Below are 55,874 nucleotides of genomic sequence, written 5' to 3' on the forward strand. Positions count from 1 at the left end.
CGGGCAGGTGATCGCCCCGGCCAAGGACATCAACCAGATGCAGCACGTGATCTTCAACGCCTATACCAACGCGGCGTTGACGGCACTCTTCCTGTTTGTGGTATTCAGTGTGCTGTTCTATGCCATCAAGGTCGGTGTCTCGGCCTGGGGCAACAAGGAACGCACGGACAAAGAAACCCCGTTCCAGGCCGTGCCTGAAGCGTAAAAGAGGAATACCGCCATGTTCAACGACCTGAGTCGCCTCGGTAAATACCTCGGTCAGGCCGCGCGCCTGATGGTCGGCATGCCCGACTACGACACCTACGTCGAGCATATGCAGAACAAGCACCCGGACAAGCCGGTCATGACCTACGAGGCGTTCTTCCGGGAACGCCAGGAAGCCCGTTATGGTGGCAAGGGCGGGCCGAAGTGCTGTTGACCCGGGTGGCGCTCTCTTGAGGGCGTACCGGGTTATTCAAGGCTGAACACTGTCACTGTGGGAGCCCGGCTTGCCGGCGATGGCGATCTTGCGGACGCCATCGCCGGCAAGCCGGGCTCCCATCGTTTTTTTAGCGTATGGGAGATTTCTGTTTGTCAGTTCCTATTCCTGTGACCGTCCTGAGCGGTTTCCTCGGCGCCGGCAAGACCACCTTGCTGCGCCATCTGCTCAAAGCCGAGCACGGCCTGAAAATCGCCGTGATCGAGAACGAATTCAGCGACGCCGGCATCGACACCCAACTGCTGGGTGCCGAGCCGGTGCAAGTGATGACGCTGTCCAACGGCTGCGTCTGCTGCACCATTCACACTGACCTGACCAAGGCCCTGTATCTGCTGCTGGAGCGCCTGGACAGCGGCGAAATCGCCTTCGACCGGCTGGTGATCGAGTGCACCGGTCTGGCCGACCCGGCCCCGGTGGCGCAGACCTTTTTTATCGACGAGGAATTGCGCGAGCGTTATCTGCTCGACGGCATCATCACCCTGGTGGACGCGGCCCATGCCGAACATCATCTGACCCAGGCCATCGCCCAGGCGCAGATCGGTTTTGCCGACCGGCTGCTGGTGAGCAAGCGTGACCTGGTGGATGAAGCGACGTTTACGGCCTTGAGCGAACGGCTGACGCGGATCAATCGCCGGGCACCGATCCGTATCGTCGAGCACGGCAACATTGATCTGGCCGAACTGCTCGATGTGCGCGGCTTCAATCTCAATGCCGACCTGGGTGGCGGCTTGAGTTTGCGTCCGGTCAGCAAGGCCGCATCCATCGACCGTATTTCCAGCCTGGTGCTGCGTACCGATCAGCCGCTGGATATCGACAAGCTCAGCGAGTTCATGAACGAACTGCTGGAAGATCACGGCAAACAGTTGCTGCGCTACAAGGGCGTGTTGAATATCGCCGGTGAGCCCCGGCGCATGGTGTTCCAGGGGGTGCTCAAGCTGTACGGTTTCGACTGGGACACCGAGTGGGAAGAGGGCGCGGCGCGGGAGAGCGTGATCGTGTTTATTGCCGATGACCTGCCGGAAGAGAAGATTCGCGAAGGCTTTGCGAAGGTCGCGACGGCTTGATGTGAGCACTGTGGTGACTGGGCAAACCCTGATGCCGTTCAGTTAAGGCCGAACACCGTCCTTGTAGGAGCATGGCTTGCCAGCGAAGGGGGCCTCAAGATCGCTAAAAGCTTCGCGGGCAAGCCCTGCTCCTACAGGTTAAGTGGCGTTTTCAATATTCCATTCCCCTCGACATGAACGGCATTAAGGCAAGCCCGCTCGCCACGGTTGGGTCCGCGTTTAACTGGGACGGCTGGCTTGCTGGGGAGATTTTGGCGGACTCAGGACCACTGCAGGACGCCAAGCTGATCCAGGTACTCCGTCAGCCATTCGACGCCGACTCCGGCATTGCCGTTTTCCACGGCATTGACGATGGCCTCACGTACTCGCCAGTCCTCGTTGCGCACCGAATGTTGCGCCAGGGCCAACCCGGTCAGCGGCACCAGCCCGCTGAGAAAGTGCGCCAGGGGGGCGTTGCCGGCCATCCTCGCCAATTCCAGATGAAACTCGCCCCCCAGCCTTGTCGCCGTGCTCTGCCGGCCAGTTTCGGCATTCTGGCGTTCACGGGCGACCAGCGTGCGAAGCGCTGCAAACGTCAGTCCAGCGGACTTGGCGCAAACCAGCTCGATAACGCTGATCTCGGCCAGCCGCCGCGCTTGCAGGGTCTGGCGGATCTGTTCGGCGTCCGGCTCGGCGACCCGGGCGCGTTGGTTGGGGCGGGTAAGAATGATCTGTTGCCGCGCCAGACGGCTCATGACCCGGCGCACCTGGCTGCGACCCGCGCCGTAGACGCGTATCAGGGCCTCTTCACTCAACCCCTCGGCAAACTGGCGGTCGAGGATGTCTTCGAACACCTGGGCGTAGAGCGTCTCGGCGCAGAAAGCCGGGCCCTGTGGCGGCACCACGGTACGCCGGGTGGTGAAGGGCAGGGATGTCGCAACGCTGTTCATATCCGGTCTCCCCTTGGCGGGTGGGTTATTGCTCGGTACTGCCCAGATGGTCGTCCGGGATGGTGAGTTCGATGCCCATGCGTCGGCCTTCCTGGAGGATATGGCGACGCATTTCCGCGCTGGCCAGGGCGCTGTTCTTGTTGCGGATGGCGCGCACTACGGCCTCGTTTTCCAGCAGGCGTTCGGCCAGGTGTTCCGGCGAATTGCGCAGGACCTCGGCGCTCTGCTTGAGGGCGTTGCTGGTCTGTTGCACCACGTTCTGGAAGATCGGGTTGGAGGTCAGGGCGAACAGCTCTTCATGGAAGGCGATGTAGGCGTTCATCCCGGCTTCGCTGTCGTCGGCCTCCAGGGCTTCGCGCATGTCCATCAGGGTCAGGCGCAGTTGGCCGACTTCCTTGCTGCTGATGGACTGCGCCACCAGCCCGACGATAAACGGCTCCAGGGTGTAGCGCAGTTGCAGCACATCTTCGAGGCTGGCGTCGGCCACGCCGCTGTGGGCGGCCGAGGTTTCGCTGGGGGCGGCGTCGAGCACCACCACCCCTTTACCCGGCATCGAGCGCACCAGGCCAAGGGTTTCCAGCACGGTCACGGCTTCGCGCAGGCTCGGGCGGCTGATACCCAGCTGTTCGGCCAGTTCACGCTGGCCCGGCAGCATCTCACCACGGCGCCACTGGCCCCGGGCCAGGGCCGCCCGGAGTTTTTCTACGACTGAATTGACAACGGTTGAGGTAATCACGGTGTACTCCAGATAAAACGGTGAGGCCACGACCCGAGGCCGGCGCTTGTTTCGCGGGCCTGGGGCCAGTACCGGCGCCCGTCCCCGGGCGCCTGGCATCAAAACTCCTGCTGATGAGCCGGTGTTGTCGGCTTTCTCGGCGTAAAGGCATAACCTTGCTGGCCATCGAGGACCTTGTGGGCCCGCTGCACATCGATGTCCTTTTCCCAGCGGGCGATGGCCACGGTCGCCACGCAGTTGCCGACCAGGTTGGTCATGGCCCGACCGATGCCCATGAACCAGTCGACCGCCAGCACCAACACCAGCCCGACCACCGGGATCGCCGGAATGGCCGTCAGGGTGGCGGCGAGGATCACCAGGGCCGAGCCGGGAATACCGTGGGCGCCCTTGGAGGTGATCAGCGACACCAGCAGGATGGTCAGCAGGTCGGTCAGCGCCAGCGGGGTGCCGGTGGCATTGGCGATAAAGACGATGGCCAGGGTCAGGTAGATCGAGAAACCGTCCAGGTTGAACGAGTACCCGGTCGGGATCACCAGGCCCACCGTCGAACTGCCTATCCCCAGGTGCTCGAGCTTGCGCATCACCTGCGGCAGCACGGCATCCGAGGACGCAGTACCCATCACGATCAGCAGGTCTTCGCGCAGGTACTTGAGGAAGGGCAGGATCCGCAGGCCGGACAGGCGCATCACCAGGCCGAGGATCACCAGCACGAAGCACAGGCAGGTCACGTAGAACAACGCCACCAGGCTGCCGAGCTGGCGCAGCGAGTCCAGGCCGTAGGTGCTGGTGGTGAAAGCGATGGCGCCGAAGACGCCAATCGGCGCCAGACGCACGATCATGCCCATGATACGGAAGATCACGTGACTGAGTTCATTGATCAAGCGCGAGATGCCTGACGCCGACTCGCCCACCAGGTTCAGGGCGCTGCCGAACAGTACGGAGAACAGCAGGACCTGGAGAATATTGTTGTCGGCAAAGGCGCCGATCACCGAGTTGGGGATCAGGTCCATCAGGAACTGCGTGGTCCCGCGCATATGCTGGCCACGGTCGGCGAGGTCGCCCAGGGCCACCTTGGACAGCTGCTCCAGATGAATGTTGGCACCGCTGCCGATGCCGGTGGAGAAGGCCAGGATCAGCCCGATCAACAGGGCGATGGTGGTCAGGACTTCGAAGTAGATCACCGATTTGAGGCCGATCCGCCCGACTTTCTTCAGGTCGCCGGCACCGGAGATGCCGCTGACCACCACGCAGAAGACGATCAGTCCGATCAGCATCTTGATCAGCTTGATAAAGCCGTCGCCGAGGGGTTTGAGTTGGACGGAAAATTCGGGAAGGGCGAGTCCGCAGATGATGCCGAGCACCAGTCCAAGGACAACCTGAAGGAAAATCGAACGCGAGCACCATCTGAGCATGGGGAGGATCCTGGTCGGCGTTCCGTGATCTGTGCCGGTGGCCGCAGCTTCGGAACTTAATTGTTGTGGTCTTACCGGTATGTCCAGTGCGAGGCCAGTCTACGCCCGGTTTTTCCGGGATAACAAGAGGTTTTCGCAAAATTGGTAGGACCGGTCTGACCGGTGGTGCCAGTCCTGTAGGCGCTGGCTTGCCGGCGAAGAGGCCCGCAAGAGCGACGCAAGCCTCAAGACCGCCATCGCCGGCAAGCCAGCTCCCACAAAGTGGTGCTCCACTGCAGAGAGATTGCTTTGCTACGGGGAGGGCAACTGGCGGCGAATTTTCTCCAGGCGAAAAAAAGCCCGGTCATAGCTGGCCGGACTCTTGGAGGGGGACCGAGTGGCCGCGGGTTGACGGCAGGTCTTCGGTTCTAGAAGCAGCGAACCGTTTCAGCCTGGAGATACTTGCGGGCCATTTTGACTTCCGCGCCTTGCGCGGTGGCCGCGAGCATTCTTTCGTGGGCGACTTCGACGCCTTGGGGAGCTTGGGGTGAAGGCGTGAGTGCAAAGCAGTTGTACTCGTTATCCGTGGTGGTGTCTGCGTGTACGGCCGTGGTGAACGCGATGCTGAACACGGCCAGTGTGGCGCCTCGGATAATGGGTTTTATCATGGCTGAAACCTCGTTTTGAATGAGGTATCAGCATCTCCTTTACGCATCGCCAGATGTATTGGCGAAAGTCGTCAGTGACCGACAGGTGTTTCCGGCTTTGTGTCTGAAAGCTGATGGCAAGGTGTAAAGGCTTTACTTTTACAGGCGACAAAAACACCAATGCCCCGACAAGTCGGGGCATTGGTTTCAGTCTACCGGCCTGTCGGCCAGGTGGGCTTTCAGCGAACCGCTATCAAGCGCCGTAAACCGGCAGCTTCTTGCAGATGGCTTTGACCTTCTCGCGAACGGCGTCGATCACCGCTTCGTTGTTCAGGTCAGCCAGGATGTCGCAGATCCAGCCGGCCAGTTCGCGGCAGTCGGTTTCCTTGAAGCCACGGGTGGTGACAGCCGGGGTACCGAAACGCAGGCCGGAAGTGACGAACGGGGAGCGTGGGTCGTTCGGCACCGAGTTCTTGTTCACGGTGATGAAGGCTTTGCCCAGTGCGGCGTCGGCGTCTTTACCGGAGATGTCCTGCTTGATCAGCGAGAGCAGGAACAGGTGGTTCTTGGTACCGCCGGAAACCACGTCGAAACCGCGTTCGATAAACACTTCGGCCATGGCCTGGGCGTTTTTCACCACTTGTTGCTGATAGGCCTTGAACTCAGGCTGCAGCGCTTCCTTGAAGCAGATCGCCTTGGCCGCGATCACGTGCTCCAGCGGGCCGCCCTGGGCGCCCGGGAATACGGCGGAGTTCAGCTTCTTCTCGATCTCGGCGTTGGCGCGAGCGAGGATCAGGCCGCCACGTGGACCGCGCAGGGTCTTGTGGGTGGTGGTGGTGACCACGTCGGCGAACGGCACCGGGTTCGGGTAGACGCCAGCGGCGACCAGACCGGCCACGTGGGCCATGTCGACGAACAGGTAGGCACCGACTTTGTCGGCGATGGCGCGGAAACGTGGGAAGTCGAGGATCTGCGAGTAGGCGGAGAAACCGGCCACGATCATTTTCGGCTTGTGCTCGACCGCCAGGCGCTCGACTTCGTCGTAGTCGATCAGGCCATTGGCATCGATACCGTATTGAACGGCGTTGTACAGCTTGCCGGAGGAAGAAACGCTGGCGCCGTGGGTCAGGTGACCGCCGTGGGCCAGGCTCATGCCCAGGATGGTGTCGCCGCCTTGCAGCAGGGCCAGGTAAACGGCCGAGTTGGCCTGGGAGCCGGCGTGTGGCTGGACGTTGGCGTAATCGGCGCCGAACAGTTCCTTGGCACGGTCGATGGCCAACTGCTCAACCACGTCGACGTATTCGCAGCCGCCGTAGTAACGCTTGCCCGGATAGCCTTCGGCGTACTTGTTGGTCAGGACCGAGCCCTGGGCTTCCATCACCGCGGGGCTGGTGTAGTTTTCCGAGGCGATCAGCTCGATGTGCTCTTCCTGGCGCTGAGCTTCTTGCTCCATGGCGGCAAAGAGATCGGCGTCGTACTTGGCAATAGTCAAATCACGGCTGAACATGGCGGTCCTCAAGGATCGGGGGCGGAAAAGAAGGCATTCTAACCCAATGGCTTTTATCTGGCATATGAAAGGGCATCATATCGCGGATAAGCGGCGCTCACTTGAGGGCGGCGGCGCCTGGCCTGACGTTTTCGCGGGCAAGCCCTGCTCCTACAGTTTTATGTCGTGCTCAAAATCCGTGACCGACGCAGTACTGTAGGAGCAGGGCTTGCCCGCGAAGAGGGCCGAACAGGCGCCATAGGGGCTCAATCGAACATGAACAGCGCATCATTGCTGAACTGCGCTTCAAAGCGATTGGGCGCCATCGGCCGGCCGAACAGGTAGCCCTGTACTTCGTCGCAACCGTGCTCGCGCAGGAAGTCGAGCTGCTCGTGGGTTTCCACGCCTTCGGCGATCACCGCCAGGTTCAGGCTGTGGGCCATGGCGATGATCGCCCGGGCGATCTGCGCATCCTGTTCGCCCGACGGCAGGCCGTCGACGAAGGTGCGGTCGATCTTCAGCACGTCGATGGGGAACTGCTTGAGGTAGTTCAGCGACGAGTAACCGGTGCCGAAGTCGTCCACGGCGATGCTCAGCCCGAGGTTCTTGAGCCCTGCGAGAATCAGCATGGCCTCGCTGACTTCGCGCATCAGGATACTTTCCGTCAGTTCCAGCTCCAGACAGGCCGGCGAGACACCGGTCTCCTTGAGAATATTGGCGATCCGCTTGCCCAACTGGCCGTCGGAGAACTGCCGCGCCGAGATGTTCACCGAGACCTTGGGCACCCGCACCTTGGCCAGGTGCCAGGCCTTGAGCTGGCGGCAGGCTTCGGTCAGGACCCAGTCACCGACATCCACCACCAGCCCCAGCTCTTCCAGTACCGGAATGAAATCCCCTGGTGGCACCAGGCCACGCCGTGGGTGGCGCCAGCGCAGCAGGGCTTCGGCACCGGTCAGACGTTTACCGTCACCGCTGAACTGCGGCTGGTAATACAGCACGAATTCGTTCTGCTCCAGGGCGTGGCGCAGGTCGCTTTCCAGCTCCAGGCGTTCCAGGGCGCTGGCGTTCATATCGGCCTGGTAGAACTGGAAGTTGTTCTTGCCGCGTTCCTTGGCGTGGTACATCGCGGTGTCGGCGTTTTTCATCAACTGGCTGAGCTCGCTGCCATCTTGCGGGCTCAGGGCGATGCCGATACTGGCGGTGACGAAGAACTCGCGGCCTTCAAGCACGAACGGCGTCACCAGGCTGGTGAGAATCTGCTCGGCGACATTGATGGCCCGGTTCAAGGCCATTTCCCGAGTGGCCCGCGGTTGCAGCAGGAGGGTGAACTCGTCGCCGCCCATGCGCGCCACGGTGTCGTCGTCGGCCACGCAGGCCAGCAGACGGGTGGCCATTTCCTTGAGCATGCGGTCGCCGGCGGCGTGGCCCAGGGAGTCGTTGATCGGCTTGAAACGGTCCAGGTCGAGGAACATCAGCACTACCCAGGACTTCTGCCGCTCAGCCTGCTGCAGGGCGGTGTGCAGGCGGTCCTGGAACAGCGTGCGGTTGGGCAGGTGGGTCAGGGCGTCGTAGTAGGCCAGGCGGTGAATCCGTTGTTCGCTGGCCTTGCGCTCGCTGATATCGGTGAAGAAGCACACGTAGCTGGCCAGGTCGCCTTCATCGTCGAGCACCGCGGTGATGCCGACCCAGGCCGGGTAGTGCTCGCCGTTACGGCGTTTGAGCCAGACTTCGCCTTCCCAGGTGTTGTGCTGCTCCAGTTGCTTGAGTACATAACGCAGGTGGGCTTCCTGCTGGTCGTCGACGGTGAGCAGGCTGGGCAACTGGTCCAGCACGTCGGCCACGGCGTAACCGCTGACCCGGCTGAACGCTTCGTTGGCCTGGACAATGTAGCCGGCCGGGTCGGTGATCAGGATCGCCGAGGTCGAGTGCTCGAAAACCGTCGCGGCCATGCGCAGGTCTTTTTCCGCCCGGCGTTGCTGGCTGATGTCGCGGCCGACGCCGAGGATGCCCTCGAAGGCGCCGTGTTCGTCCCACACCAGCACCAGGCGCAATTCGATGGGAATCTTGCGGCCGTCGGCTTTCAGGCAGTCGAACAGGAACAACTGGGTCTGCACTTGTTCGCGCAGTTCGGTCAGTTCCTCGGGTTTGTCCAGGGCCTTGCTGACCCGCTCCATCAACAGGTAGATGCCATTGAGTTGCTGTGGGTTGGCAATGGTCGACTGCCAGCCATGCTGGAACACCCAGTCGACTTCATAGCCGAGCACCGCATGGACCGACGGGCTGACGTAGTTCAGGCTCAGTCGGCTGTCGGTGGAGAAAATCACGTCGCTGATGCTTTCGGCGAGCATCCGGTAGCGTTTCTCGCTGTCGCGCAGGGACTCGCTGGCCTCGATCTGGTCGGTGACGTCCTTGGCCACGCCGATGATGCGCGTGACCTGGTCATACTTGTCCCGGGCCAGGGCCTGCTCGCGGACCTCGAAGTGCCGCCAATGCTCGTTGCGATGGCGGAAACGCAGCTGGCACTGGAGCAACTGGCTGTAACCGGCATGGCGCTGCTGCTGGCGCAGGCGATGATAGTGCTCGGCGTCTTCGGGGTGCAGCAGGATTTCCCAGAAGTATTCGCCCATCTGGTGCAGCTCGGTCTTGTTGTAGCCGAGGGTCTGGCCCAGGTGATGGTTGCTGAAGATCATCCGCTGGCTGATCACATCCTGCACATACAGGTGATCCGGCACGGTACGCACCACATCCGACCAGAAGCCCTCGCGTTCCAGCAACGACAGTTCGATCAGCTTGCGGCTGGTGATATCGGTGATGCTGAGGATCACCGAGGAATAGTCGCTGGCGTCCTCCGGCAGGCGCATGACCAGCCACAGGTGCTGGTCCTGGCCTTGGCCGGCGCTCAGCTTGATCTCCAGTTCCAGCTGGTTCTGGCGGTTGAGCAGCGCTTCGACCAGCGAGTAGCCGATACCGGCGGCATTGCTCGGGCAGCCGTCGATCAGGCATTGCCAGGCGCTTTCACGGGAATCGACATTGAGCAGGCGCAGGGCCACCAGGTTGACCTCGGTGATCCGCAGTTCCTGCATCAACAGCCGGCGGTGCTCGGGGTCGTGGGCGATCCAGTGCTTGAGCGACTCGCTGTCCAGCAGGCGATGCTGTTCGAGGAAAACCGGCAGCCCGGAAAGGTCGAGGACGCACAAGGCAACGCCGGTACCCTCGAAAATATCCTGGTAGCGCCGGCGTCCTTCAGTGACCTGCAACTGGCGCCGCCGCATGTTGAGCAACGCCAGCACCGGCAGCAGCGACAACCCCAGCCCCAGCAGGCATTTGCCGATCAGGGCCGGCAGCAGGTCCTCGATCACCTTGCGCGGGTCGAACAGGCCGCGCAGTTGCCAGTCGCTGTTGGACAGCGGCGTGATCAGCACGCTGTTGGCCTCTTCGTCGGTGCTCAGCGGCACCGGCGTGGGGGCGATGTCGTCGTCCCGGCTGATCACCAGGTGATTGTTGCGGTTTTCGATCAGCCAACTGGCCCCCGATTCCTGATTGCCCGGGCGGGTGAGGTCCTGGAACAGCCGGGGTGACAGGCGCAGGACCCAATAGCCGTTGCTCTCGCCGCTGGCCTGCTGCAACAACAGGTGAACGGCCGAGCCGTGATCGTCATTGGTGAAGTAGTAGGTCTGCTTGCGGTTGCTGTGCTTGACCTGTTCGACGAGGAAGGCGGCGTCATGGCTGTCGGTGGCGCTGTCGCTGATCAGGGCGCCCTTGGCGTCGAGCAGGGCGATGCTTTGCAGGTCCGGCATCGACACCCGTACCCGGTCGAGCAAGGCCAGGAGTTCTTCGCGGTTGTTGGGTTTGTCGACGATCGGTAGTAGATTGAGGGCGATCTGCGCATTGAGCGCCATGTTCAGGCTGACGCGCTCGGCCAGGTCGGCGCTCGAGTCGATGCTGTTCTGGCGTTGCAGTTGGCGGGTTTGCTGGAATTGATCGATCAGTTGCCAAAACAGCAGGACGAGCAGGAACAGCACCAGCGTGGCCAGTATGCCTTTGAGTGTCCCGCGCAGCGGTGGAGTCGAGGCCGGGTTGGCTGCGCGCGCGGACGATGGCGGATTGGCGTTGGTCAAACTGTGATCCTGCGGTTGGGCTGGATTGGCGCGACATGCACTATAAGCCGGACGCCCGAAGGGCGGCTAGCATGCCTTGAGTTGTGGCAAAGTGCCAGTCCTGTTCGACCGAGCGGTTTGCCCTGTCTGCCGCATTCAGGTAGTTTTACCGGTTACGCGCCAGCAATTCACGCTCCCCATGCAAGGGTATCGACCGGTGCGGCCATGGATTGAACTCTTGGCTGGCACACGGGGCCTGTTCACTGCGGGTACCGCTCGCGCCCTTATTCATCTGTCACTGACGCTAGGTTCTCCATGGCTCAATACGTCTTCACCATGCATCGGCTGAGCAAAGTTGTTCCGCCGAAGCGGGAAATCCTGAAAAACATCTCCCTGTCGTTTTTCCCGGGCGCCAAGATCGGCGTGCTCGGCTTGAACGGTTCGGGTAAATCCACTCTGCTGAAAATCATGGCGGGTGTCGACACCGAATTCGACGGTGAAGCCCGGCCGATGCCCGAGCTGAATATCGGCTACCTGCCCCAGGAGCCGCAACTCGATCCGAGCAAGACGGTCCGTGAGGTGGTCGAGGAAGCGGTCAGCGTGATCAAGGACGCCCAGGCCCGCCTGGATGAAGTCTACGCCGCCTACGCCGATCCTGATGCCGATTTCGACAAGCTGGCCGCCGAACAGGCCAAGCTCGAGGCGATCCTGCAGGCCAGCGACGGCCACAACCTGGAACGCCAGTTGGAAGTCGCCGCCGATGCGCTGCGCCTGCCGGCCTGGGACGCCAAGGTCGAACACCTGTCCGGCGGTGAAAAGCGCCGTGTGGCCTTGTGCCGCCTGCTGCTCTCGGCCCCGGACATGCTGCTGCTCGACGAACCGACCAACCACCTGGATGCCGATTCCGTGGCCTGGCTGGAGCACTTCCTGCACGACTTCCCGGGCACCGTGGTTGCGATCACCCACGACCGTTACTTCCTGGACAACGTCGCCGGCTGGATTCTCGAACTCGACCGCGGCGCCGGTATCCCGTACGAAGGCAACTACTCGGGCTGGCTGGAAGCCAAGTCCGATCGTCTGGCCGCTGAGTCCAAGCAGCAGTCGGCCCATGAAAAGGCCATGAAGGAAGAGCTGGAGTGGGTGCGCAAAGGCGCCAAGGCTCGCCAGTCGAAATCCAAGGCCCGTCTGCAGCGTTTCGAAGAAATGCAGTCGCAGGAATTCCAGAAGCGCAGCGAGACCAACGAGATCTATATCCCGGCCGGTCCGCGCCTGGGCGACAAGGTCATCGAATTCAAGAACGTCAGCAAGGGTTATGGCGACCGCGTACTGATCGACAACCTGTCGTTCAGCATGCCCAAGGGCGCGATTGTCGGCGTGATCGGTGGTAACGGTGCCGGTAAGTCGACCCTGTTCCGCATGTTGATGGGCAAGGAGACCCCGGACTCGGGCAGCATCGAGATCGGTGAAACCGTGCAGCTTGCTTGTGTGGACCAGAGCCGCGATGACCTCGACGGCAGCAAGACGGTGTTCCAGCAGATTTCCGACGGTTCCGACCAGATCCGTATCGGCAACTACGAGATTCCATCGCGCACTTATGTGGGGCGCTTCAACTTCAAGGGCGGCGACCAGCAGAAGTTCGTCAAGGACCTGTCCGGTGGTGAGCGCGGTCGCCTGCACCTGGCGCTGACCTTGAAAGAGGGCGGCAACGTCCTGCTGCTCGACGAACCGTCCAACGACCTCGACGTGGAAACCCTGCGTTCCCTGGAAGAAGCCCTGCTGGACTTCCCGGGCGCGGCAATTGTGATCTCCCACGATCGGTGGTTCCTGGACCGGGTGGCGACGCATATCCTGGCCTATGAAGACGATTCGCAGGCGGTGTTCTTCGAAGGCAACTACACCGAGTACGAAGCCGATCGCAAGAAGCGCCTCGGCGATGCGGCGGCCCAGCCGCACCGTGTACGGCACAAGAAACTGGCCTGATCGGGTCGGTGGTTGAAAAGCGGAGCCCCTCGGGGCTCCGTTTTTTTATTGCACGCCGCTAAGCCGGTTCGATCCTCACGATCTCGATCGACTGATCCCCCGCCGGTCGTTTCCATAGCACTTCATCCCCCAGGCGCGCACCCAGCAACGCCCGACCCAGGGGCGAGCCCCAATTGATCAAACCTCGAGGGGCATCCGCCTCGTCCTCGCCGACCAGTTGCACCTGCTGCTCTTCGTCCTGTTCATTGGCGAAGGTCACGCGACTGCCGATCTGCACCACCTCGGTGGAGGTCGCCGGCGTGGCGAGCTGGGCACTGGAGAGGCGTTGGTTGAAGTAACGCAGGTCGCGCTCGATATCGGCCTGGCGCTGTTTGTCGGCGGCCTCGCCCAGGGCGTTTTGCTGGCTGTATTCGGCTTGCAGCGCCGCCACGCGGGCGTGCAATTGCGCCAGGCCCTGTGGGGTGACGTAATTGGGCTGGCTACTGACCTGGCGCTCCACCGGCTGCTCGGCCTGGGCGGCTGCGCTGTCTTCGTTGACGAAGGCGCGGCTCATGGCAATCTCCCGTTCATGGGTATTCGACCATGCTCGCAGGGTTTGGGTTTGCCGGTATATCCGTAAGCGACCTGTGGTGGTTGGATCTGCACCGTGTCGGCTTTCCGAGCAGAGCTCGACGTTCGCAGATTCAGGCCTGATACAGGCGCAATGAGCGGTTTGTGAGGCTGGGTGGTAAATTTTTACGACGCCGGTCGTTCTTTTTGATTGTAGGGTAATACGACGCCGGGCGCCCTGCGTCAGGTGTTTCGGCCCCGCGTGGAGGCGTGGGGCGATTGCAGCCAAAGAACGCGAGTGTTGTGTATGAGTTGTTTCAAATCCCATGGCGTGGGTGTCGGCCTGACCTTGTCCGCCTGTGTCGCCATGGGTGAGCCATTGCCCGAGAGCTCCCTGTTGGAGCGCTATGGCGTGACGCCGGACCAGTTGCCTGCGGCCACTCAGGTGGAGAAGCCTGACGAGAAGTCACCCAGCCTGTTTCAGTTGAAGCCCGAGGCACCGGTGGTGGATATCCGCTTCGGCGAGCGAACAGCACCGGAGGAGGTGGGTAATATCACTATCGACAATATGGCCAGGCGCGATTATGAGCGTTGTCTGCGTTTGCAGGGAGAGTTGCTGGATCGTCGTAAGTCCGGGTTGCCGAACGTACAGTGGCAGGCGCCGCTCAATAGTGATACCACTTCACCTCCAGCATCACCTCGTTCTCCGGCGTGGCCAGCTTGCTGAACTCGCGCTGGGCGCTTAAGCGCAGGCCCAGGTTGCGCGACAACTCCCATTGCTGGTTGAGGCTCAGGCTGCGACGCACTTCGCCATTGATGAAATAGTCGCCCTTGGCCTCCAGGCTCAGGTTGCCCAGCGGGTTTTTCCACAACAGGCCGGTGTCGAACCCCGCCGCCGGCGAAACAATCGCCGCGAAGTCCGCGTTGTGTTCGACCCGCACGGTGCCCAGGGCAAACCCCAGCACATCGTCGCCCAACTGCCAGGTGCCGCCCGCGCCGCCGTTCACATGGCTGACCAGGGTCTGGTCGTCGTGCCGCCCCGGCACCCGCTCCAGGCCGCCGGTGACTTGCCACGACCACGGCTGCAACAGCGCATTGCGCGGCGTCAGCGAGCGGATGGTCGCCAGGTCCAGTTGCTGCAACTGCCAGTGATTGCCTTCGTACTGGCGCAGTTTCATCTGCAGGATTTCTATCTGTGCGCCGAGGGGAAAACTCTCGGCATTGTCGTTGAGGTCGTGATAGGCCATGCGCAAGCCATATTCGCCGAATGTCCGGCTGCCCCGGGTGCCGACCCCGGCCTGCCAGGTGCGCGACTCATGGCCGTTTTCCGGCAGGCCCGGACGCTCGATCTGCAGCTCCGGCGGCGGGTTCTGGTTGATCGCCCGCAGCAGCTCGAAGCTGCGCTGGGCTTGTACCGGATCACGTTCCTGGCCATTGGCCCGGTAGCGTTCGAGTCTATAGGCGGCGTCGATGATCAGCGCCTGGCGAGCCTTGGCCAATTGCTTGAAGCCGGCCGATTGCAGTTGCTGCGCGTCGGCACTGACTTTCAGCACCCACTGCTGTTCCTCGGGATCCAGCGGTTTGGCCCGCTCCAGCAGTTCGCGTTCGCGGGATGGCCGGTAGTCGATCCTGTCCACCAGTCCCGCGTCCTTGACCGCCTTGACGGTGTCGGTGGGAATCGCGGTCAGCGGAAACTGTGCGGTCAGGTGCAGGCTTGGACGCGCCACCTGCAACAGTTCCAGCAGGCGGTAGGAGCAGTTTTCATCGAAGAAGAAGTAGTCGAACTGGATCTGCTTCAACTCCCAGACATGCTCGACCATGCGCTGGGTCTCTTCGGGCGTCAGGTTCAGCCGGTATTCCCACAGGTCGCGGTTCTCCAGGCTGCGGTATTCGGAGAGCTTTTCCTGGTAGGGCACCATGGCGAACAGGCCCGGATAACCCCCCGCCAGGCCTTTCCAGGCATAGAGGATGCTGTTGTCGGAACCTTCGATATAGGCGCCGAAGTTGATCGCGTAGCTGAGCAGGGCGGTCTGGTCGCGCTGCACACCGGCCGGGTCAATGCGCAGCAAAGTGTGGCCGAACATCGACGAAGGGCTGTTCAGGTAGGCCGCCGGGAAGATCATCACCGTGCTGTGGGGCGCGACATCCTTGAACCACTGGTTGAATTCCGTGCAATCGGGGGCGGGCAGGTCGGTCAACTGCAGTTGCGCCTTGAGCCAGCGCGTGCGGGCCGGATAGACACACTGGGGATGCTGGTTGCCGAGGCTGGCCGGGGCATAGAGGGCGTCGAGGGTGGCTTGCAGTTCCGCGTCCGGGTGATGGGCACCGTCGGCCGCGAGGAAATATTTTTTGTCGCTGACATAACTGCGCCAGCCGCCGAGCTTGGCCGTCTCGTAATGGCCGAGGGAAATCCAGAACGGGTCATGGGCCAACTGCTGCAAACGCTGGGTGTCGAGGTGCGGTGCGGCGTACAGCGGGGCGCAGGCACAGAGCGCCAGGTAGGCAAGGCGTTTGAGCATGGTGGGCAACTGTTGTCAGACGAAAAGAGGCAACGCACACAAAAACCCGCTCCGAAAGGAGCGGGCGGGTCGAGCTTAAGCCTGGGTCGCGTACTTGGCCAGGCGCGGATCGCCTTTGAGGACCGCGAGGGTGTTGGTGTGCACATCGTCGGCGGTCACGTCAGCCTTGCTGAAGATCTGCTGGAAGTGCTCGTGGGTGACGGCCGCGAAATGCTCACGGTCTTCCGGGGCCACGCCAAGGACCACGGCGTAGGTGGTCAGGGCTTCGCCCTGGCCCTTGGCCATGTCTTCGGAAAGTTCGTTCATCATGCCGTTCATGGCGATCCAGGAGCGGCCGCCATAGGTCAGTGAGTCACGGGTGGAGCAGCCATTGGTGCCGGAGGTCATGCCGAAGGTGGCGTTGCCGGAGGTGCCGTTGGTGGTGGACGCCAGAATGTGGGCGGGAGTGCCGCGCTGGCCCTTGAACAGCATGTTACCCCAGCCGCAATCCGGCCCACCTGGCGCCTGGGCCATGGCATTGAGGGAGACAACCGTGAAGAGAGTACCCAGAAGAATCCGTTTCATAGCTTTGTTCTCTTTATGTGCGTGCCAATGACGAGGGGATCTGGCCTGGTTCAGGGCCAGTAGGCTGGTTATCAATCCAGCCTCGCACGTTGGAGTTTAGGCAGGTTCCAAGGGTTCCATTGTTTTTTCCTGATGTGAATGCGGGAAAGAGTTTGTAGTCCCTGTCTGAGGACTTTTGCCACGCCGTAGCGATTCAGCCATCGCTCGCCTTGCCAGTCAGGCATGGCGAGCGCCAGAATGCTTTCATCTGCCCCGCCTGATGTAAGGAAGCCCGATGCCTGATTCTGTTGCTGCCAGCTTGCGACTAGCGCCCGAAGCGCTGACCCGTCCTTTTTCCGCTGAACAGTTCAGCTTCTCTACCACCAATGATCTGGAGCCTTTTCGCGGTGTGCTTGGCCAGGAACGTGCCGTTGAAGCCTTGCAGTTCGGCGTGGCGATGCCACGCCCCGGTTACAACGTGTTTGTCATGGGCGAACCCGGTACCGGGCGTTTTTCGTTCGTCAAACGCTATCTGAAAGCTGAAGGAAAACGCCTACAGACCCCGTCCGACTGGGTCTATGTCAATAATTTCGACGAACCTCGCGAGCCACGGGCGCTGGAGCTGCCAGCGGGCGAGGCGGGCGCGTTCATCGCCGATATCAACGGCCTGATCGACAACCTGCTGGCGACCTTTCCTGCGGTGTTCGAGCACCCGTCCTACCAGCAGAAGAAGAGCGCCATCGACCGCGCCTTCAACCAGCGTTACGACCGCGCCCTGGATGTGATCGAGCGCCTGGCGCTGGAGAAGGAGGTTGCGCTGTATCGCGACAGCACCAATATCGCCTTTACCCCCATGAGCGAAGGCAAGGCCCTGGACGAGGCGGAATTCGCCCAGTTGCCGGAAGCCGAGCGTGAACGTTTCCATACCGATATCGCGGATCTTGAGGAGCGCCTCAACGAGGAACTCGCCAGCCTGCCGCAATGGAAGCGCGAATCGAGCAATCAGCTGCGCCAGTTGAACGAAGAGACCATCACCCTGGCCCTGCAGCCTTTGCTGGCGCCGTTGTCGGAAAAATACGCGGAGAACGCGGCGGTTTGCGGTTACCTGCAAGCCATGCAGGTCTATCTGCTGAAAACCGTGGTCGAGCAGTTGGTCGACGACAGCAAGACCGATGCCGTGGCCCGCAAGCTGCTGGAGGAGCAGTACGCACCGAGCCTGGTGGTGGGGCAACCCTTCAATGGCGGTGCGCCGGTGGTGTTCGAACCGCACCCGACCTACGACAACCTGTTCGGTCGTATCGAATACAGCACCGATCAGGGCGCGCTCTACACCACCTATCGGCAGTTGCGTCCGGGTGCCTTGCATCGGGCCAACGGCGGCTTCCTGATTCTCGAAGCCGAGAAGATGCTCAGCGAGCCCTTTGTCTGGGACGCGCTCAAGCGCGCCCTGCAGTCGCGCAAGTTGAAGATGGAGTCGCCGCTCGGTGAACTGGGGCGCCTGGCCACCGTGACGCTGACGCCACAGGTGATTCCGTTGCAGGTCAAGGTCATCATCATCGGTGCCCGCCAGTTGTACTACACGCTGCAGGACCTGGATCCGGATTTCCAGGAGATGTTCCGCGTGCTGGTGGACTTCGACGAAGACATTCCCATGGTCGACGAGAGCCTGGAGCAGTTCGCCCAGTTGCTCAAGACCCGCACTTCGGAAGAGGGCATGGCCCCGCTGACCGCTGACGCGGTGGCGCGCCTGGCGACCTACAGCGCGCGTCTGGCCGAGCACCAGGGGCGTTTGTCGGCGCGGATCGGCGATCTGTTCCAACTGGTCAGCGAGGCGGATTTCATTCGCCACCTGGCCAATGACGAGATGACCGACGCCGGCCACATCGAGCGGGCGCTCAAGGCCAAGGCCACCCGCACCGGGCGGGTCTCGGCGCGGATCCTCGACGATATGCTGGCGGGGATCATCCTGATCGACACCGCGGGCGCGGCCGTGGGCAAGTGCAACGGGCTGACGGTGCTGGAAGTCGGTGACTCGGCCTTCGGTGTGCCGGCGCGGATTTCCGCCACGGTGTATCCGGGCGGCAGTGGAATCGTCGACATCGAACGTGAGGTCAACCTCGGCCAGCCGATCCACTCCAAGGGCGTGATGATCCTCACCGGTTACCTGGGCAGCCGCTATGCCCAGGAATTCCCGCTGGCGATTTCCGCGAGCATTGCCCTGGAGCAGTCCTACGGTTATGTCGATGGCGACAGCGCGTCCCTGGGCGAAGCCTGCACGTTGATTTCGGCCTTGTCGAAAACCCCACTCAAACAGTGTTTTGCTATCACCGGGTCGATCAACCAGTTCGGCGAAGTGCAGGCGGTGGGCGGGGTCAACGAGAAGATCGAAGGCTTCTTCCGGCTCTGCGAGGCCCGTGGCCTGACCGGTGAGCAGGGGGCGATCATTCCCCATGCGAACGTTGCCACCCTGATGCTCGATGAGCGCGTATTGCAGGCGGTGCGGGCCGGGCAGTTCCACGTGTATGCCGTGCGCCAGGCCGATGAGGCCCTGAGCCTGCTGGTGGGCGAGCCGGCCGGTGAGCCGGATGCCGATGGCCAGTTCCCGGAAGGCAGCGTCAATGCGCGGGTGGTGGAGCGTCTGCGGGTGATCGCCGAGATGATCAGCGAAGAGGACCTCAAGGAGGCCGAGAAGGAAGCCGCCGAGCAGGCATTGGTGGAGGTCAAGGCGTCCTGATTACGGCCCTGCAGGAGCAGGGCTTGCCGGCGAAGGCGTCCTTGAGGCCGCCAAAAGCTTCGCGAGCAAGCTCTGCTCCCACAGGTTCCGTTGTGTTCTCAAGAATTAAGCAGCGTGCAATTAAGTGTGTGCGGGAAAGGAGTCAAGGCTTTGGCGCATGCCAACCTGACGCCCGTTGGTCCTGCAAATCCTTGCTGTCTGTAGTTTTATTCTATTCTCTGGGCAAGGACCTCCACTGTAGTCACTGGACCGATGCAACCTCCCCCCGGAGGCTGAAGACAGGATCTACCGAGGGTCGCCGCCATGCCGCGCAACCTTTGTCTCACCCGCCAATGCCTGGGTCTCGTGACCCGTATCGAATGCAGTATTCGCCCGATTGCCGGCGATAACGGAATGTGGACCCTCCTGTTCGCCGCCGGAATGGCCGGCGAACAACCCTCGGCCATCAAGGCCCAGGGTCCGTTCCATGGCCCGGTCGTGGCCGAATCCATCCTTGAGTCGATTGTCGAAAGCCTGACCTTGCATGGCTATCAGCTGGCCGAGGATCCGCAGATCTGGAGCCTGCATTTGCAGGCCCAGCTACGGGAGATCAACGGCACGCGAGGCCGGGGCCTGGAACACTAGGCGCCAGCCCACGATCATTCGGCGGGGCCTGAAACCTGGGCCTTGTCGAGCTTGACCTCGAAACCGTACTCGACGGTGTTCAAGGCCGTGCGCTGGTAGCTTTCCAGCTGGGTCGGCTGCCCGTAGAAGTAGTGGACGTCATAGACCGGCGGCGAATCAGCCTTGTCGCTATGGCTGGTGGCGAGGATTTCCTTGAGGTAGTTGCCGCTGTCGTCCTTGGCGTAGAAGCGCCAGGACTCGGCAGGGAAGCGCTTCTGGTCGACGATCAGGGCGTTGCCCTTGAGCTCCAGGCCGGCGGGCAACTGATGGGCGTCGAGGGTGTTTTTCTGGATATCGGCCAGGAACAACGGCATCGAGCCGACGGCATAGGCCGGCGTTTCCGGGAACAGGTTCAGGTCGTAGGTGATGGTACCGTCCAGCGGATTGACCTCGAAGGCCTCGTTAGGCAACTCCAGAGGCTCGCCGCGCTTGCCTTGTTCGTCTTCGGTGAAGAAGGTCACCGGACTGCCGCCGGGGGCGGTGGGCGTGCCAAGCAACTCGTCGTTGAAGGTCTTGGGGTGGTCGAACTCGATGTTCGCCGCGCTGGCATCGTCCACCGACTGACTGATGATCACGCTTTTTTTCAGCTTCTCGGCGTCCAGGTTGGCGTCCTTGAGATAGCTCGACGCCTTGTCGTCGTAGACCACCACCGGCATGGGCAACGGCTGGATATCCTTGCTGGTGGTGTTGTCGAACTGGCGTACCGGCAGGTCCAGCTCCTTGCGGTCGACCGTCGCCCCGGAAAAGTCCATCACGCTGATTTCCAGCTTGTCGATCATGCCGTTGAAGTAGACCCGGGTGTAGTGGCTGGTCTGCTTCGCCTCGAAGGCCTTTTGCTCGCTGTCGAGTTTTTTCTCGAAGGTGTCGCTCCAGCTCTTCTGTTTGAGCATTTCGTCCAGTTGCTGCTGGTAGAAGGCAATCTGCGCGGTGTTTTCGTTGATGGCGCCGGCACGGGAGAGAAATTGCCCGGTGTTGTCCATGGCCTGGACGATCAGTGGGTTGAGCGGGGTGTCGCCGACCTGGGGCGCCTGCACGGCGTTACCGCTCAGTTCGATTTCGGCATTGTTCTTGTCCAGCGATACCAGGGTGAGGCTGACGTTGTCGCGGCTTTGCAGTTTGCCGACGTCCTGGCGGGTCAGGTTGAAGGTCACTACCTTGCTTGGGGCGATCACTTCGACCTTGCCGTGCAGGGTCAGGGGTTGCGGCTGTTTTTTCGGATCGACTTCCTGGCCTTCGACATACGGATAGGTGATCGTCAGGTCGTCGGGGTTGGTCATGTTCGAGCTGGAGGGGCTCAGCTGTATCCCGGGATCGGTTTCCGACCATTCAGGCTGGAAGGGGATCACCTGTTTGTTGCTCAGGGTCACCGACTGCCATTCCAGTGCATGGGGAAACGGGAATTCGGTGGGGTAGTTGAAGCTGAACGGAAAGATCGGCTGCAGGTCGGTCAGGTAGTCGGAACTGGCGGTTTTGCGCAACACGAAGAGGCCGTTGATATAGGTGTCGGCCAGGGCCTGGGGGCTGGGGTAGTACTTGAGCAACGCCAGGGCATCGTCGCTGTATTCGGTTTCGATGGGCTTGTCCCGCAGGCGCAGGCGGGCCCGTTCGAGCAACAGCAGGGAGCCGCCGAGGTCGGCCACGGCATCCTTGAGCTTGGGGTCTTGCAGGGTGTCGAGGGTTTTTTCGAACTGTGCGGTCCTTTCCTCGAGGCTGGCTTGGTGTGGCTTGTCTTTGGGGGAGCAGCCGCTCATCAGCAGAGCCACCGATAGCCCGAGGCAAGCCAGGGGAAGTCGCAAATCCATTGTTCAGTTTTCCTGTACACAGTGCACACGCGATGTCATTGATGCCGACACTAGCAGAAAATCGCCCTGGCGCAGCTGTCCCGATGTTGAACGAGCGCCTGTGGAGGGCTTTTTCCCTCGGGTTTTGGCGCTGGTATACTCGCGGCCATTTTCAGTTGGTATGAGATCCATGGAACGTTTTATCGAAAATACGATGTATGCCTCGCGCTGGCTGCTGGCACCGATTTACCTCGGACTGTCCCTGGGCCTGCTGGCCCTGGCGCTGAAGTTCTTCCAGGAAGTGTTTCACGTCATCCCCAACGTCTTTGCCATGGCCGAGGCCGACCTGATCCTGGTGCTGCTGTCGCTGATCGACATGGCGCTGGTGGGTGGCCTGCTGGTGATGGTGATGATTTCCGGCTACGAGAACTTCGTGTCGCAGATGGACATCGATGAGGGCAAGGAAAAGCTCAGTTGGTTGGGCAAGATGGACTCCACGTCGTTGAAGATGAAGGTGGCGGCGTCGATCGTGGCGATTTCCTCGATTCACCTGCTGCGGGTGTTCATGGATGCCAAGAACGTCGACCCGGTGCACCTGCAATGGTATGTGATCATCCACATGACCTTTGTCGTGTCGGCCTTTGCCATGGGCTACCTGGACAAGCTGACCAAGCACTGACCCCGCTGTGCTTGTGTGCTAGTCTGCTGGCCCTTTTTGGTTCCGGGTGCGTGGGGCAATACCTTGTTCGACAGGTGTTTCCCGTCGCAGCCCACAGCGGAGCAGTGTTATGTCCGAAGTAAATCTGTCCACCGACGAAACCCGCGTCAGCTACGGTATCGGCCGTCAGTTGGGTGACCAACTGCGTGATAACCCGCCGCCGGGCGTAAGTCTCGATGCGATCCTGACCGGCCTGACCGACGCTTTCCACGGCCAGCCAAGCCGCGTGGGCCAGGAAGAGCTGTCCGCCAGCTTCAAGGTGATCCGCGAAGTCATGCAGGCCGAAGCCGCTGCCAAGGCTGAAGCCGCGGCGGGTGCCGGTCTGGAATTCCTGGCGGAAAACGCCAAGCGCGAAGGCATCACCACCCTGGCTTCCGGCCTGCAGTTCGAAGTGCTGACCCAGGGCGAGGGCGCCAAGCCATCCCGTGAGGACACCGTTCGCACTCACTACCACGGCACCCTGATCGACGGCACCGTGTTCGACAGCTCCTACGAGCGCGGCCAGCCAGCCGAATTCCCGGTCGGTGGCGTGATCGCCGGCTGGACCGAGGCACTGCAACTGATGAATGCCGGTAGCAAATGGCGTCTGTACGTGCCGAGCGAGCTGGCTTATGGCGCCCAGGGCGTCGGTGGCATTCCGCCGCACAGCGTACTGGTGTTCGACGTCGAGCTGCTCGACGTTCTGTAAGTACCGCGCGACTGCTGTCACCGCTGTACTGTAGGAGCAGGGCTTGCCCGCGAAGAGGCCGTCATTATTGCCAAAAGCTTCGCGGGCAAGCCGCGCTCCTACAGTACGGTGTCGGCAGTGATAGGCGCGTCATAACTGGATCTTGGCATCCGGCTCCCCACTCGGGCGTAACGCCCGCGCATAGCAGAACAGAAACAGGTTACGCACCAGTTCCTTGAGCACCAGCGGCTCGCTGGAACTCAAGCCGCTGACGTCCAGGTCGCCCTGGTCCTGCAGCTCGTTCAAGGCTTCTTCTTCCAGTACCGCACAGACTTCCCCCGTTTCCCGATGCAGGATGCGCAGGTAAGGGTGTGGGCGGTCCAGCCAGGCATCGATCAAATAAGTCATGGTCTCATCTCCTTGATGGGTTTCAATGAGAATAATTCTTATTCAAAGAATAGCAAGTGCCTATTGGCCGATAGCTGGGTTTTCTGTAGGGGGATTTGTCTGAGGTCAACGAAGGCGGGGGATGAAAGCTGACGTAATCCTGGTCCCTGCAACCAGGGCTGGCGCGGACCTTTGTAGGAGCCGGCTTGCCGGCGATGGGGCCGCAAGCCTTGCATCGCCTGGTCGGCCGCTATCGCCGGCAAGCCGGCTCCTACAGGGGGGGGGCTTCAGACCTTCCGGACGAACTCGGACTTGAGTTTCATCGGGCCGATGCCGTCGATCTTGCAGTCGATGTCGTGGTCGCCATCGCACAGACGGATGTTCTTGACCTTGGTGCCGACCTTGACCACCAGGGAGGTGCCCTTGACCTTCAGGTCCTTGATCACGGTGATGGTGTCGCCGTCTTGCAGGACGTTGCCCACGGAGTCCTTTTTCACGGTGTCGTCGCTGGTGGCTTCGGCTTCGCCGCCGGCAGACCACTCATGGGCGCATTCGGGGCAGACCAGTTGGGTGCCGTCTTCGTAGGTGAATTCGGAATTGCATTTCGGGCAGGGTGGCAACGTGCTCACTAAGGTTCCTCGGTTTCGGGAAGGCGAAAAGCGCACATTATATAGGGTTTTTATCGGTGGAGGTGTAGCGGCGGTGACTGGAAACTGTGGGAGCGGAGCTTGCCCGCGAAGCTTTTGGTGGCCTTACTGGCGTCTTCGCGGGCAAGCTCCGCTCCCACAGGCGGTGCTTGCAGGGGGGAATCAGTGAGTACGGGCGACCGCAAACTCGCTCAGTTCCACCAGGGCATCGCGGTATTCGCTCGCCGGCAGCGCTTCCAGGCAGGCAATTGCCCGGGCCACGTAGTCACGGGCCAGGTGCGCGGTGTAGTCCAGGGACCCGGAGGCCTGTACGGCTTCGCGAATGCTTTCCAGGTCTTCGATGCCGCCTTTCTGGATCGCCTGGCGCACCAGGGCCGCCTGTTCCGGCGTGCCTTCGCGCATGGTGTAGATCAACGGCAGGGTCGGCTTGCCTTCGGCCAGGTCGTCGCCGACGTTCTTGCCCAGGGTCTCGGCATCGCCTTTGTAGTCCAGCAGGTCGTCCACCAGCTGGAACGCAACACCCAGGTGGTCGCCAAAGGTGCGCAGCGCTTCGGTCTGCTCCGGCGTGGCCTGGCACAGGGCCGCGGCGCTGTGGGTCGAGGCTTCGAAGAGCATCGCGGTCTTGCCGCGGATGACTTCCATATAGGTTTCTTCAGTGGTGCTGGCGTCGCGGACCTTGGACAGCTGCAACACTTCGCCTTCGGCGATGATGCGGGTGGCCTGTGAAAGAATCTTCATCACCGGCATCGAGCCCAGCTCGACCATCATTTCGAAGGAGCGCGAGTACAGGAAGTCGCCCACCAGCACGCTCGGGGCGTTGCCCCACATGGCATTGGCGGTGGAGCGGCCACGGCGCATGCCGGACATGTCGACCACGTCGTCGTGCAGCAGGGTGGCGGTGTGCAGGAACTCGATGGTGGCGGCGAGCAGGCGCAGGTCGTCGCCTTCGCGGCCCAGGGCCTTGCCACACAGCAACACCAATAAAGGACGCAGGCGTTTGCCCCCGGCCGAGGTGATGTAATCGCCGATTTTCGAGACCAGCGGTACCCGGGAAGTCAACTGCTTCTTGATGATGCCGTCGACGGCGCTAAAATCGTCCGCCACCGCGCGGTAGAAAGCTTGGGGTTGCATCAGCGGGAGTCGCTCCAGAAGGGTTGCGCGGCATGCTAGGGCGGGGGGTCTGTGCTGTCAAGGTACGCGGTCTACGGGCTTGCAATGGCCAGATGGCTTGCGTACAATCGCGCACCCTGAACTTCCTGGGCAGCACCTGCCTTACGCAATTGCATCTGGGCCGTTCCAGCCCCATGCAGCCATGCCAGCCAATACCTTTACCTATAAAGCGCTGGGTGAGCAGGATTATCGGAGAAATACCATGTCTTACGCAGTAATCGTTACCGGCGGCAAGCAGTACAAAGTCGCTCCAGGTGAATACCTGAAGATCGAGAAACTGGAAATCGCCACCGGCGAATCCGTTACCTTTGATCGCGTTCTGTTGGTCGCCAATGGCGATGACGTGAACATCGGCGCTCCAGTTGTTGCGGGCGCTACCGTTGTGGCTGAAGTGATCTCCCAAGGTCGTCACGATAAAGTCCGCATCATCAAGTTCCGTCGTCGTAAGCACCACATGAAGCGTATGGGCCACCGTCAGTGGTACACCGAGATCAAAATCACCGGTATTCAGGCTTAATTTCAGCCTAATCCCCTTTTTGGAGAATTGAACTCATGGCACACAAAAAAGCTGGTGGTAGTACCCGTAACGGTCGCGACTCAGAAGCCAAACGCCTTGGCGTGAAGATGTATGGCGGCCAGGCTATCAAAGCGGGCAACATCATCGTGCGTCAGCGCGGCACCCAATTCCACGCCGGTTACGGCGTTGGCATGGGTAAAGATCACACTCTCTTCGCTAAAGTCGAAGGCGTGATCAAGTTTGAAGTAAAAGGCGCGTTCAACCGCCGTTACGTGAGCATCATCGCGGCTTAATCGCGAGAGTGCTGGAGAAGCCCCGTCTTGCGACGGGGCTTTTTCGTTTGTGGGGTGAGTCTCTTGCAAAGCTGTTTGTATGGGCTGTCGGCGCTGGATTTTTCGGTCGTTGATTGAGGTCGCCGCGCTCATCTTTGCAAGAGTCTTATACTTGTACTTGTGATTTTTCGGCTCGTCCTGGTGGCGAGAGGCGTGTGTTATGAAGTTCGTTGATGAAGTATCGATTCGCGTAAAAGCTGGCGACGGCGGCAACGGTTGCATGAGTTTCCGTCGGGAAAAATTCATCGAAAACGGCGGTCCCAACGGCGGTGACGGTGGTGACGGCGGCTCGATCTATATGGTCGCCGACGAAAACCTCAACACCCTGGTGGATTACCGCTATACCCGGCACTTTGATGCCGAGCGCGGTTCCAACGGCGGCAGCACCGACTGCACCGGCAAGAAGGGCGAGGATCTGGAGCTGCGCGTGCCGGTCGGCACCACGGTGATCGATTCCGCCACCCAGGAAGTCATCGGTGACCTGGTCAAGGCTGGTCAGCGCCTGCTGGTGGTCCATGGCGGCTGGCACGGCCTGGGCAACAGTCGTTTCAAATCCAGCACCAACCGTGCGCCGCGCCAGACTACGCCGGGTAAGCCGGGCGAGCAGCGCGACCTCAAGCTGGAAATGAAGGTGTTGGCGGATGTCGGCCTGCTGGGCTTGCCGAACGCCGGTAAAAGTACCTTTATCCGTTCGGTCTCGGCCGCCAAGCCGAAGGTGGCGGATTATCCGTTCACCACCCTGGTGCCGAACCTGGGCGTGGTCAGCGTCGACCGCTGGAAGAGCTTTGTCATTGCTGACATTCCGGGGTTGATCGAAGGTGCTTCGGGCGGTGCCGGTCTGGGGATTCGCTTCCTCAAGCACTTGGCGCGCACGCGTTTGCTGCTGCACCTCGTCGACATGGCGCCGCTGGATGACAGCAGTGCGCCGGATGCCGCCGAAGTGATCGTCAACGAGCTGACCAAGTTCAGCCCGTCCCTGGCTGAGCGTGATCGCTGGCTGGTGCTGAACAAGTGCGACCAGATCCTCGAGGAAGAGCATGAGGAGCGGGTCAAGGAAGTGGTCGAGCGTCTGCAGTGGACCGGTCCGGTCTATGTGATCTCGGCGATTGCCAAGGAAGGGACCGAGCGCCTGACCCGCGACATCATGCGCTACCTGGAAGATCGTCTCGATCGTCTGGCCAATGACCCGGCCTATGCCGACGAGCTGCGTGATCTCGATCAGCGCATCGAAGATGAGGCGCGTGCCCAGTTGCAGGCCCTGGATGATCAGCGTGCCCTGCGCCGCAGCGGCGTCAAGAGCGTCCACGACATCGGCGACGATGACTGGGATGAAGAAGATGTCGATGACGAAGATGGCCCGGAAATCATCTACGTGCGCGACTGATGTTGCCGCATGTTGTGCGGATTGGCCGCTGCTCGAGGGTGAGCGGGCGGTCTATCTGATGGGTGGCGGTGTTATCATCGTCATCAGCCTGTTCCACCTGGCGCCGCTCATTCGAGCGGCGTTCTGGTTTCTGGGAGCCGGCTACCCTGAACAATCGCATGGGCAGTGCTCGGTCGTGCTGCCCGCAAGCCAAGGTTGAAAGATGATGCGGAGCAAGGTGACAGGTGCGCAGCGTTGGGTCGTGAAGATCGGCAGCGCACTGCTGACGGCGGACGGCAAGGGTCTGGATCGCGCCGCAATGGGGGTCTGGGTCGAGCAGATGGTGGCGTTGCATGAGGCGGGCGTCGAGCTGGTGCTGGTGTCTTCCGGTGCGGTGGCGGCGGGTATGAGTCGTCTGGGTTGGACGGTGCGACCGACGGCCATGCACGAGTTGCAGGCCGCCGCCGCCATTGGTCAGATGGGCCTGGTGCAGGCCTGGGAATCGAGCTTTGCCGAGCATGGCCGGCATACCGCGCAGATCCTGCTGACCCATGACGATCTGTCCGATCGCAAGCGCTACCTCAATGCGCGCAGCACCTTGCGGGCGCTGGTGGAACTCAAGGTCATCCCGGTGATCAATGAGAACGACACCGTGGTCACCGATGAAATCCGTTTTGGCGACAACGACACCCTGGCGGCGCTGGTGGCCAACCTGGTGGAGGCGGACCTGCTGGTGATTCTCACGGATCGCGATGGCATGTTCGACGCTGATCCGCGCAACAATCCCGATGCCCAGTTGATTTATGAAGCCCGAGCCGATGATCCGGCCTTGGATGCGGTGGCGGGTGGTACTGGCGGTGCGCTGGGGCGTGGCGGTATGCAGACCAAGCTGCGCGCGGCGCGGCTGGCGGCGCGTTCCGGGGCGCACACGATCATTGTCGGCGGGCGCCTGGAGCGGGTGCTGGATCGCCTGAAGGCGGGCGAGCGCATCGGCACCTTGCTGTCGCCTGAGCGTGGCATGCTGGCGGCGCGCAAGCAGTGGCTGGCCGGTCATCTGCAAACCCGTGGCACGCTGGTGCTTGATGACGGCGCGGTGAATGCGCTGGCGCGGGATCACAAGAGTTTGCTGCCGGTGGGCGTGAAGCTGGTCCAGGGTAGCTTCCGGCGTGGTGAGATGGTGGTGTGCGTGGCGTCGGACGGTCGTGAGATCGCTCGTGGGCTGGCGAACTACAGTGCGCTTGAGGCGCAGAAGATTATCGGGCAGCCGTCGGATGCGATTGTCGGTGTGCTGGGGTATATGGCGGAGCCTGAACTGGTTCACCGCGATAACCTGATTCTGGTGTGATGGATTGAGGGAGAGGGTTATGGGTATCGCAAAGGGATTGTTGGGATTGCTGCTGGCGATGCCATGGCTGGCGTCGGCGGAAGAGATTGGTCAGGTGTCGACGGTCTTCAAGTTTGTCGGGCCGAACGATCGTATCGTGGTCGAGGCGTTTGACGATCCCAAGGTCGAGGGCGTGACCTGCTACCTGTCCCGGGCCAAGACCGGCGGCTTGAAAGGTGGTCTGGGGTTGGCCGAGGATCGTGCCGAGGCATCGCTGGCCTGTCGTCAGGTCGGGCCGATTCGTTTCAGTGGTGAGTTGAAGGATGGCGAGGAGGTGTTCAAGGAGCGCACCTCGCTGGTGTTCAAGACCATGCAGGTGGTGCGATTCCTCGACAAGAAGCGCAATACCCTGGTGTATCTGGTCTATAGCGACCGCTTGATCGAAGGTAGTCCGCAGAATGCGGTGACGGCGATTCCGATCCTGCCTTGGCCGCATCAGTAAGGTATTGGGGCGGTAATTGTGTTGTCTGGTTCTGGCGTCGAACGCGAGCCTGTAGAAGTAGGGCTTGTCGGGACGCCGCGCCGCCGCGAAGCTTTTGGCGATCTTGAGGGCCTCTTCGCGGGCAAGCCCTGCTCCTACAGATTGGTGTGATTTTCTGTAAGGAGTGTCGGAATTGCAGGCAATAAAAAACCGACCCTAGGGTCGGTTTTTTAACAAGCGTGTCGCTTAGGCTGCAGCAGCAAGGTTCAGGGCCTTGATGTGGCCGTTCAAACGACCCTTGTGACGAGCGGCCTTGTTCTTGTGGATGATGCCTTTATCGGCCATACGGTCGATAACAGGAACAGCCAGAACATAAGCGGCTTGAGCTTTGGCAGCGTCTTTTGCGTCAATGGCTTTAACTACATTCTTGATGTAGGTACGAACCATGGAACGCAGGCTGGCGTTGTGGCTGCGACGCTTCTCAGCCTGTTTTGCACGTTTTTTGGCGGAAGGTGTGTTGGCCACCGTCGAGCTCCTCGAAAGACTTTTTAGGAAATAGCAAACAAAATAGGCCGCGAATCATGCCGATGAGTTGATGTCTTGTCAAGGGCGGGTGATGCGTTCCGCTGAGTGGTCGATCTTGAAGTGACGGGTGATTTATTTCCGGCGCCTGACCTGTAAACTCGCGAGCTTTGGCTCTGTGCTGTTGCGGCGCGGAGTATCGCACAACTGGGCGCTTTGTTCGCCTGCTCTTTCTCCAAAGGCGCACACTCTTTTAATGAATCTGCTCAAATCGTTGGCTGCCGTCAGCTCTATCACGATGATTTCCCGGGTTCTGGGCTTCGTTCGCGATACGATTATCGCGCGTATCTTCGGGGCCGGAATGGCCACCGATGCCTTCTTTATTGCCTTCAAACTGCCCAACCTGCTGCGGCGGATCTTTGCCGAGGGCGCGTTTTCCCAAGCTTTCGTGCCGATCCTGGCGGAATACAAGAGCCAGCAGGGCGAGGAGGCGACCCGGACCTTTATCGCTTATGTCAGCGGCCTGCTGACCCTGGTGCTGGCGTTGGTGACGGTGCTGGGCATGGTCGCCGCGCCCTGGGTGATCTGGGCCACGGCCCCGGGTTTCACCGACACGCCGGAGAAGTTCAAGCTGACCTCCGACCTGCTGCGGGTGACGTTCCCTTATATATTGCTGATCTCGCTGTCCTCCCTGGCGGGGGCGATCCTCAATACCTGGAACCGTTTTTCAGTGCCGGCCTTCGTGCCGACGCTGCTGAACGTGAGCATGATCATTTTTGCCCTGTTCCTGACGCCGTACTTTGACCCGCCGGTGATGGCCCTGGGTTGGGCGGTGCTGGCCGGTGGCCTGGCCCAACTGCTCTACCAACTGCCGAGCTTGAAAAAGGTCGGCATGCTGGTGCTGCCACGGCTGAGTCTGCGTGACGCCGGTGTCTGGCGGGTAATGAAGCAGATGCTGCCGGCGATTCTCGGCGTTTCGGTGAGCCAGATCTCGCTGATCATCAACACCATCTTCGCCTCTTTCCTGGTGGCGGGCTCGGTGTCCTGGATGTACTACGCCGACCGCTTGATGGAGTTGCCGTCCGGGGTGCTCGGTGTGGCCCTGGGCACGATCCTGTTGCCGATCCTGTCGAAAACCTATGCCAGCAAGGACCGCCACGAGTATTCGCGGATTCTCGACTGGGGCCTGCGCCTGTGCTTCGTGCTGGTGCTGCCGTGCTCCCTGGCGCTGGCGATTCTCTCCGAGCCGCTGACGGTGGCGCTGTTCCAGTACGGCCAGTTCAGTGCCTTTGATGCCTCCATGACCCAGCGTGCGCTGGTGGCCTACTCCCTGGGCTTGCTGGGCATCATCATGATCAAGGTGCTGGCGCCGGGCTTCTACGCGCAGCAGAACATTCGCACGCCGGTGAAAATCGCGATTTTCACCCTGACGGTCACGCAACTGCTCAACCTGGTCTTTATCGGGCCATTGGCCCATGCCGGGCTGGCGCTGGCGATCAGCGCCGGGGCTTGTATCAATGCCGGGCTGCTGTTCTGGCAATTGCGCAAGCAACAACTCTTTGTGCCGCAGCCGGGCTGGGGCGTCTATCTGCTGAAGCTGGTGCTGGCGGTGGCGGTGATGTCGGCGGTATTGCTGGGGTTGATGCGCATCATGCCGGCCTGGGACCAGGGGCACATGTTCGAGCGTTTCCTGCGTTTGGGTGGGTTGGTGGTGGCCGGTGTGCTGGCCTATTTCGGCATGTTGGCGGCGATGGGGCTGCGTTTGCGGCATTTCAATCGCAAATCATTGACGTAGCTCGGGGTGCCCCCGAGAGGGTGTCACGCAAGAGAGTTTTGTCGGTTCGATCGATTTGGGTGCTGCTGTTGCCTGTCGTCGGCCGTCGGGTGTGGTTATAATCGACCACTTTATGAGCAAGAAGCGCGTTATGCAGCTGGTTCGAGGCCTTCACAACCTGCGCCCCCGGCATCGGGGCTGCGTCGCCACCATTGGCAACTTTGACGGTGTTCACCGTGGTCACCAGGCTATCCTGGCCCGACTGCGTGAGCGTGCGCTGGAGTTGGGTGTACCCAGCTGCGTGGTGATTTTCGAGCCGCAGCCCCGTGAATTCTTTGCTCCGGACACCGCGCCGGCACGTCTGGCGCGCTTGCGCGACAAGCTGAAACTGCTGGCCGCCGAGGGCGTCGACCGGGTCCTGTGCCTGGCCTTCAACCAGCGCCTGAGCAAACTCAGCGCCGCCGAGTTCGTCGATACCATCCTGGTGGACGGTCTCGGCGTGCAGCATTTGGAAGTCGGCGACGATTTCCGCTTCGGCTGTGATCGCGTCGGCGATTTCGAGTTCCTGCAACAGGCGGGCAGCGCCCGGGGTTTCACCGTCGAGGCGGCGCAGACCGTCGAGCTCGATGGCCTGCGGGTCAGCAGCACCCAGGTACGTAATGCCCTGGCGGCGGCTGACTTCGCCCTGGCCGAGCGCTTGCTCGGCCGCCCGTTCCGGATTGCCGGACGGGTGCTGCATGGCCAGAAGCTGGCGCGCCAACTGGGCACGCCGACCGCCAACGTGCAGCTCAAGCGCCGTCGCGTGCCGTTGACCGGGGTTTACCTGGTCAGCGTCGAGATCGACGGCCAGCCGTGGCCGGGCGTCGCCAATATCGGCGTGCGGCCCACGGTTTCAGGTGATGGCAGCGCTCACCTGGAAGTGCACCTGCTGGATTTTACCGGTGATCTGTATGACCGGCGTTTGACCGTGGTTTTCCACCACAAGCTGCGCGATGAGCAGCGATTCGCCTCCCTGGAGGCGCTCAAGACGGCGATCAATGCGGACGTCGCCGCCGCCCGTGCCCACTGGCAGGGTTCACCGCTTAAAAAGAGCCTGAAATGACCGACTACAAAGCCACGCTTAACCTTCCGGACACCGCCTTCCCGATGAAGGCCGGCCTGCCACAGCGCGAACCGCAGATTCTGCAGCGCTGGGACAGCATTGGCCTGTACGGGAAGTTGCGCGAGATTGGCAAGGATCGTCCGAAGTTCGTTCTTCACGACGGTCCTCCGTATGCCAACGGCACGATCCACATCGGTCATGCGCTGAACAAGATTCTCAAGGACATGATCATCCGGTCCAAGACCCTGGCCGGCTTCGATGCCCCTTATGTGCCGGGTTGGGACTGTCATGGCCTGCCGATCGAGCACAAGGTCGAAGTGACCCATGGCAAGAACCTGGGCGCGGACAAGACCCGCGAACTGTGCCGTGCCTACGCCACCGAGCAGATCGAAGGGCAGAAGTCCGAATTTATCCGCCTGGGTGTGCTCGGCGACTTTGCCAACCCCTACAAGACCATGGACTTCAAGAACGAGGCCGGTGAAATCCGCGCACTCGCCGAAATCGTCAAGGGCGGTTTCGTGTTCAAGGGCCTCAAGCCGGTGAACTGGTGCTTCGATTGCGGTTCGGCCCTGGCCGAAGCCGAAGTCGAATACCAGGACAAGAAGTCCTCGACCATCGACGTGGCCTTCCCGATTGCCGACCAGGACAAGCTGGCCGCCGCATTCGGCCTGCCGTCGCTGGCCAAGCCGGCTGCGATCGTGATCTGGACCACCACCCCGTGGACCATCCCGGCCAACCAGGCGCTGAACGTCCACCCGGAATTCAACTACGCCCTGGTGGATGTCGGTGACCGCCTGCTGGTACTGGCTGAAGAGCTGGTCGAATCGTGCCTGGCGCGCTACAAACTCGAAGGATCGGTACTGGCCATTGCCAAGGGCGAAGCCCTGGAACTGATCAACTTCCGTCACCCGTTCTATGACCGTCTGTCGCCGGTGTACCTGGCCGACTACGTCGAACTGAGTGCCGGTAGCGGTATCGTTCACTGCTCCCCGGCCTACGGCGAGGACGACTTCAAGATCTGCAAGCAGTACGGCATGGTCAACGATGAGATCCTCAACCCGGTGCAGAGCAACGGCGTGTATGCCGAGTCCCTGGAGTTCTTCGGCGGCCAGTTCATCTTCAAGGCCAACGCAGGCATCGTCGACAAGCTGAGCGAAGTCGGCTCGCTGTTGCATACCGAAACCATCAGCCACAGCTACATGCATTGCTGGCGCCACAAGACCCCGCTGATCTACCGCGCCACCGCGCAGTGGTTTATCGGCATGGACAAGGCCCCGGTGGCCGGCGATACCCTGCGTGAGCGCGCGCTCAAGGCCATTGAAGAGACCCAGTTCGTCCCGGCCTGGGGCCAGGCGCGCCTGCACTCGATGATCGCCAACCGTCCGGACTGGTGCATCTCCCGCCAGCGCAACTGGGGTGTGCCGATCCCGTTCTTCCTCAACAAGGAAAGCGGCGAGCTGCACCCGCGTACCGCCGAGCTGATGGAGCAGGTGGCCCAGCGCGTCGAAGTCGAAGGCATCGAAGCCTGGTTCAAGATGGACGCCGCCGAGTTGCTGGGCGACGAAGCGCCGCTGTACGACAAGATCAGCGACACCCTCGACGTCTGGTTCGATTCCGGCACCACCCACTGGCACGTGCTGCGCGGTTCGCACCCGATGGGCCATGAGAGCGGCCCGCGGGCCGACCTCTATCTGGAAGGTTCGGACCAGCATCGCGGCTGGTTCCACTCGTCCTTGCTGACCGGTTGCGCCATCGACAACCACGCGCCTTACCGCGAACTGCTGACCCACGGTTTCACCGTCGACGAGGCGGGTCGCAAGATGTCCAAGTCGTTGGGCAACGTGATCGCGCCGCAGAAAGTCAACGACACCCTGGGTGCCGACATCATGCGCCTGTGGGTCGCCTCGACCGATTACTCGGGCGAGATGGCGGTCTCCGACCAGATCCTGCAACGCAGCGCCGACGCCTACCGGCGTATCCGCAACACCGCGCGTTTCCTGCTCTCCAACCTGAGCGGCTTCAACCCGGCCACCGACCTGTTGCCGGCCGACGAGATGCTCGCCCTGGACCGTTGGGCCGTGGACCGCGCGCTGTTGCTGCAACGGGAGCTGGAACTGCACTACGGCGAATACCGTTTCTGGAACGTCTACTCCAAGGTACACAACTTCTGCGTGCAGGAGCTGGGCGGTTTCTACCTCGACATCATCAAGGATCGCCAGTACACCACCGGCGCCAACAGCAAGGCCCGGCGTTCCTGCCAGACCGCGCTGTACCACATCAGCGAGGCGCTGGTGCGCTGGATCGCGCCGATCCTGGCCTTCACCGCCGACGAGCTGTGGCAGTACCTGCCGGGCGAGCGCAACGAGTCGGTCATGCTCAACACCTGGTATGAAGGCCTCAGCGAACTGCCGGAAGGCTTCGAGCTGGACCGCGCCTACTGGGAGCGGATCATGGCGGTCAAGGTCGCGGTCAACAAGGAGATGGAAAACCTGCGGGCGGCCAAGGCCATCGGCGGCAACCTGCAGGCCGAAGTGACCCTGTTCGCCGAAGAGGCCCTGGTGGCCGACCTGGGCAAGCTGAGCAACGAACTGCGTTTTGTCCTGATCACCTCCACCGCGACCGTTGCGCCATTGGCGCTGGCTCCGGCGGATGCGGTGGTCACCGAAGTCGCCGGGCTCAAGCTCAAGGTGGTCAAGTCCGCCCATGCCAAGTGCGGCCGTTGCTGGCATCACCGCGAGGATGTCGGGGTCAACCCGGAGCATCCGGAAATCTGCGGTCGTTGCGTGGACAATATCAGCGGCGAAGGCGAGGTGCGCCACTATGCCTAATACCAGTGCCGGCCGTTTCGGCCGCCTGGGCTGGCTGTGGTTGAGCGTGCTGGTCCTGGTCATCGACCAGGTCAGCAAGCTTCACTTCGCAAGCTCGCTGTCCCTGTACCAGCAGATCGTGATCATCCCCGATTACTTCAGCTGGACCCTGGCCTACAACACCGGCGCGGCCTTCAGCTTCCTGGCTGAAAGCTCCGGCTGGCAGCGCTGGCTGTTCGCGCTGATCGCGCTGGTGGTCAGCGCGGTACTGGTGGTCTGGCTCAAGCGCCTGGGACGCAACGAAACCTGGCTGGCGATTGCGCTGGCGCTGGTGCTCGGCGGTGCCCTGGGCAACCTGTATGACCGCATGGCCCTGGGCCATGTGATCGATTTCGTCCTGGTGCACTGGCAGAACCGCTGGTACTTCCCGGCGTTCAACTTTGCCGACAGCGCCATCAGCGTCGGTGCGGTGATGCTGGCGCTGGATATGTTCAAGAGTAAAAAGTCCGGAGAACCCGTTCATGACTGAACACGCAGTGGCTGAGCAACGCATCGGTCAGAACACCCAGGTCACCTTGCATTTCGCCTTGCGCCTGGAAAACGGCGACACCGTCGACAGCACGTTCGACAAGGCCCCGGCGACCTTCAAGGTCGGCGACGGCAACCTGCTGCCGGGTTTCGAGGTGGCGTTGTTCGGCTTCAAGGCCGGTGACAAGCGTAACCTGACCGTGGCCCCGGAAAATGCCTTCGGCCAGCCGAACCCGCAGAATGTGCAGGTCATCCCGCGTTCGCAGTTCCAGGACATGGAGCTGTCGGAAGGTTTGCTGGTGATCTTCAACGATGCGGCCAACACCGAGCTGCCGGGTGTGGTGAAGACGTTCGACGACGCCCAGGTGACCGTTGACTTCAACCACCCGCTGGCGGGCAAGACCCTGACCTTCGATGTCGAGATCATCGAGGTCAAGGCGCTTTAATATTTCCCCTTGCGCGCAAGACACGAGGCACAGCATGCATATCAAACTCGCCAACCCCCGTGGCTTCTGCGCCGGCGTGGACCGGGCGATCGAAATCGTCAACCGGGCCCTGGAAGTCTTCGGCCCGCCGATCTACGTGCGCCATGAAGTGGTCCACAACAAATTTGTCGTCGAAGACCTGCGCGCCCGTGGCGCCATCTTCGTCGAAGAGTTGGAGCAGGTCCCGGATGACGTGATCGTGATCTTCAGTGCCCACGGCGTTTCCCAGGCCGTGCGCACGGAAGCCTCGGGTCGTGGCCTGAAGGTGTTCGACGCGACCTGCCCGCTGGTGACCAAGGTGCATATCGAAGTGGCGCGCTACAGCCGCGACGGTCGTGAATGCATCCTGATCGGCCATGCGGGCCACCCGGAAGTCGAAGGCACCATGGGCCAGTACGACGACGCCAATGGCGGTTCGATCTACCTGGTGGAGGACGAAAAAGACGTCGCCGCCTTGCAGGTGCGCAACCCGGAAAAACTGGCGTTCGTGACCCAGACCACCTTGTCCATGGACGACACCAGCCGCGTGATCGATGCCCTGCGGTTGCGCTTCCCGGCCATTGGTGGGCCGCGCAAGGACGACATTTGCTACGCCACGCAGAACCGCCAGGACGCGGTCAAGCAACTGGCGGACGAATGCGATGTGGTGTTGGTGGTGGGCAGCCCGAACAGCTCCAACTCCAATCGCCTGCGCGAGCTGGCCGAGCGCATGTCGACGCCGGCCTACCTGATCGACGGTGCCGAAGACCTGCAGCGCAGCTGGTTTGACGGTGTCGAGCGGATCGGCATCACCGCCGGGGCTTCGGCACCGGAAGTGCTGGTGCGTGGCGTGATCCAGCAGCTCCAGGCCTGGGGGGCGACCGGTGCCGACGAGTTGGCCGGGCGTGAGGAGAATGTGACCTTCTCCATGCCCAAGGAACTACGCGTTCGCTCCTTGCTGTAAGCCCGGGGAGGCGCAGAGTGCCTCGGGTATTTCTCTTTTTTCGAGCCTGATCCGACCGGTTGCTGCCAGGATCACCTGATGGTGGCTGACCGGCTGGTCCCTGGCGCAGATATGCAGTGTGCCGCCCATTGAGGCACCGTTTTGCGGGTTGAGCGAACCGAGAGGGGTGAAGCGGACAAACTGCTCTAGCCATCGGTTGCCTTTGATCGGTGTCAGTCCGTCGTTACGTCGTTCAACCAGCACCGGGTTGTCCGGATCCAAGTGACCTTGTCCGCTGCGGTCGACAATGATCCGCCAGCCTCGACTCCAATCTTCTTCCAGCGCATGGATCACCACATCGCGCTGGCGCAGGATCGCTTCGGTCCTGGCGGTGCGCAGGCCGCTGATCAGTTCCTCGGCCGAGATCTGCCGGCGGTGGGCATCGACGGTTTCCCGGAAGGACGGCAAGGCCAGATGCGCGAGCAGGGCGATCAGGCTCAGTCCTATCAATAGTTGAATCAGGCTCAGGCCACGCTGCGGCATGTCGAACACCTCCCTGTTTATTTTCATTGCACGGTCCATGTGCACTGGTCCATCCAAAACAACCGTATATCCTGTCGCCGGGTGGTTCGGACGGAAAGGCTAGTTATAGTCCAGAGCACTGGCTGGGGGAGTGCGCATATGTTTCAAGGTGCCAAAGGGTTTACCTTGGTTGAGCTGATGGTCGCGATCGCCGTGCTGGCGATCCTGACAGCTATTGCCGCGCCTTCCTTTACCAGCAGCATCCAGAAGTCTCGCGCAGATTCCGAGGCGAGCGACCTGCAGCGCGCGTTGAACTACACCCGCCAGGAAGCCATCAACCGCGGCGTGAATGTGCGTATCGGCCCCTCGAGCGGAGCCGGGAGCGATTGGACGAGCGGGCAGAGCACCACCACGGGCGCCACCACCGGGACCAATTTGCGCACGACCGTATTGCGGGTGGTGCCAGCCATGTCGAGCAGCTCGACGATGGCAGCCAGCACGGTCACCTTTATCGAGTTCAACAACCTCGGCGCCCTGGTTTCCCCGGCGACGGCGGTGACCCTGTCGTTTGTCGAGGGGGCCTATACCAATACCCTCAGCGTCTGTCTCACGGGACGGATCGCGCTCAATGGGAGTTGCCCATGAAGCGTCATCATCAGGCCGGTGTGACTCTGATCGAGGTCCTGGTTGCCATGCTGGTCCTGGCCGTAGGTCTGCTTGGGGCTGCGGCACTGCAACTCAACGCCCTGAGGTACACCGACAGTTCGACGACGAGCACCCAGGCCAGTTTCATTGCCTATGACCTGCTCGATCGTATCCGCGCCAATCCTTGCTCGAATGCGTCGTTCAGCCCGTGCTCGAATCCTGGTGCGGATTACCAATTGGCCGCCCAGACCGCCGCGCCGACCACCATATCCAGTGTGCGTGACCAGGATCTATCCGACTTCGCTAACAATGTCACGAACCTGGGTGGCTCGACACAGCGGTCGGTTTCGATCACCGGCGGTGTGGTCACTATCAGCATCACCTGGGATGACTCGCGAGCGGCCAATGCGGCCAATACGGCGGCCGGGAACACTAGCGCGGGCACCGCGAGCATCACCTATACCCTGGTCAGCCAGATCGCCACTGTATGGACCGGAACATGAAAAATCAGTCCAGAGGCTTCGGCCTGATCGAACTCATGATTGCCCTGACCCTGGGGCTGGTGGTGACCGCCGGTATCATCCAGATTTTTGTTGCGGCCAAGTCCACCTACACCAGTCAGACGGCTTCCGCGGCGATGCAGGAGGACGCCCGTTTCGTGTTGAGCAAGATGCTCCAGGAAATTCGTATGGTGGGCATGACCGGGTGCGTGGGCACCGTGGCGGACTCGAGTGCTTCGAAGACCTACACCACGGCGATGGCGAACCCGATCACCTGGGACAGCGCCAACAATATCCTGACCCTGGTCACTGCGGATGTCGGTGGGAACGGCATCGCTCAGAACTGGACGGTGCTGTCCGACTGCCTGGTGCTCTCCACGGCAAATGACGGAGTGGTTGCGCCGGCAGTAGGGCAGATCGCCATTCCAGTTCGGCAAGTGGCCTACACCTTCAAGACCAACCAGATCTATCTCGGTGCGCAGGCACTGATCAACAATGTGAACGCCTTCAGCGTGCTCTTCGGCATGGCCAGGACCCCGCTCGATACCGTGGCCTCCAGTTACTCCACGACCCCGAGCAACCCGGCGCTGATCCGTAGCGTGCGTCTGACCCTGACCTTGCAGGACCCCACCAGCAAAGTGCGCAACCAGACCTTCAGTGTCGTGGCGGCCTTACGCAATCGGTTGAGATAGGGGGATGTCGATGAATCACTACCCTGTTCGCAGTTCGGGCAAGCAGCGCGGCATGGCCCTGCTGGTCAGCCTGGTGTTCCTGCTGCTGCTGACCCTGATCGGTATCTCGTCGATGCAGAACGCCAACCTGCAGGAAAAGATGGCCGGTAGCGTCAAGTTGCGCAACGAGTCCTTCCAGTTCGCCGAAACGGCCCTGCGGGCCGGGGAAACCGTGGTACAGGCCCAGGCCTACAGCTTGCCCGTGTGCCCGAACACGACGAAATGCGCGCCGCCGGCCGAGGCGGTGGACCCGAACACGCCTCTGGTTGCAGGACTGAACACTACTTCCGGGGTGACCTGGGTCACAAGCAACAGCGGTTTCTATGGCATCCAGAAGCTGGGTACCACCAAGGACCCGGTGAACATGAACCTGGCGGGAATGGAAGACAGCCTGCCCTGGACCCTCTATCGAATTACCGGCGTGGGTGTGCAAGGCACCTCGAAAACCGTGCTGGAGAGCATCTATGTCAAGAAGTAAGCGCCTGGATCGCCTGCGCTCGAAGCTGATGCCCTGGCTGGCCGGGGGGCTTCTCGGGTTTTACCTCAGCGCTCCGGCCTATGCTTTCACGCCCTCCGACTCGCCGTTGTTGAGCGCCGGCTCGGTGCCGCCGAACGTGATGTTGCTGGTGGACGACTCCGGCAGTATGAACAACCTGATCTGGCCGACAGGCTATGACCCGACCGTGACCCGTGCACAGGTCTACAACTGCTACTCGTACTCCAACTGCAACAGTGTGACCACACTGGACATGACCAGTGACAACCAGTTCATCAGCAGCTTCTACCCGGGGCCCTGCGCGTCGAACTACGACGGGTTCAAGATCGGCACCAGCAACACGGTCTACTGCCTCAAGCTGCCCGACCCGGTGGGCGGCGGCAATACACGCATCGCCAACAAATACCTGGCCTACCTGATCACCCAGATGACGGGTACGACCAAGGACTATACCGACGGTTCGATCCCCAATGACTACCGGGTCAACGTGGCGCGTAATGTGTCTTCGGCACTGGTGACCAGCAACCGCAACCTGCGCATCGGCCTGGCGACCTTCAACCCGCCTAACAGTCGCGATCCCGGGCCCGGTGGCTATATTGCCCGGGGCATCAGCGACCTGTCGGTAACCAGTACGACCACCCAGACCCAGGCGGATGCCAACTACAACGCACTGCTGACTTCCATCAGCGGCCTGGCGGCCATCGCCAACACGCCGCTGGCTGAAACCTATTACGAGATCACCCGTTATTTTCGTGGCATGGCGCCCTACTACAACTCTTCGCCGACCACCTACACGAGCCCGATCCAGTACCGTTGCCAGAAAAACTACGGTGTGGTGATCACCGACGGCTTTCCGACCTATGACCGGACCTTTCCCAGCAATGACCCATTGGGTGGATCGAATCTTCCGAACTGGGACGGTATCAACAATGACGGCAACAATCCGCTGGGCGGGGACAATGAGGGCGACTCGCTGTTTCTCGACGACATCGCCAAGTTCGCCTATGACATCGACATGCGCTCCGCCGGCAACGACGCAGCCGGCAAGAGCTGGGATGCGAGCGATTTCCCCAAACAGAACATGTTCACCTACACCGTGGGGTTTACGGCCGCCAATCAGATGCTCGCGGATACGGCGACCTATGGTCACGGCATTTACTATCAGGCCACTGACAGCGCCGGCCTCAACGCTGCGTTGTCGGCAGCCCTGAACGACATCACGTCCAAGGCGGGATCCGGTGGTGGCGGTGCCACGAGTTCGTCGAGCTTTAACACCGGCTCGCTTTACTACACCTCCCAGTACGACCCGACCGACTGGCGTGGGACCATCAAGGCCTTTGGATTTGGCACTGACGGGTCGCTCAACACCAACGCGAACTGGAGCACCGATACCACCATTATTCCCGGGAGCACCAACACGGCGACCTTCCAGTCCTGGAATACCGGCACGAACCTGGCGATCACCCTGGCATACGCCAACTTCGCCACCACCCAGCAGACCGCCCTGAGCGCCAGCCTGCCCACGGGGATCAGCGGCAGTGACCTGGTGCAATGGAGCATGGGGGTCAACAAGACCGGCCTGAAGACCCGTACCGTACTCCTTGGCGATATCGTCAATTCGCGTCTGGTCTATGCGTCACCCACCGACCATACGGCGTCCGACCTCACCGGGGATACCAGCTATACCGCTTACCTGGACGGCAAGTCCTCCTCGACCGGGATGAGTCCGCGCCTGGTGGTGAACGCCAACGATGGCTTTTTCAATGTTATCAATCCGACCACGGGTAGTCGTCTCTATGCCTACATGCCCTCCAGTGTCCTGACTAACCTGCATTACGTGGCTGACCCGGCCTACATCAATGGCACCACGCACAAATTCCTCGCCGACGGCCAGATCTCAGTGGTGGACGCCAAGCCCGGTACCACCTGGAAGACCATTGCCGTGGGCGGCGTGGGCGCGGGTGGCAAGGCGTTCTTCGCGGTTCAGCTGTATGACGCTTCGGCCGGTAATACGATCAATGCCTTGTGGGATGTGAAGGCCCCGGATGTCTCCACCACCGGCAACAAGTACAACAACCTGGGGTATGCCTACGCCAAGCCGGAGGTGGCGCGCTTGCAGGACGGTCGCTGGGCGGCGTTCATCGGCAATGGCTACGGCAGTTTCAACGGGGTGGCTTCGCTGCTGGTACTGGATATGAGTGACGGCTCGGTCATCACCGAGATTCCTGTCGACAGCACGGGTAATAATGGCTTGAGTTCGGTGAAGCTACGAGTCAATGCGCAAAGCCAGGTGCTGTATGCCTACGGCGGCGACCTCAAGGGGCAGATGTGGAAGTTCGACCTGACCGCTTCGGCCCCGGCCAACTGGAAAGTCGCCTTTTCCGGGGCGCCGCTGTTCACCGCCTCGGGCGGCTCAGCGCAACCGATTACGGCGCAGCCGGTCATCGGCAACCTGCCGGGGCAGGGGAAGCTGGTTTACTTCGGCACCGGCAAGCTCAGCGAAACAGCGGACAAGACCAGCACAGCACGCCAGGCGTTCTATGCGGTGCTCGACAACGATGGCGCCACCGCCAGCATCACGGAAAGCAGCCTGGTGGCGCAGACCATCAATGCGCCCGCCGCCGGCAGTGTGAATTTCACCTCAAGCCAGAACACCGTCGACTACACCACCAAGAAAGGTTTCTACTTCTCCCTGGTGATCAACAGCGTGCTGACCGGGGAGCGGGTGATCTATCCGGCGGTGCTGAGTTTTGGCCGGCTGTTTTTCACCACGGCGATTGTCGATACCACTGACCCCTGTTCAAGTGCGGGGTCGGGGCGCTTCATGGATGTCGACGCCGTCACCGGGGCGATGTTGACCTACCCGGTGCTGGACACCAATGGCGACCGCAAGGTCAACGCCAGCGACCAGATTATCAGTGGGATGAACTTCGTTGGTGGGGTACCGAACCTGGCCGGGCTAATGAGTAATTCCGATGGTTCACAAATGTTGATGGGGCTACCGGGTGGGCCGGGCGGGCCAGGTGGTCCGTTGGAGCTCGGTGGTGTGAACAACCGTCGTATCATGTGGCGTCAATTACAGTGAGGGATTCAATGCGTAGAAGCAGTAGCGGTTTCACCCTGATCGAACTGATGATCGTCGTGGCGGTTGTCGGCATCCTGGCTGCCGTGGCTTATCCCAACTACATCGCATATATGCAAAGGACCCATCGCTATGAAATCGCCGAGCTGATTTCCGAGCAGGCGCAAACCCTGGAGCGTTCGTACACCAGAACCGCGACGTACGTTGGTACGGCTGGCTTGAGTGCGGGCAATAGCTACTACAACATCACGTCAGCACTCGCTGCCACGACCTTCACTCTGACGGCAACACCGATCGCTGGGACGATGATGGCGGGCGACATGTGCGGCAATTACACCCTCGACAATACCGGCGCGAGGGGCAATCCTGGCTCCGTGGGCGCAACGACCAAGGACTGCTGGGGACGTTGAGGCTTTTATGGGCGCACCCTGGCGCCTGTTTCCTTTTCTGGTTGGATGATGAGATGGCCGGGCAACAACACGTGGTAATCATCGGCGGCGGTGTGATTGGCTTGCTGACTGCCTTCAATCTGGCCGCCGAGGTCGGGCAAGTGACGCTGCTGGACCGTTCCGGCCTTGGCCAGGAGTCTTCCTGGGCCGGCGGCGGTATCGTTTCTCCGCTGTACCCTTGGCGCTACAGTCCCGCGGTCACGGCCCTGGCCCATTGGTCCCAGGACTTCTATCCACAACTGGGCGAGCGCTTGTTCGCCGCCACCGGTGTCGATCCCGAGGTTCACACCACCGGCCTGTACTGGCTCGACCTGGACGACGAAGCCGAGGCCCTGGCCTGGGCCGAACGTGAGCAGCGTCCCCTGAGCGCGGTGGATATCTCGGCGGTTCACGACGCGGTGCCGGTGATGGGCGACGGTTATTCCCGGGCCATCTACATGGCCGATGTCGCCAATGTGCGTAATCCGCGCCTGGTGAAATCCCTCAAGGCAGCCTTGCAGGCCTTGCCCAATGTGACGATTCGCGAGCAGTGCGAAGTCGCCGGGTTTCTCCGTGAAGGCGAGCGCGTAGTCGGCGTACGCACGGCCACGGGTGAGCTGCGTGGCGATCAGGTCGTGCTCTCGGCGGGGGCCTGGAGCGGCGAACTCTTGAGCAGCTTGGGGCTGGCGCTGCCGGTCGAGCCGGTCAAGGGCCAGATGATCCTCTACAAGTGCGCGGCGGATTTTCTCTCGAGCATGGTCCTGGCGAAAGGCCGTTATGCGATTCCCCGGCGTGACGGGCATATCCTGGTGGGCAGCACGCTGGAGCATGAAGGCTTCGACAAGACGCCGACGCTGTCGGCGCTGGAAAGCCTCAAGGCGTCGGCGGTCGAGTTGATTCCGGCCTTGGCGCAGGCTGAGGTGGTCGGACACTGGGCGGGATTGCGGCCGGGCTCGCCCGAGGGGATTCCCTATATCGGCCGGGTGCCGGGGTTCGAGGGGCTATGGCTGAACTGCGGGCATTATCGCAACGGACTGGTGCTGGCGCCGGCGTCCTGCCAGTTGTTTGCCGATCTGTTGCTGGGGCGTGAGCCGATCATCGATCCGGCGCCTTATGCGCCCGAGGGCCGGATCTGAGGCCTTAATCCAGCCCGAGCTTTTTGAGCCGATAGCGCATCGAACGAAACGACAGGTTCAAGCGCTGGGCCGCCGCCGTGCGGTTCCAGCGGGTTTCCTCCAGGGCCTGGAGAATAAGCTTGCGCTCGATGCTCTCCAGGTAATCTTCCAGATTGTCGATCTGCGCCAGGCTCGGTTCGCCGACTTGCATGTTGCTCCCGCCACCCTCGGCCAGGCGCAGGTCGCCGGCTTCGATCTGTTCGTTTTCACACAGGGTGTAGGCTCGCTCGAGCATGTTCTCCAATTCCCGCACGTTGCCGGGAAAGCGGTAGCCCTTGAGCGTATCCAGCGCCAGCGGATGCAAGCGAGCCGCCGGCATGCCGCTACCCGAGGCCAGTCGATTGAGGACATTGGTGGCCAGGGGCTCGATATCGTCGCGGCGCTCACGCAAGGATGGCACCCGTAATTCAATGACATTCAATCGATAGTAGAGGTCCTGACGAAAACGCTCGGCACTGACCTCAGCGTTCAGGTCCTTGTGGGTGGCGCAGAGGATGCGCACATCGACGATTTCCTCCTGCTGGCCGCCGACACTGCGCACGGCCTTTTCCTGGATGGCGCGCAGCAGCTTGACCTGCATCGCCAGCGGCAAATCGGCGACTTCATCGAGAAACAGCGTGCCGCCATTGGCCGCCTGGAACAGCCCCGGTTTGTCCTCCACGGCACCGGTAAAACTGCCTTTGCGATGGCCGAAAAACTCGCTTTCCATCAGTTCGGCCGGAATCGCCCCACAGTTCACTGGTACGAACGGCCGTTCGGCACGTGGTCCCTGCTCATGGATCAGCCGCGCCACCAGCTCCTTGCCGCTGCCCGACTCGCCGCTGATATACACCGGTGCCTGGCTGCGGGCCAGTTTGTCGATCTGCTTGCGCAGTGCGCGCATGGGCAGTGAATCCCCCAGCAGCCGGCTGTCGATGGACGGCGCCTTGCCGCCGCTGGTGGGCAAGCGCAGGGCGCTGGCGACCAGTTCCCGCAGGCGGGGCAGGTCCACCGGTTTGGTCAGGAAATCGAAGGCACCGGATTTCAGTGCGTTGATCGCGGTGTCAAGGCTGCCATAGGCGGTGATCATCGCCACCGGCAGTTGGGGATAACGTTGCTGGATATGCTGCACCAGCTCAAGGCCGGTGCCGTCCGGCAGGCGCATATCGGTCAGGCACAGGTCGAAATTTTCCTGGGCCAGCTTTTCCCGGGCTTGCGCCACATTGCGCGCGCTGCTGGTGTCGAGTTTCATCCGGCCCAGGGTTATTTCCAGGAGTTCGCGGATATCCGGTTCATCGTCGACGATCAGGATCTTCTGCCGTGGGCTCATGTTCAACTCTGTTTACGTGCGTGAGCGAAGGTGATGCGAAAGCAACTGCCGCCTTGGCGTACCGAGTAGTCTAGGCGCGCCTGGTTGCTTTCGCATAGCTCGCGGGACAGGTAGAGGCCAAGGCCGGTGCCCTGGCTCTCGGTGGTGAAGAACGGTTCGAACAGGTGCTGGCGCTGCTCGGCGGCGACGCCGGGGCCGTTATCCAGGACTTCCAGGGTCGGCAGCCCGTTGTTCGGGTCCACTGCCAAGGTCAGCCAGACCTGCGCCAGCTCATGCAACTGGGCGCTGTAGCGCAGGCCGTTTTCCAGCAGGTTGTTCAGCACCTGGGTCAGCTGCAGCGGATCGGCGCGGGTCTGCAGGGACGCGTCGTCGATCTGCAGGTGCAGGCACTGCTTGGGCCGGGAACGCTCGCGCCATTCGTTGACAAAGGCCTGCAGCCACTCATTGAGGTTGAGCAGTTGCGCTTGCGTCTGGCGCCGTCGGGACAGCTGGAGCACGTTCTCGATCACCAGGTTCATGCGTTTGGACTGGTCCTGGATGATCTGCGTGAGACGGCGGTCCGCCTCCGGCATCTGCTCCGACTCCTGTAGCAGTTGGGCGGCGTGGCTGATGGCGCCCAATGGGTTACGGATCTCATGGGCAATCCCGGCGGTCAGGCGCCCGAGGGCCGCGAGCTTGAGTTGCTGGGCCTGCTGGGCGATCTGCGACAGGTCTTCGAGGAAGACCAGTGTCTGGGTGTGCTCGCCGCGCTTGAGCGCGATAAAGCTGGGTTGCAGGATCGGACCGGCGCCGAGGATCTTCAGGCTTTGCGGGCGCAGTATCGGATTGCGTTGCCAGACTTGCAGGCGCTCGACCAATTCCAGGGAATAGGCGTCGAGCACATGACCGTTCAGGTCTTGCTCCCCCATCAGCGTCAGCGCCCCCTGGTTGGCGAGCTGCACCCGGTGTTGTTCGTCGAGTACCAGGATGCCGGTGCGCATGCGTTGCAGGATCAGGGCGTTGAGCTCTTCCAGATTGGTGACGTCGCTGGCGCGTTGTTCGGCGAGGTTTTCGCTCACCGCCAGCAACCGGGTCAGGCCCTGGACCAGAACCGCGGCAGCGAAGCACAAGATGCCCAGCAAACCGGCCTGCACGTAATAGCCGGCGGCGGCCGGGCGGCTGAAGCTCAGGTAGAAGGTCAGGTAAATGATGCCGATGGCCGCGACGGCGGCGATCAGCAGGCCGATGCGGCCGCGCAGCAGTACGTTGCTGATGGCCACGGAGGCGATCAGCAGGTTGCCGATGCCGCTCGGTGCGCCGCCGGCGGCATAGAACAGGCCGGACAGCATCACCGCATCCGCCAGTGCCAGGATAAAGACCTGGCCCTGGCGCCTGGGGTTTTCCAGCAGGGCCACCACCAGGATATTCAGGATCAGGTAGATCCAGCTACCGGTGCGGAACAGTTCGCCGTCGGCCAGCTCCAGCAGCTTGTCGTCCATCTTGCTGGAGATCAGCAAGACCAGGGCGATACCGATGCTCAGACGGTAAAGGTGATAAAGCCGTAGCAGGCGCTGGGCCTGGGCACCGCCGAGACTGAAGGTCTCAGCGCTCACGAGGGCCCGGGCCTTGCTCGAGGTGGGCCTGGCTGCAATACCAGTCCTGTTGCAAGCTCAGGGCGCGGTCACGGGGCAGGTGCACGCCGCAATGGGCGCAACGGACCATGGGCGCGGCTTCCAGTGTGTCTGCCGGGCGGTTGGGGGCGGTGGGTCGATTGAATTTACGCCAGAACCACACGGCGGCCGCAATCAGTGCAATCCAGAACAGTAGGCGAACCATGGCAACCCGCTTATTGGCAAATGATCCGGCAGTTTAGCCAAGGACATGCCGGGCGCACAGCGCATTTGATGGGGGGCGTGGCGAAGGCAAAAAAAAGAGCCTCGAAAGGCTCTTTTCTTACGCCGGCGGCGGGTAGGGGAAGAGGGCGGCGCTGAATGGGCTGCCGCCATCGCCGGCAAGCCGGCTCCTACACGGGGCTGTGACTCAGTCGAACACGCCGAAGGTCATGTAGCTGAACCAGGAGCGGTTGCTGCTGCCTTTGCTGCCTTCGGCCTCGTGTTGCTCTTCCTGGGCCGCATCGCCGCCTTCCGGCTTCAGGTCCGACGGAATCGAATCCTTGGCGTCCTGGAACTGTTTGACCACGTCCTGGTTGGCGCGGGTTTCGCCCGGCGGCAGCGGTGGACGGGATTCGATCAGGCCCAGGGTGACCTTGCTCATCCACGAACGGTTGTCCGCCTCGGCCACCCGTGGCACGAACTGACCGTCCACCAGCGTCGGATGGTTCGGGTAGTTGGTTTTCAGCACTTCGAGGCTCGAAGCCGCCAGTTCGTCCAGGTGCAGACGCTGGTACGACTCGACCATCACCGCCAGGCCGTCACCGACCGAAGGGGTTTCCTGGAAGTTTTCCACGACATAACGACCGCGGTTGGCGGCGGCGACATAGGCCTGACGGGTCAGGTAGTAGTCGGCCACGTGGATCTCGTAGGCCGCCAGCAGGTTGCGCAGGTAGATCATGCGCTGCTTGGCGTCCGGCGCGTAGCGGCTGTTCGGATAGCGGCTGGTGAGCTGGGCGAACTCGTTGTAGGAGTCACGGGCCGCGCCCGGGTCACGCTTGGTCATGTCCAGCGGCAGGAAGCGCGACAGCAGGCCGACGTCCTGGTCGAACGAGGTCAGGCCCTTGAGGTAGTAGGCGTAGTCCACGTTCGGATGTTGCGGGTGCAGGCGAATGAAACGCTCGGCGGCCGACTTGGCAGCCTCAGGTTCGCCATTCTTGTAGTTGGCATAGATCAGTTCGAGCTGGGCCTGGTCGGCGTAGCGACCGAACGGATAACGCGACTCCAGAGCCTTGAGCTTGGCGGTGGCGCTGGTATAGCTGTGGTTGTCCAGGTCGGCCTGCGCCTGCTGGTACAGCTCGACTTCGCTCAAGTTTTCGTCGACGACTTCCTTCGACGAGCAAGCAGCAGTCAGTGCGAGGATGGCGATCAGCAGCAGGTGTCTCACTTGCATGGCGGCTTGCGTCCCTATGACGGCCGCTGTCTTGGGCGGGGCCGTCCTGTTATGATGAGTGCCCCGTTGATAGCCTCGGGGCAAAAGACGCCGTATTTAACCACAAGCGCGCAGCCGAAACCAAAGGCTGTGCCGACGCCTAGTCCGAGCATGTCCGATAAAATTGAACTTCGCGCAGAGGTGCCGTCCGAACTGGGCGGCCAACGCCTCGATCAAGTCGCCGCCCAACTCTTCGCTGAGCACTCACGCTCGCGCCTTTCCGCCTGGATCAAAGACGGCCGCCTGACTGTGGATGGCGCGGTTATCCGCCCACGAGACATCGTCCATGGCGGCGCTGTTCTTGAACTGATTGCCGAGCAGGAAGCTCAGGGTGAGTGGATCGCCCAAGACATCGAACTCGATATCGTCTATGAAGACGACGACATCCTTGTGATCAACAAGCCTGCGGGCCTGGTGGTGCATCCGGCCGCCGGTCACGCCGATGGCACCTTGCTCAACGCCTTGCTGCACCACGTGCCGGACATTATCAATGTGCCGCGCGCGGGCATCGTGCACCGCCTGGACAAGGACACCACCGGTCTGATGGTGGTCGCCAAGACCATCCAGGCCCAGACGCAGTTGGTCACGCAATTGCAGAGCCGCAGCGTCAGCCGGATCTACGAATGCATCGTGATCGGCGTGGTCACCGCCGGCGGCAAGATCAATGCGCCCATCGGTCGTCACGGCCAGCAGCGCCAGCGCATGGCGGTGATGGAAGGCGGCAAGCAGGCGGTGAGTCACTACCGCGTGCTGGAGCGCTTCCGTTCCCACACCCATGTCCGGGTGAAGCTGGAAACCGGTCGTACCCACCAGATTCGCGTGCACATGGCCCACATCAACTTCCCGTTGGTCGGCGATCCTGCCTACGGCGGTCGCTTCCGTATTCCGCCGGCGGCCAGCGTGACCATGGTCGAGTCGCTGAAAAACTTCCCGCGCCAGGCCCTGCACGCACGTTTCCTCGAGTTGGATCATCCGACCAGCGGTAAGCGCATGAGCTGGGAGTCGCCACTGCCGGACGATTTCGTCTGGTTGCTGACGTTGCTCAAGCAGGACCGCGAGGCGTTCATCGGGTGAGTGACTTCCTGATTCCCGACTGGCCTGCGCCGGCGCGGGTCAGGACCTGCGTGACCACGCGGGCGGGCGGCGTCAGCCTGGCGCCGTTCGACAGTCTCAACCTCGGTGATCATGTCGACGACGATCCCCTTGCCGTCACGGAAAACCGCCGTCGCCTCACCGATACCTTTGCTATTCAGCCTGCCTGGCTGCGCCAGGTGCACGGTGTCGGGGTGGTCGAGGCCGATCCGACGCTGACCGCCGAAGCCGACGGCAGTTGGACGAGCACGCCGGGCATTGCCTGCACCTCGATGACCGCCGATTGTCTGCCGGTGTTGTTTTGCGACCGTGCTGGCACCCGTGTAGCCGCTGCCCATGCCGGTTGGCGCGGGTTGGCCGCAGGCGTGCTGGAAGCCACGGTCGATCGACTGGACGTGCCGGCTTCGCAAATCCTCGTCTGGCTCGGCCCGGCCATCGGTCCCGGGGCCTTCGAAGTGGGGGCGGAAGTGCGCGAAGCCTTTCTCTCTACGCATCCTGAAACAATCGAAGCCTTTGTCCCCAGCGTCAATGCCGGACGCTTCATGGCCGATATTTATGCCCTGGCGCGCCTGCGTCTGGCCGCCCGCGGAATCACCGCCGTCCATGGTGGCGGGCTGTGTACGGTCAGCGACCCGCGCTTTTTCTCCTACCGGCGCAGTCCGCGTACCGGTCGCTTCGCCTCCCTGATCTGGCTGGAAGACTAGACTCTTCTGATCTTCGTCAAGCTTGTGACGCTTGAATCTCTCAGAATAGGCCGCATCTACTTGGGCATCTGGCAGGTTTCTTTATTCAGGTGCGTCCTTTGCTCCGGCCTGCTCCAAAGGAAGGTGACTCATGCGTATAGATCGTTTAACCAGCAAATTGCAGTTGGCGTTGTCAGACGCCCAATCCCTGGCGGTCGGCCACGATCATCCGGCCATCGAGCCTGCGCACTTGATGCAGGCGCTGCTGGAACAGCAGGGCGGCTCGATCAAACCCCTGCTGTTGCAGGTCGGTTTCGACATCAACAGCCTGCGCAAGGAATTGAGCAAAGAGCTCGATCAATTGCCGAAAATCCAGAATCCCACCGGCGACGTGAACATGTCCCAGGATCTGGCGCGCCTGCTCAACCAGGCCGATCGCCTGGCCCAGCAGAAGGGCGACCAATTCATTTCCAGCGAGCTGGTGCTGCTCGCCGCCATGGACGAGAACAGCAAGCTGGGCAAGTTGCTGCTCGGCCAGGGTGTGAGCAAGAAGGCCCTGGAGAATGCCATCAACAACCTGCGCGGCGGCGAGGCGGTCAATGACCCCAACGCCGAGGGCGCGCGCCAGGCCCTGGACAAGTACACCGTCGACCTGACCAAGCGTGCCGAAGAAGGCAAGCTCGACCCGGTGATCGGCCGTGACGACGAGATCCGTCGCACGATCCAGGTGCTGCAACGGCGGACCAAGAACAACCCGGTGTTGATCGGCGAACCCGGCGTGGGCAAGACCGCCATTGCCGAGGGCCTGGCCCAGCGCATTATCAATGGCGAGGTGCCGGATGGCCTGAAGGGCAAGCGCCTGCTGTCCCTGGACATGGGCGCGCTGATTGCCGGCGCCAAGTACCGCGGCGAGTTCGAAGAGCGCCTGAAGTCGCTGCTCAACGAGCTTTCGAAGCAGGAAGGGCAGATCATTCTGTTTATCGACGAACTGCACACCATGGTCGGCGCCGGCAAGGGCGAAGGCTCGATGGATGCGGGCAACATGCTCAAGCCAGCCTTGGCCCGTGGCGAGCTGCATTGCGTCGGGGCGACCACGCTCAATGAATATCGCCAATATATAGAGAAGGATGCGGCCCTTGAGCGGCGCTTCCAGAAGGTATTGGTGGACGAGCCGAGCGAGGAGGACACCATTGCCATCCTCCGTGGCCTGAAAGAGCGTTACGAAGTGCACCACAAGGTGGCGATCACCGACGGTGCGATTATCGCGGCGGCCAAGCTCAGTCATCGTTATATCACCGACCGCCAGTTGCCGGACAAGGCCATCGACCTGATCGACGAGGCCGCCAGCCGTATCCGCATGGAGATCGACTCCAAGCCGGAAGTGCTGGACCGTCTGGAGCGTCGCCTGATCCAGCTCAAGGTCGAATCCCAGGCCCTGAAGAAAGAAGACGACGAAGCGGCGAAAAAACGCCTGGAAAAACTCCAGGAAGAAATTGTCCGCCTGGAACGCGAGTACGCCGACCTGGAAGAGGTCTGGACTTCGGAAAAAGCCGAAGTGCAGGGCTCGGCGCAGATCCAGCAGAAAATCGAGCAGTCGCGCCAGGAATTGGAAACGGCACGCCGTAAAGGCGATCTCAACCGTATGGCCGAGCTGCAATATGGCGTGATTCCGGATCTGGAACGCAGCCTGCAGATGGTCGACCAGCACGGCAAGAGCGAGAACCAGCTGCTGCGCAGCAAGGTGACCGAAGAGGAAATCGCCGAAGTGGTGTCGAAGTGGACCGGTATCCCGGTGTCCAAGATGCTCGAAGGCGAGCGCGACAAACTGTTGAAGATGGAAAGCCTGCTGCACCAGCGCGTGATCGGCCAGAACGAGGCGGTGGTGGCGGTGGCCAACGCGGTACGCCGTTCCCGGGCCGGCTTGTCCGATCCGAACCGTCCGAGCGGTTCCTTCATGTTCCTCGGCCCGACCGGGGTGGGCAAGACCGAGTTGTGCAAGGCCCTGGCCGAATTCCTTTTCGATACCGAAGAGGCCATGGTGCGCATCGATATGTCGGAGTTCATGGAGAAACACTCCGTGGCGCGTCTGATCGGGGCACCACCGGGCTATGTAGGCTATGAGGAAGGCGGTTACCTGACCGAGGCCGTGCGGCGCAAGCCTTACTCGGTGATCCTGCTGGACGAGGTCGAGAAGGCCCACCCGGATGTCTTCAACATCCTGCTGCAGGTGCTGGAAGACGGTCGCCTGACCGATAGCCATGGTCGTACGGTGGACTTCCGCAATACCGTGATCGTGATGACCTCCAACCTGGGCTCGGCGCAGATCCAGGAGTTGGTGGGGGATCGCGAGGCGCAGCGGGCAGCGGTCATGGATGCGGTGAGTACGCATTTCCGGCCGGAGTTCATCAACCGGATCGACGAGGTGGTGATTTTCGAGCCTTTGGCCCGGGATCAGATAGCCGGTATCACCGAGATCCAGTTGGGTCGCCTGCGCAGTCGCCTGGTGGAGCGCGAGCTGAAGCTGGAACTGAGCAGCGAGGCCTTGGACAAGCTGATCGCGGTGGGTTACGACCCGGTCTATGGCGCGCGGCCGCTCAAGCGTGCGATCCAGCGCTGGATCGAGAACCCGTTGGCGCAGTTGATCCTGTCGGGGCGGTTCCTGCCGGGAACGAGCGTGACGGCCTCGGTGGTCAACGACGAGATCGTGTTTGCCTGAGTACCCGGGATCAACGCGATCCCCTTGTAGGAGCCGGCTTGCCGGCGATGGCGTCTGCAAGGTCGATGCAAGGCTTGCTGGCCTCATCGCCGGCAAGCCGGCTCCTACACAGTGTATTGCGATTTTGCAGGTTTTTTTCGATAGGGCGTTGAACTCAGGGGCAAAGGCTTGTAAAGTGCGCCCCGCAGTACGTCACCCCTCGGATTTCTCCCACAAGGGAAGTTCGAAAAAAGATTGCAAATCATTGTCTTGAAAGCAATTTAAGGGGTTGACAGAGGTTTTCAGAGTTGTAGAATAGCGCGCCTCAGACAAGCGAACGCAGCGATGCAAAAGCCTGGTTGAGGAAGCTTTCAGCGATGGAAGTCTGTGGTAAAGGTTGTAACTTGAAATATGTAGTTCCGTGATAGCTCAGTCGGTAGAGCAAATGACTGTTAATCATTGGGTCCCAGGTTCGAGTCCTGGTCACGGAGCCAATTTCAAATCGGGGTATAGCGCAGTCCGGTAGCGCGCCTGCTTTGGGAGCAGGATGTCAGGAGTTCGAATCCCCTTACCCCGACCATTTTTGGGTCGTTAGCTCAGTTGGTAGAGCAGTTGGCTTTTAACCAATTGGTCGTAGGTTCGAATCCCACACGACCCACCATTTTTGAAACCAGTTCGCTGGGATTGAATCTTAAGATCAGAGGCCAAAAGCGCTGATCGCAGAAGGCGCCTTTAACGGGTGCCTTTTTTTTACCGGGGTATAGCGCAGTCCGGTAGCGCGCCTGCTTTGGGAGCAGGATGTCAGGAGTTCGAATCCCCTTACCCCGACCACATATAAAAAAGGCGTCCAATAGGACGCCTTTTTTATATGTGGATTCAAGAGCCTGCGATGGATCAAGGACTGTTCATGCCGTTGAGGTCATGCTAAAACCTTCCTTTTGCCAATTTCTCTGCAGTGCTCGGAAAATAAGGGTCATTGCCGCGAATTGAGCGGTTCTCATAGGCATTTGTAGGTAAGGTTTTCCATGAAGGCGGTAATTCTGGCGGGCGGGCTGGGCACGCGTATTTCTGAAGAGTCTCATCTGCGTCCCAAGCCGATGATCGAAATCGGTGGTAAACCGATTCTCTGGCATATCATGAAAATCTACTCTTATTACGGAATCAACGATTTTGTGATTTGTTGTGGTTATAAGGGATATGTCATCAAGGAGTACTTTGCGAACTACTTCATGCATATGTCCGATGTGACGTTCGACATGTCCAATAACACCATGGAAGTCCATCAGCGCTACGTCGAGCCTTGGCGCGTTACCTTGGTCAATACCGGTGAGGACACCATGACGGGCGGGCGTCTCAAGTGCATTCGGGAGCATGTGGGTGATGAACCGTTCTGTTTTACCTATGGTGATGGCGTGGCGGATGTGAATATTCGCGAACTTATCGAGTTTCACCACAATCACGGCAAACTTGCGACGGTCACGGCGATCCAGCCCCCGGGACGATACGGTGCCTTGGACATAGAAGGCTCCCAGGTCAGTAGTTTTCAGGAAAAACCGGCGGGTGATGGCGCCTGGATCAATGGCGGTTACTTTGTGCTCGATCCGTCAGTGATTGATTACATTGCCGATGATCAAACCAGCTGGGAAGCCGAGCCGCTGATGCGACTGGCTACCGAAGGTAACCTTATGGCCTATCAACATCGTGGCTTTTGGCAGGCCATGGATACCTTGCGCGACAAGAATCACCTCGAAGATTTGTGGAGCAAGGGTAATCCCCCTTGGAAACACTGGACATGAAGCAGTTCGGCGATCTCTATCGAGGCCGCAAGGTCCTGCTCACCGGGCATACGGGTTTCAAGGGCAGCTGGCTGGCAACCTGGCTCTGTGAGCTTGGAGCACAGGTCACCGGTCTCGGACTGGCGCCTGAGAGTGTCCCTGCTCACTGGGGTCTGTTGAATACGTCGGCGACTGATGTTCGCGGAGACATTCGTGACTCGGCAGTGGTTCTGGAGGCATTCGAACAGGCCCAACCCGAAATCGTCTTTCACCTTGCGGCTCAGGCGCTGGTACGCCGTTCCTATCGTGACCCGCTG

At 61.4% G+C, this 55,874-nt stretch carries 51 protein-coding genes, 4 tRNA genes and 1 pseudogene (1 of these 56 running past the window's edge); 37 read left to right on the plus strand and 19 right to left on the minus strand.

Annotated elements, in window-relative coordinates:
* The 3 genes and pseudogenes from M5C01_RS30350 to yjiA form a co-directional block, all read left to right on the plus strand.
* Nucleotides 1-205, plus strand: a pseudogene (locus tag M5C01_RS30350) (carbon starvation protein A); the annotation flags it as partial.
* A gap of 15 nt (nt 206-220) precedes the next feature.
* Nucleotides 221-418 (plus strand): YbdD/YjiX family protein, encoded by a 198-nt coding sequence (locus tag M5C01_RS30355; RefSeq protein ID WP_017123431.1) that lies wholly within the window; start codon nt 221-223, stop codon nt 416-418.
* A 137-nt stretch (nt 419-555) separates the two neighbouring features.
* Complete coding sequence (gene yjiA, locus M5C01_RS30360; protein WP_177099323.1) at nt 556-1,542, plus strand: GTPase; 987 nt, start codon at nt 556-558, stop codon at nt 1,540-1,542.
* A 260-nt stretch (nt 1,543-1,802) separates the two neighbouring features.
* Here the strand turns inward: yjiA and M5C01_RS30365 are convergent, their stop codons facing one another.
* The 6 genes from M5C01_RS30365 to M5C01_RS30390 form a co-directional block, all read right to left on the minus strand.
* Nucleotides 1,803-2,471, minus strand: coding sequence for a GntR family transcriptional regulator (locus M5C01_RS30365; protein WP_152742097.1), 669 nt, complete (start codon nt 2,469-2,471; stop codon nt 1,803-1,805).
* A gap of 25 nt (nt 2,472-2,496) precedes the next feature.
* Nucleotides 2,497-3,207: an FCD domain-containing protein gene (locus M5C01_RS30370; protein ID WP_248764447.1), complete on the minus strand. Its 711-nt coding sequence runs from the start codon at nt 3,205-3,207 to the stop codon at nt 2,497-2,499.
* A gap of 98 nt (nt 3,208-3,305) precedes the next feature.
* Nucleotides 3,306-4,619, minus strand: a complete 1,314-nt coding sequence (locus M5C01_RS30375) for a C4-dicarboxylate transporter DctA (RefSeq protein WP_152742096.1) — start codon at nt 4,617-4,619, stop codon at nt 3,306-3,308.
* Between the two features lie 407 nt (nt 4,620-5,026).
* Nucleotides 5,027-5,266 (minus strand): hypothetical protein, encoded by a 240-nt coding sequence (locus M5C01_RS30380; protein ID WP_178130025.1) that lies wholly within the window; start codon nt 5,264-5,266, stop codon nt 5,027-5,029.
* Nucleotides 5,267-5,498: 232 nt separating this feature from the next.
* Nucleotides 5,499-6,752, minus strand: a complete 1,254-nt coding sequence (gene glyA, locus M5C01_RS30385) for a serine hydroxymethyltransferase (protein WP_103497057.1) — start codon at nt 6,750-6,752, stop codon at nt 5,499-5,501.
* Between the two features lie 245 nt (nt 6,753-6,997).
* Nucleotides 6,998-10,849 (minus strand): bifunctional diguanylate cyclase/phosphodiesterase, encoded by a 3,852-nt coding sequence (locus M5C01_RS30390; RefSeq protein ID WP_152742095.1) that lies wholly within the window; start codon nt 10,847-10,849, stop codon nt 6,998-7,000.
* Between the two features lie 294 nt (nt 10,850-11,143).
* Here M5C01_RS30390 and ettA point away from each other — a divergent pair, with 294 nt between their 5' ends.
* Nucleotides 11,144-12,808 (plus strand): energy-dependent translational throttle protein EttA, encoded by a 1,665-nt coding sequence (gene ettA, locus M5C01_RS30395; RefSeq protein WP_100941451.1) that lies wholly within the window; start codon nt 11,144-11,146, stop codon nt 12,806-12,808.
* A 58-nt stretch (nt 12,809-12,866) separates the two neighbouring features.
* Here the strand turns inward: ettA and M5C01_RS30400 are convergent, their stop codons facing one another.
* On the minus strand, nt 12,867-13,361 hold the full coding sequence (locus M5C01_RS30400; RefSeq protein WP_152742094.1) for a GreA/GreB family elongation factor: 495 nt from the start codon (nt 13,359-13,361) through the stop codon (nt 12,867-12,869).
* 303 nt (nt 13,362-13,664) lie between these two features.
* On the opposite strand from M5C01_RS30400, the gene M5C01_RS30405 reads away from it, so the two are divergent.
* Nucleotides 13,665-14,084 carry a hypothetical protein gene (locus M5C01_RS30405; RefSeq protein ID WP_248764448.1) on the plus strand — a complete coding sequence of 140 codons (420 nt, stop codon included), beginning with the start codon at nt 13,665-13,667 and terminating at the stop codon, nt 14,082-14,084.
* Here M5C01_RS30405 and M5C01_RS30410 read toward each other — a convergent pair.
* Complete coding sequence (locus M5C01_RS30410) at nt 14,023-15,876, minus strand: DUF4105 domain-containing protein (protein ID WP_152742093.1); 1,854 nt, start codon at nt 15,874-15,876, stop codon at nt 14,023-14,025. The two genes, M5C01_RS30405 and M5C01_RS30410, sit on opposite strands and share 62 nt — an antisense overlap.
* Before the next feature lie 75 nt (nt 15,877-15,951).
* Nucleotides 15,952-16,440, minus strand: coding sequence for a DUF3015 domain-containing protein (locus tag M5C01_RS30415; RefSeq protein WP_100941447.1), 489 nt, complete (start codon nt 16,438-16,440; stop codon nt 15,952-15,954).
* Nucleotides 16,441-16,714: 274 nt separating this feature from the next.
* Between M5C01_RS30415 and M5C01_RS30420 the strand changes: the two genes are divergently transcribed.
* Both M5C01_RS30420 and M5C01_RS30425 read left to right on the plus strand, forming a co-directional pair.
* The gene (locus M5C01_RS30420; protein WP_152742092.1) at nt 16,715-19,153 is read left to right on the plus strand and encodes an ATP-binding protein; all 2,439 of its coding nucleotides are present in this window, start codon (nt 16,715-16,717) and stop codon (nt 19,151-19,153) included.
* 303 nt (nt 19,154-19,456) lie between these two features.
* Entirely contained in the window at nt 19,457-19,777 is a 321-nt protein-coding gene (locus M5C01_RS30425; protein WP_103497052.1) for a hypothetical protein, read from the plus strand.
* Between the two features lie 14 nt (nt 19,778-19,791).
* Here M5C01_RS30425 and M5C01_RS30430 read toward each other — a convergent pair whose 3' ends face one another.
* Nucleotides 19,792-21,618, minus strand: coding sequence for a hypothetical protein (locus M5C01_RS30430; protein WP_152742091.1), 1,827 nt, complete (start codon nt 21,616-21,618; stop codon nt 19,792-19,794).
* Nucleotides 21,619-21,787: 169 nt separating this feature from the next.
* Between M5C01_RS30430 and M5C01_RS30435 the strand changes: the two genes are divergently transcribed.
* Together M5C01_RS30435 and M5C01_RS30440 are read left to right on the plus strand one after the other, a co-directional pair.
* A complete protein-coding gene (locus M5C01_RS30435) occupies nt 21,788-22,276 on the plus strand; it encodes a TIGR00645 family protein (protein ID WP_103497050.1) in 489 nt (162 codons plus the stop codon).
* Nucleotides 22,277-22,385: 109 nt separating this feature from the next.
* Nucleotides 22,386-23,003 (plus strand): FKBP-type peptidyl-prolyl cis-trans isomerase, encoded by a 618-nt coding sequence (locus tag M5C01_RS30440; RefSeq protein WP_103497049.1) that lies wholly within the window; start codon nt 22,386-22,388, stop codon nt 23,001-23,003.
* 129 nt (nt 23,004-23,132) lie between these two features.
* Here the strand turns inward: M5C01_RS30440 and M5C01_RS30445 are convergent, their stop codons facing one another.
* The 3 genes from M5C01_RS30445 to M5C01_RS30455 form a co-directional block, all read right to left on the minus strand.
* Entirely contained in the window at nt 23,133-23,390 is a 258-nt protein-coding gene (locus M5C01_RS30445; RefSeq protein ID WP_103497048.1) for a hypothetical protein, read from the minus strand.
* 266 nt (nt 23,391-23,656) lie between these two features.
* Nucleotides 23,657-23,998, minus strand: a complete 342-nt coding sequence (locus M5C01_RS30450; RefSeq protein ID WP_103497047.1) for a zinc ribbon domain-containing protein YjdM — start codon at nt 23,996-23,998, stop codon at nt 23,657-23,659.
* 180 nt (nt 23,999-24,178) lie between these two features.
* Entirely contained in the window at nt 24,179-25,147 is a 969-nt protein-coding gene (locus M5C01_RS30455) for a polyprenyl synthetase family protein (protein WP_152742090.1), read from the minus strand.
* 241 nt (nt 25,148-25,388) lie between these two features.
* On the opposite strand from M5C01_RS30455, the gene rplU reads away from it, so the two are divergent.
* From rplU to M5C01_RS30485, 6 genes are all read left to right on the plus strand, one after another.
* The gene (rplU, locus tag M5C01_RS30460; RefSeq protein ID WP_003176051.1) at nt 25,389-25,703 is read left to right on the plus strand and encodes a 50S ribosomal protein L21; all 315 of its coding nucleotides are present in this window, start codon (nt 25,389-25,391) and stop codon (nt 25,701-25,703) included.
* Nucleotides 25,704-25,738: 35 nt separating this feature from the next.
* Nucleotides 25,739-25,996: a 50S ribosomal protein L27 gene (rpmA, locus tag M5C01_RS30465; RefSeq protein ID WP_100941438.1), complete on the plus strand. Its 258-nt coding sequence runs from the start codon at nt 25,739-25,741 to the stop codon at nt 25,994-25,996.
* A gap of 199 nt (nt 25,997-26,195) precedes the next feature.
* Nucleotides 26,196-27,419 carry an Obg family GTPase CgtA gene (cgtA, locus tag M5C01_RS30470; protein WP_103498809.1) on the plus strand — a complete coding sequence of 408 codons (1,224 nt, stop codon included), beginning with the start codon at nt 26,196-26,198 and terminating at the stop codon, nt 27,417-27,419.
* Nucleotides 27,364-27,618: a hypothetical protein gene (locus M5C01_RS30475; protein WP_152742089.1), complete on the plus strand. Its 255-nt coding sequence runs from the start codon at nt 27,364-27,366 to the stop codon at nt 27,616-27,618. The genes cgtA and M5C01_RS30475 overlap by 56 nt, the downstream gene beginning before the upstream one ends.
* A gap of 6 nt (nt 27,619-27,624) precedes the next feature.
* Nucleotides 27,625-28,743, plus strand: a complete 1,119-nt coding sequence (gene proB, locus M5C01_RS30480; protein WP_103498812.1) for a glutamate 5-kinase — start codon at nt 27,625-27,627, stop codon at nt 28,741-28,743.
* A gap of 19 nt (nt 28,744-28,762) precedes the next feature.
* A complete protein-coding gene (locus M5C01_RS30485) occupies nt 28,763-29,224 on the plus strand; it encodes a CreA family protein (RefSeq protein WP_152742088.1) in 462 nt (153 codons plus the stop codon).
* Nucleotides 29,225-29,449: 225 nt separating this feature from the next.
* On the opposite strand, the gene rpsT is transcribed toward M5C01_RS30485, so the two are convergent.
* Nucleotides 29,450-29,728: a 30S ribosomal protein S20 gene (gene rpsT, locus M5C01_RS30490; RefSeq protein WP_016967023.1), complete on the minus strand. Its 279-nt coding sequence runs from the start codon at nt 29,726-29,728 to the stop codon at nt 29,450-29,452.
* A 253-nt stretch (nt 29,729-29,981) separates the two neighbouring features.
* On the opposite strand from rpsT, the gene murJ reads away from it, so the two are divergent.
* The 6 genes from murJ (at nt 29,982) to ispH (ending at nt 37,364) form a co-directional block, all read left to right on the plus strand.
* Entirely contained in the window at nt 29,982-31,520 is a 1,539-nt protein-coding gene (gene murJ / locus M5C01_RS30495) for a murein biosynthesis integral membrane protein MurJ (RefSeq protein ID WP_152742087.1), read from the plus strand.
* A gap of 130 nt (nt 31,521-31,650) precedes the next feature.
* Nucleotides 31,651-32,601: a bifunctional riboflavin kinase/FAD synthetase gene (gene ribF, locus M5C01_RS30500; RefSeq protein ID WP_152742086.1), complete on the plus strand. Its 951-nt coding sequence runs from the start codon at nt 31,651-31,653 to the stop codon at nt 32,599-32,601.
* Nucleotides 32,598-35,429: an isoleucine--tRNA ligase gene (gene ileS / locus M5C01_RS30505; RefSeq protein ID WP_152742085.1), complete on the plus strand. Its 2,832-nt coding sequence runs from the start codon at nt 32,598-32,600 to the stop codon at nt 35,427-35,429. The genes ribF and ileS overlap by 4 nt, the downstream gene beginning before the upstream one ends.
* Entirely contained in the window at nt 35,422-35,937 is a 516-nt protein-coding gene (gene lspA / locus M5C01_RS30510) for a signal peptidase II (RefSeq protein WP_103498804.1), read from the plus strand. The genes ileS and lspA overlap by 8 nt, the downstream gene beginning before the upstream one ends.
* Nucleotides 35,938-35,944: 7 nt before the next feature.
* A complete protein-coding gene (gene fkpB / locus M5C01_RS30515) occupies nt 35,945-36,382 on the plus strand; it encodes an FKBP-type peptidyl-prolyl cis-trans isomerase (protein WP_177099610.1) in 438 nt (145 codons plus the stop codon).
* A gap of 34 nt (nt 36,383-36,416) precedes the next feature.
* A complete protein-coding gene (gene ispH / locus M5C01_RS30520) occupies nt 36,417-37,364 on the plus strand; it encodes a 4-hydroxy-3-methylbut-2-enyl diphosphate reductase (protein WP_152742083.1) in 948 nt (315 codons plus the stop codon).
* On the opposite strand, the gene M5C01_RS30525 is transcribed toward ispH, so the two are convergent.
* The gene (locus M5C01_RS30525) at nt 37,341-37,913 is read right to left on the minus strand and encodes a GspH/FimT family protein (protein ID WP_248764449.1); all 573 of its coding nucleotides are present in this window, start codon (nt 37,911-37,913) and stop codon (nt 37,341-37,343) included. The two genes, ispH and M5C01_RS30525, sit on opposite strands and share 24 nt — an antisense overlap.
* Before the next feature lie 111 nt (nt 37,914-38,024).
* Here M5C01_RS30525 and M5C01_RS30530 point away from each other — a divergent pair, with 111 nt between their 5' ends.
* The 7 genes from M5C01_RS30530 to thiO are packed head-to-tail and all read left to right on the plus strand — an operon-like array spanning nt 38,025 to nt 44,883.
* Complete coding sequence (locus M5C01_RS30530; RefSeq protein ID WP_152742082.1) at nt 38,025-38,510, plus strand: GspH/FimT family pseudopilin; 486 nt, start codon at nt 38,025-38,027, stop codon at nt 38,508-38,510.
* A complete protein-coding gene (gene pilV, locus M5C01_RS30535; protein WP_178130024.1) occupies nt 38,501-39,013 on the plus strand; it encodes a type IV pilus modification protein PilV in 513 nt (170 codons plus the stop codon). The genes M5C01_RS30530 and pilV overlap by 10 nt, the downstream gene beginning before the upstream one ends.
* Nucleotides 39,010-39,702 (plus strand): prepilin-type N-terminal cleavage/methylation domain-containing protein, encoded by a 693-nt coding sequence (locus M5C01_RS30540; RefSeq protein WP_152742080.1) that lies wholly within the window; start codon nt 39,010-39,012, stop codon nt 39,700-39,702. The genes pilV and M5C01_RS30540 overlap by 4 nt, the downstream gene beginning before the upstream one ends.
* A gap of 4 nt (nt 39,703-39,706) precedes the next feature.
* Nucleotides 39,707-40,219: a PilX N-terminal domain-containing pilus assembly protein gene (locus M5C01_RS30545; protein WP_152742079.1), complete on the plus strand. Its 513-nt coding sequence runs from the start codon at nt 39,707-39,709 to the stop codon at nt 40,217-40,219.
* Nucleotides 40,206-43,322 carry a PilC/PilY family type IV pilus protein gene (locus M5C01_RS30550; RefSeq protein WP_152742078.1) on the plus strand — a complete coding sequence of 1,039 codons (3,117 nt, stop codon included), beginning with the start codon at nt 40,206-40,208 and terminating at the stop codon, nt 43,320-43,322. The genes M5C01_RS30545 and M5C01_RS30550 overlap by 14 nt, the downstream gene beginning before the upstream one ends.
* 8 nt (nt 43,323-43,330) lie before the next feature.
* Complete coding sequence (locus M5C01_RS30555) at nt 43,331-43,729, plus strand: type IV pilin protein (protein WP_152742077.1); 399 nt, start codon at nt 43,331-43,333, stop codon at nt 43,727-43,729.
* A gap of 53 nt (nt 43,730-43,782) precedes the next feature.
* On the plus strand, nt 43,783-44,883 hold the full coding sequence (gene thiO / locus M5C01_RS30560) for a glycine oxidase ThiO (protein WP_152742076.1): 1,101 nt from the start codon (nt 43,783-43,785) through the stop codon (nt 44,881-44,883).
* Between the two features lie 4 nt (nt 44,884-44,887).
* Here thiO and M5C01_RS30565 read toward each other — a convergent pair whose 3' ends face one another.
* From M5C01_RS30565 to M5C01_RS30580, 4 genes are all read right to left on the minus strand, one after another.
* Complete coding sequence (locus M5C01_RS30565; protein ID WP_152742075.1) at nt 44,888-46,231, minus strand: sigma-54 dependent transcriptional regulator; 1,344 nt, start codon at nt 46,229-46,231, stop codon at nt 44,888-44,890.
* 2 nt (nt 46,232-46,233) lie between these two features.
* Nucleotides 46,234-47,823, minus strand: a complete 1,590-nt coding sequence (locus tag M5C01_RS30570) for an ATP-binding protein (protein ID WP_178130023.1) — start codon at nt 47,821-47,823, stop codon at nt 46,234-46,236.
* Nucleotides 47,813-48,046, minus strand: coding sequence for a PP0621 family protein (locus M5C01_RS30575; RefSeq protein WP_152742074.1), 234 nt, complete (start codon nt 48,044-48,046; stop codon nt 47,813-47,815). The genes M5C01_RS30570 and M5C01_RS30575 overlap by 11 nt, the downstream gene beginning before the upstream one ends.
* Before the next feature lie 204 nt (nt 48,047-48,250).
* The gene (locus tag M5C01_RS30580) at nt 48,251-49,273 is read right to left on the minus strand and encodes an outer membrane protein assembly factor BamD (protein ID WP_103498792.1); all 1,023 of its coding nucleotides are present in this window, start codon (nt 49,271-49,273) and stop codon (nt 48,251-48,253) included.
* 150 nt (nt 49,274-49,423) lie between these two features.
* On the opposite strand from M5C01_RS30580, the gene rluD reads away from it, so the two are divergent.
* The 9 genes from rluD to rfbG all read left to right on the plus strand — a co-directional run.
* Nucleotides 49,424-50,386: a 23S rRNA pseudouridine(1911/1915/1917) synthase RluD gene (gene rluD / locus M5C01_RS30585; protein WP_103498791.1), complete on the plus strand. Its 963-nt coding sequence runs from the start codon at nt 49,424-49,426 to the stop codon at nt 50,384-50,386.
* Nucleotides 50,383-51,108: a peptidoglycan editing factor PgeF gene (pgeF, locus tag M5C01_RS30590; RefSeq protein ID WP_178130022.1), complete on the plus strand. Its 726-nt coding sequence runs from the start codon at nt 50,383-50,385 to the stop codon at nt 51,106-51,108. The genes rluD and pgeF overlap by 4 nt, the downstream gene beginning before the upstream one ends.
* Before the next feature lie 130 nt (nt 51,109-51,238).
* The gene (gene clpB, locus M5C01_RS30595) at nt 51,239-53,803 is read left to right on the plus strand and encodes an ATP-dependent chaperone ClpB (RefSeq protein WP_152742072.1); all 2,565 of its coding nucleotides are present in this window, start codon (nt 51,239-51,241) and stop codon (nt 53,801-53,803) included.
* A gap of 397 nt (nt 53,804-54,200) precedes the next feature.
* Nucleotides 54,201-54,276, plus strand: a tRNA-Asn gene (locus tag M5C01_RS30600).
* Nucleotides 54,277-54,285: 9 nt separating this feature from the next.
* A tRNA-Pro gene (locus M5C01_RS30605) sits at nt 54,286-54,362 on the plus strand.
* 5 nt (nt 54,363-54,367) lie between these two features.
* A tRNA-Lys gene (locus M5C01_RS30610) sits at nt 54,368-54,443 on the plus strand.
* A gap of 93 nt (nt 54,444-54,536) precedes the next feature.
* Nucleotides 54,537-54,613: transfer RNA gene (locus M5C01_RS30615), tRNA-Pro, on the plus strand.
* Nucleotides 54,614-54,807: 194 nt separating this feature from the next.
* A complete protein-coding gene (rfbF, locus tag M5C01_RS30620) occupies nt 54,808-55,578 on the plus strand; it encodes a glucose-1-phosphate cytidylyltransferase (protein WP_152742071.1) in 771 nt (256 codons plus the stop codon).
* Nucleotides 55,575-55,874 carry the start of a CDP-glucose 4,6-dehydratase gene (gene rfbG, locus M5C01_RS30625; protein ID WP_178130021.1) on the plus strand. It continues 780 nt past the right edge of the window, so the window shows 300 of its 1,080 coding nt (coding positions 1-300); it begins with the start codon at nt 55,575-55,577; the stop codon falls past the right edge of the window. Before rfbF ends, rfbG begins: the two co-directional genes overlap by 4 nt.

The sequence above is a fragment of the Pseudomonas sp. MWU12-2319 genome (genome assembly GCF_023242525.1).
Lineage (GTDB): Bacteria > Pseudomonadota > Gammaproteobacteria > Pseudomonadales > Pseudomonadaceae > Aquipseudomonas > Aquipseudomonas gingeri_D.

What these genes read in the sequence shown, in the direction of transcription:
- M5C01_RS30355 (WP_017123431.1), top strand. Translation starts at nt 221, where the DNA reads ATGTTCAACGACCTGAGTCGCCTCGGTAAATACCTCGGTCAGGCCGCG.
- yjiA (WP_177099323.1), top strand. Translation starts at nt 556, where the DNA reads ATGGGAGATTTCTGTTTGTCAGTTCCTATTCCTGTGACCGTCCTGAGC.
- M5C01_RS30365 (WP_152742097.1), bottom strand. Translation starts at nt 2,471, where the DNA reads ATGAACAGCGTTGCGACATCCCTGCCCTTCACCACCCGGCGTACCGTG.
- M5C01_RS30375 (WP_152742096.1), bottom strand. Translation starts at nt 4,619, where the DNA reads ATGCTCAGATGGTGCTCGCGTTCGATTTTCCTTCAGGTTGTCCTTGGA.
- M5C01_RS30380 (WP_178130025.1), bottom strand. Translation starts at nt 5,266, where the DNA reads ATGATAAAACCCATTATCCGAGGCGCCACACTGGCCGTGTTCAGCATC.
- glyA (WP_103497057.1), bottom strand. Translation starts at nt 6,752, where the DNA reads ATGTTCAGCCGTGATTTGACTATTGCCAAGTACGACGCCGATCTCTTT.
- ettA (WP_100941451.1), top strand. Translation starts at nt 11,144, where the DNA reads ATGGCTCAATACGTCTTCACCATGCATCGGCTGAGCAAAGTTGTTCCG.
- M5C01_RS30400 (WP_152742094.1), bottom strand. Translation starts at nt 13,361, where the DNA reads ATGAGCCGCGCCTTCGTCAACGAAGACAGCGCAGCCGCCCAGGCCGAG.
- M5C01_RS30405 (WP_248764448.1), top strand. Translation starts at nt 13,665, where the DNA reads ATGAGTTGTTTCAAATCCCATGGCGTGGGTGTCGGCCTGACCTTGTCC.
- M5C01_RS30410 (WP_152742093.1), bottom strand. Translation starts at nt 15,876, where the DNA reads ATGCTCAAACGCCTTGCCTACCTGGCGCTCTGTGCCTGCGCCCCGCTG.
- M5C01_RS30415 (WP_100941447.1), bottom strand. Translation starts at nt 16,440, where the DNA reads ATGAAACGGATTCTTCTGGGTACTCTCTTCACGGTTGTCTCCCTCAAT.
- M5C01_RS30420 (WP_152742092.1), top strand. Translation starts at nt 16,715, where the DNA reads ATGCCTGATTCTGTTGCTGCCAGCTTGCGACTAGCGCCCGAAGCGCTG.
- M5C01_RS30425 (WP_103497052.1), top strand. Translation starts at nt 19,457, where the DNA reads ATGCCGCGCAACCTTTGTCTCACCCGCCAATGCCTGGGTCTCGTGACC.
- M5C01_RS30430 (WP_152742091.1), bottom strand. Translation starts at nt 21,618, where the DNA reads ATGGATTTGCGACTTCCCCTGGCTTGCCTCGGGCTATCGGTGGCTCTG.
- M5C01_RS30435 (WP_103497050.1), top strand. Translation starts at nt 21,788, where the DNA reads ATGGAACGTTTTATCGAAAATACGATGTATGCCTCGCGCTGGCTGCTG.
- M5C01_RS30440 (WP_103497049.1), top strand. Translation starts at nt 22,386, where the DNA reads ATGTCCGAAGTAAATCTGTCCACCGACGAAACCCGCGTCAGCTACGGT.
- M5C01_RS30445 (WP_103497048.1), bottom strand. Translation starts at nt 23,390, where the DNA reads ATGACTTATTTGATCGATGCCTGGCTGGACCGCCCACACCCTTACCTG.
- M5C01_RS30455 (WP_152742090.1), bottom strand. Translation starts at nt 25,147, where the DNA reads ATGCAACCCCAAGCTTTCTACCGCGCGGTGGCGGACGATTTTAGCGCC.
- rplU (WP_003176051.1), top strand. Translation starts at nt 25,389, where the DNA reads ATGTCTTACGCAGTAATCGTTACCGGCGGCAAGCAGTACAAAGTCGCT.
- rpmA (WP_100941438.1), top strand. Translation starts at nt 25,739, where the DNA reads ATGGCACACAAAAAAGCTGGTGGTAGTACCCGTAACGGTCGCGACTCA.
- cgtA (WP_103498809.1), top strand. Translation starts at nt 26,196, where the DNA reads ATGAAGTTCGTTGATGAAGTATCGATTCGCGTAAAAGCTGGCGACGGC.
- M5C01_RS30475 (WP_152742089.1), top strand. Translation starts at nt 27,364, where the DNA reads ATGAAGAAGATGTCGATGACGAAGATGGCCCGGAAATCATCTACGTGC.
- proB (WP_103498812.1), top strand. Translation starts at nt 27,625, where the DNA reads ATGCGGAGCAAGGTGACAGGTGCGCAGCGTTGGGTCGTGAAGATCGGC.
- M5C01_RS30485 (WP_152742088.1), top strand. Translation starts at nt 28,763, where the DNA reads ATGGGTATCGCAAAGGGATTGTTGGGATTGCTGCTGGCGATGCCATGG.
- murJ (WP_152742087.1), top strand. Translation starts at nt 29,982, where the DNA reads ATGAATCTGCTCAAATCGTTGGCTGCCGTCAGCTCTATCACGATGATT.
- ribF (WP_152742086.1), top strand. Translation starts at nt 31,651, where the DNA reads ATGCAGCTGGTTCGAGGCCTTCACAACCTGCGCCCCCGGCATCGGGGC.
- ileS (WP_152742085.1), top strand. Translation starts at nt 32,598, where the DNA reads ATGACCGACTACAAAGCCACGCTTAACCTTCCGGACACCGCCTTCCCG.
- lspA (WP_103498804.1), top strand. Translation starts at nt 35,422, where the DNA reads ATGCCTAATACCAGTGCCGGCCGTTTCGGCCGCCTGGGCTGGCTGTGG.
- ispH (WP_152742083.1), top strand. Translation starts at nt 36,417, where the DNA reads ATGCATATCAAACTCGCCAACCCCCGTGGCTTCTGCGCCGGCGTGGAC.
- M5C01_RS30525 (WP_248764449.1), bottom strand. Translation starts at nt 37,913, where the DNA reads ATGAAAATAAACAGGGAGGTGTTCGACATGCCGCAGCGTGGCCTGAGC.
- M5C01_RS30530 (WP_152742082.1), top strand. Translation starts at nt 38,025, where the DNA reads ATGTTTCAAGGTGCCAAAGGGTTTACCTTGGTTGAGCTGATGGTCGCG.
- M5C01_RS30540 (WP_152742080.1), top strand. Translation starts at nt 39,010, where the DNA reads ATGAAAAATCAGTCCAGAGGCTTCGGCCTGATCGAACTCATGATTGCC.
- M5C01_RS30545 (WP_152742079.1), top strand. Translation starts at nt 39,707, where the DNA reads ATGTCGATGAATCACTACCCTGTTCGCAGTTCGGGCAAGCAGCGCGGC.
- M5C01_RS30550 (WP_152742078.1), top strand. Translation starts at nt 40,206, where the DNA reads ATGTCAAGAAGTAAGCGCCTGGATCGCCTGCGCTCGAAGCTGATGCCC.
- M5C01_RS30555 (WP_152742077.1), top strand. Translation starts at nt 43,331, where the DNA reads ATGCGTAGAAGCAGTAGCGGTTTCACCCTGATCGAACTGATGATCGTC.
- thiO (WP_152742076.1), top strand. Translation starts at nt 43,783, where the DNA reads ATGGCCGGGCAACAACACGTGGTAATCATCGGCGGCGGTGTGATTGGC.
- M5C01_RS30565 (WP_152742075.1), bottom strand. Translation starts at nt 46,231, where the DNA reads ATGAGCCCACGGCAGAAGATCCTGATCGTCGACGATGAACCGGATATC.
- M5C01_RS30575 (WP_152742074.1), bottom strand. Translation starts at nt 48,046, where the DNA reads ATGGTTCGCCTACTGTTCTGGATTGCACTGATTGCGGCCGCCGTGTGG.
- M5C01_RS30580 (WP_103498792.1), bottom strand. Translation starts at nt 49,273, where the DNA reads ATGCAAGTGAGACACCTGCTGCTGATCGCCATCCTCGCACTGACTGCT.
- rluD (WP_103498791.1), top strand. Translation starts at nt 49,424, where the DNA reads ATGTCCGATAAAATTGAACTTCGCGCAGAGGTGCCGTCCGAACTGGGC.
- clpB (WP_152742072.1), top strand. Translation starts at nt 51,239, where the DNA reads ATGCGTATAGATCGTTTAACCAGCAAATTGCAGTTGGCGTTGTCAGAC.
- rfbF (WP_152742071.1), top strand. Translation starts at nt 54,808, where the DNA reads ATGAAGGCGGTAATTCTGGCGGGCGGGCTGGGCACGCGTATTTCTGAA.